49 protein-coding genes are annotated in these 54,858 nt (G+C 62.5%); 25 read left to right on the forward strand and 24 right to left on the reverse strand.

Annotated features, from left to right (window positions below):
- Positions 1-398: 398 nt before the first annotated feature.
- The 4 genes from JQ597_RS33400 to JQ597_RS33415 all read left to right on the forward strand — a co-directional run bounded on the left by JQ597_RS33400 (position 399) and on the right by JQ597_RS33415 (position 2,830).
- Positions 399-776, forward strand: a complete 378-nt coding sequence (locus JQ597_RS33400) for a transposase (RefSeq protein ID WP_212269671.1) — start codon at positions 399-401, stop codon at positions 774-776.
- A gap of 85 nt (positions 777-861) precedes the next feature.
- On the forward strand, positions 862-1,395 hold the full coding sequence (locus JQ597_RS33405; RefSeq protein WP_212269672.1) for a methyltransferase family protein: 534 nt from the start codon (positions 862-864) through the stop codon (positions 1,393-1,395).
- 16 nt (positions 1,396-1,411) lie between these two features.
- Positions 1,412-1,588 carry an ABC transporter substrate binding protein gene (locus JQ597_RS33410; protein ID WP_312012126.1) on the forward strand — a complete coding sequence of 59 codons (177 nt, stop codon included), beginning with the start codon at positions 1,412-1,414 and terminating at the stop codon, positions 1,586-1,588.
- Between the two features lie 243 nt (positions 1,589-1,831).
- Positions 1,832-2,830: an ABC transporter substrate-binding protein gene (locus JQ597_RS33415; RefSeq protein WP_212269674.1), complete on the forward strand. Its 999-nt coding sequence runs from the start codon at positions 1,832-1,834 to the stop codon at positions 2,828-2,830.
- A gap of 96 nt (positions 2,831-2,926) precedes the next feature.
- Here the strand turns inward: JQ597_RS33415 and aroC are convergent, their stop codons facing one another.
- Complete coding sequence (gene aroC / locus JQ597_RS33420; RefSeq protein ID WP_212269675.1) at positions 2,927-4,015, reverse strand: chorismate synthase; 1,089 nt, start codon at positions 4,013-4,015, stop codon at positions 2,927-2,929.
- A 170-nt stretch (positions 4,016-4,185) separates the two neighbouring features.
- Positions 4,186-4,785 (reverse strand): histidine phosphatase family protein, encoded by a 600-nt coding sequence (locus JQ597_RS33425; RefSeq protein WP_212269676.1) that lies wholly within the window; start codon positions 4,783-4,785, stop codon positions 4,186-4,188.
- Positions 4,786-5,040: 255 nt separating this feature from the next.
- Between JQ597_RS33425 and JQ597_RS33430 the strand changes: the two genes are divergently transcribed.
- Together JQ597_RS33430 and JQ597_RS33435 are read left to right on the forward strand one after the other, a co-directional pair.
- Positions 5,041-5,529 (forward strand): RNA polymerase sigma factor, encoded by a 489-nt coding sequence (locus JQ597_RS33430; protein ID WP_209846728.1) that lies wholly within the window; start codon positions 5,041-5,043, stop codon positions 5,527-5,529.
- 94 nt (positions 5,530-5,623) lie between these two features.
- Positions 5,624-6,397, forward strand: coding sequence for an anti-sigma factor family protein (locus JQ597_RS33435; protein ID WP_212269677.1), 774 nt, complete (start codon positions 5,624-5,626; stop codon positions 6,395-6,397).
- A 359-nt stretch (positions 6,398-6,756) separates the two neighbouring features.
- Here JQ597_RS33435 and JQ597_RS33440 read toward each other — a convergent pair whose 3' ends face one another.
- Both JQ597_RS33440 and JQ597_RS33445 read right to left on the reverse strand, forming a co-directional pair.
- The gene (locus JQ597_RS33440; protein ID WP_212269678.1) at positions 6,757-7,710 is read right to left on the reverse strand and encodes a DnaJ C-terminal domain-containing protein; all 954 of its coding nucleotides are present in this window, start codon (positions 7,708-7,710) and stop codon (positions 6,757-6,759) included.
- 148 nt (positions 7,711-7,858) lie between these two features.
- Positions 7,859-8,263, reverse strand: a complete 405-nt coding sequence (locus tag JQ597_RS33445) for an RT0821/Lpp0805 family surface protein (protein WP_212269679.1) — start codon at positions 8,261-8,263, stop codon at positions 7,859-7,861.
- A gap of 122 nt (positions 8,264-8,385) precedes the next feature.
- Here JQ597_RS33445 and pdxH point away from each other — a divergent pair, with 122 nt between their 5' ends.
- Positions 8,386-9,027, forward strand: coding sequence for a pyridoxamine 5'-phosphate oxidase (gene pdxH / locus JQ597_RS33450; protein ID WP_212269680.1), 642 nt, complete (start codon positions 8,386-8,388; stop codon positions 9,025-9,027).
- Between the two features lie 19 nt (positions 9,028-9,046).
- The gene (locus JQ597_RS33455; RefSeq protein WP_212035354.1) at positions 9,047-9,799 is read left to right on the forward strand and encodes an SDR family NAD(P)-dependent oxidoreductase; all 753 of its coding nucleotides are present in this window, start codon (positions 9,047-9,049) and stop codon (positions 9,797-9,799) included.
- 127 nt (positions 9,800-9,926) lie between these two features.
- On the opposite strand, the gene JQ597_RS33460 is transcribed toward JQ597_RS33455, so the two are convergent.
- Both JQ597_RS33460 and JQ597_RS33465 read right to left on the reverse strand, forming a co-directional pair.
- Positions 9,927-10,157 (reverse strand): hypothetical protein, encoded by a 231-nt coding sequence (locus JQ597_RS33460; protein WP_212269681.1) that lies wholly within the window; start codon positions 10,155-10,157, stop codon positions 9,927-9,929.
- A gap of 196 nt (positions 10,158-10,353) precedes the next feature.
- Complete coding sequence (locus JQ597_RS33465) at positions 10,354-11,331, reverse strand: magnesium transporter CorA family protein (RefSeq protein WP_212269682.1); 978 nt, start codon at positions 11,329-11,331, stop codon at positions 10,354-10,356.
- Positions 11,332-11,719: 388 nt separating this feature from the next.
- Between JQ597_RS33465 and JQ597_RS33470 the strand changes: the two genes are divergently transcribed.
- Positions 11,720-12,403, forward strand: coding sequence for a L,D-transpeptidase (locus tag JQ597_RS33470; protein ID WP_192735138.1), 684 nt, complete (start codon positions 11,720-11,722; stop codon positions 12,401-12,403).
- 436 nt (positions 12,404-12,839) lie between these two features.
- Here the strand turns inward: JQ597_RS33470 and JQ597_RS33475 are convergent, their stop codons facing one another.
- Positions 12,840-14,015: an extensin family protein gene (locus tag JQ597_RS33475; protein WP_212269683.1), complete on the reverse strand. Its 1,176-nt coding sequence runs from the start codon at positions 14,013-14,015 to the stop codon at positions 12,840-12,842.
- Between the two features lie 82 nt (positions 14,016-14,097).
- Between JQ597_RS33475 and JQ597_RS33480 the strand changes: the two genes are divergently transcribed.
- From JQ597_RS33480 to JQ597_RS33490, 3 genes are all read left to right on the forward strand, one after another.
- Positions 14,098-15,726, forward strand: a complete 1,629-nt coding sequence (locus JQ597_RS33480) for a fatty-acid--CoA ligase (RefSeq protein WP_212269684.1) — start codon at positions 14,098-14,100, stop codon at positions 15,724-15,726.
- Positions 15,727-16,166: 440 nt separating this feature from the next.
- Positions 16,167-17,066 (forward strand): LysR family transcriptional regulator, encoded by a 900-nt coding sequence (locus JQ597_RS33485; protein WP_249133411.1) that lies wholly within the window; start codon positions 16,167-16,169, stop codon positions 17,064-17,066.
- A gap of 148 nt (positions 17,067-17,214) precedes the next feature.
- Positions 17,215-18,060, forward strand: coding sequence for a DUF1499 domain-containing protein (locus JQ597_RS33490; protein ID WP_212269685.1), 846 nt, complete (start codon positions 17,215-17,217; stop codon positions 18,058-18,060).
- A gap of 165 nt (positions 18,061-18,225) precedes the next feature.
- On the opposite strand, the gene JQ597_RS33495 is transcribed toward JQ597_RS33490, so the two are convergent.
- The 7 genes from JQ597_RS33495 to JQ597_RS33525 all read right to left on the reverse strand — a co-directional run bounded on the left by JQ597_RS33495 (position 18,226) and on the right by JQ597_RS33525 (position 28,169).
- Complete coding sequence (locus tag JQ597_RS33495) at positions 18,226-20,028, reverse strand: sulfatase family protein (RefSeq protein WP_212269686.1); 1,803 nt, start codon at positions 20,026-20,028, stop codon at positions 18,226-18,228.
- Between the two features lie 952 nt (positions 20,029-20,980).
- Complete coding sequence (locus JQ597_RS33500; protein WP_212269687.1) at positions 20,981-21,910, reverse strand: MBL fold metallo-hydrolase; 930 nt, start codon at positions 21,908-21,910, stop codon at positions 20,981-20,983.
- A gap of 196 nt (positions 21,911-22,106) precedes the next feature.
- Positions 22,107-23,321, reverse strand: coding sequence for an acyl-CoA dehydrogenase (locus tag JQ597_RS33505; RefSeq protein WP_212269688.1), 1,215 nt, complete (start codon positions 23,319-23,321; stop codon positions 22,107-22,109).
- 199 nt (positions 23,322-23,520) lie between these two features.
- On the reverse strand, positions 23,521-24,597 hold the full coding sequence (ribB, locus tag JQ597_RS33510; RefSeq protein WP_212035364.1) for a 3,4-dihydroxy-2-butanone-4-phosphate synthase: 1,077 nt from the start codon (positions 24,595-24,597) through the stop codon (positions 23,521-23,523).
- Positions 24,598-24,929: 332 nt separating this feature from the next.
- Positions 24,930-25,769, reverse strand: coding sequence for a hypothetical protein (locus tag JQ597_RS33515; protein ID WP_212269689.1), 840 nt, complete (start codon positions 25,767-25,769; stop codon positions 24,930-24,932).
- A 9-nt stretch (positions 25,770-25,778) separates the two neighbouring features.
- On the reverse strand, positions 25,779-26,267 hold the full coding sequence (locus tag JQ597_RS33520) for a hypothetical protein (protein WP_212269690.1): 489 nt from the start codon (positions 26,265-26,267) through the stop codon (positions 25,779-25,781).
- A 180-nt stretch (positions 26,268-26,447) separates the two neighbouring features.
- Positions 26,448-28,169, reverse strand: coding sequence for a cation:proton antiporter (locus JQ597_RS33525; protein ID WP_212269691.1), 1,722 nt, complete (start codon positions 28,167-28,169; stop codon positions 26,448-26,450).
- A gap of 351 nt (positions 28,170-28,520) precedes the next feature.
- On the opposite strand from JQ597_RS33525, the gene JQ597_RS33530 reads away from it, so the two are divergent.
- Positions 28,521-29,765, forward strand: coding sequence for an aminotransferase-like domain-containing protein (locus JQ597_RS33530; RefSeq protein ID WP_212269692.1), 1,245 nt, complete (start codon positions 28,521-28,523; stop codon positions 29,763-29,765).
- 1 nt (position 29,766) lies between these two features.
- The gene (locus JQ597_RS33535; protein WP_349628931.1) at positions 29,767-30,666 is read left to right on the forward strand and encodes a DMT family transporter; all 900 of its coding nucleotides are present in this window, start codon (positions 29,767-29,769) and stop codon (positions 30,664-30,666) included.
- Between the two features lie 23 nt (positions 30,667-30,689).
- On the opposite strand, the gene JQ597_RS33540 is transcribed toward JQ597_RS33535, so the two are convergent.
- Both JQ597_RS33540 and JQ597_RS33545 read right to left on the reverse strand, forming a co-directional pair.
- A complete protein-coding gene (locus JQ597_RS33540) occupies positions 30,690-31,733 on the reverse strand; it encodes a lactonase family protein (protein ID WP_212269694.1) in 1,044 nt (347 codons plus the stop codon).
- Between the two features lie 124 nt (positions 31,734-31,857).
- Complete coding sequence (locus JQ597_RS33545; protein WP_212269695.1) at positions 31,858-33,138, reverse strand: amidohydrolase family protein; 1,281 nt, start codon at positions 33,136-33,138, stop codon at positions 31,858-31,860.
- 336 nt (positions 33,139-33,474) lie between these two features.
- On the opposite strand from JQ597_RS33545, the gene JQ597_RS33550 reads away from it, so the two are divergent.
- On the forward strand, positions 33,475-33,711 hold the full coding sequence (locus tag JQ597_RS33550) for a hypothetical protein (RefSeq protein WP_212269696.1): 237 nt from the start codon (positions 33,475-33,477) through the stop codon (positions 33,709-33,711).
- 88 nt (positions 33,712-33,799) lie between these two features.
- On the opposite strand, the gene JQ597_RS33555 is transcribed toward JQ597_RS33550, so the two are convergent.
- Together JQ597_RS33555 and JQ597_RS33560 are read right to left on the reverse strand one after the other, a co-directional pair.
- The gene (locus JQ597_RS33555) at positions 33,800-34,972 is read right to left on the reverse strand and encodes an acetyl-CoA C-acyltransferase (protein ID WP_212269697.1); all 1,173 of its coding nucleotides are present in this window, start codon (positions 34,970-34,972) and stop codon (positions 33,800-33,802) included.
- Between the two features lie 101 nt (positions 34,973-35,073).
- Positions 35,074-35,892, reverse strand: coding sequence for an aldo/keto reductase (locus tag JQ597_RS33560; protein ID WP_212269698.1), 819 nt, complete (start codon positions 35,890-35,892; stop codon positions 35,074-35,076).
- A 136-nt stretch (positions 35,893-36,028) separates the two neighbouring features.
- Here JQ597_RS33560 and JQ597_RS38175 point away from each other — a divergent pair, with 136 nt between their 5' ends.
- Positions 36,029-36,157: a hypothetical protein gene (locus JQ597_RS38175; RefSeq protein WP_283813476.1), complete on the forward strand. Its 129-nt coding sequence runs from the start codon at positions 36,029-36,031 to the stop codon at positions 36,155-36,157.
- Positions 36,158-36,167: 10 nt separating this feature from the next.
- Here JQ597_RS38175 and JQ597_RS33565 read toward each other — a convergent pair whose 3' ends face one another.
- Together JQ597_RS33565 and JQ597_RS33570 are read right to left on the reverse strand one after the other, a co-directional pair.
- A complete protein-coding gene (locus JQ597_RS33565; RefSeq protein WP_212269699.1) occupies positions 36,168-36,581 on the reverse strand; it encodes a hypothetical protein in 414 nt (137 codons plus the stop codon).
- Positions 36,582-36,726: 145 nt separating this feature from the next.
- Complete coding sequence (locus tag JQ597_RS33570) at positions 36,727-40,200, reverse strand: indolepyruvate ferredoxin oxidoreductase family protein (protein WP_212269700.1); 3,474 nt, start codon at positions 40,198-40,200, stop codon at positions 36,727-36,729.
- 211 nt (positions 40,201-40,411) lie between these two features.
- Between JQ597_RS33570 and JQ597_RS33575 the strand changes: the two genes are divergently transcribed.
- From JQ597_RS33575 to JQ597_RS33590, 4 genes are all read left to right on the forward strand, one after another.
- Positions 40,412-41,356 (forward strand): hotdog family protein, encoded by a 945-nt coding sequence (locus tag JQ597_RS33575; RefSeq protein WP_212269701.1) that lies wholly within the window; start codon positions 40,412-40,414, stop codon positions 41,354-41,356.
- Between the two features lie 44 nt (positions 41,357-41,400).
- The gene (locus JQ597_RS33580) at positions 41,401-41,955 is read left to right on the forward strand and encodes a carboxymuconolactone decarboxylase family protein (RefSeq protein ID WP_212269702.1); all 555 of its coding nucleotides are present in this window, start codon (positions 41,401-41,403) and stop codon (positions 41,953-41,955) included.
- A gap of 1 nt (position 41,956) precedes the next feature.
- Positions 41,957-42,757 carry an SDR family NAD(P)-dependent oxidoreductase gene (locus JQ597_RS33585; RefSeq protein WP_212269703.1) on the forward strand — a complete coding sequence of 267 codons (801 nt, stop codon included), beginning with the start codon at positions 41,957-41,959 and terminating at the stop codon, positions 42,755-42,757.
- Positions 42,758-42,937: 180 nt separating this feature from the next.
- Entirely contained in the window at positions 42,938-43,162 is a 225-nt protein-coding gene (locus JQ597_RS33590; protein ID WP_212269704.1) for a hypothetical protein, read from the forward strand.
- Between the two features lie 13 nt (positions 43,163-43,175).
- On the opposite strand, the gene JQ597_RS33595 is transcribed toward JQ597_RS33590, so the two are convergent.
- Genes JQ597_RS33595 through JQ597_RS33605 form a run of 3 tightly spaced genes read right to left on the reverse strand, consistent with a single transcriptional unit; the run spans position 43,176 to position 46,110 of the window.
- The gene (locus JQ597_RS33595; RefSeq protein WP_212269705.1) at positions 43,176-43,559 is read right to left on the reverse strand and encodes a cupin domain-containing protein; all 384 of its coding nucleotides are present in this window, start codon (positions 43,557-43,559) and stop codon (positions 43,176-43,178) included.
- A gap of 27 nt (positions 43,560-43,586) precedes the next feature.
- Complete coding sequence (locus JQ597_RS33600) at positions 43,587-44,291, reverse strand: SDR family oxidoreductase (RefSeq protein ID WP_212269706.1); 705 nt, start codon at positions 44,289-44,291, stop codon at positions 43,587-43,589.
- 19 nt (positions 44,292-44,310) lie between these two features.
- Positions 44,311-46,110 (reverse strand): thiamine pyrophosphate-binding protein, encoded by a 1,800-nt coding sequence (locus tag JQ597_RS33605; protein ID WP_212269707.1) that lies wholly within the window; start codon positions 46,108-46,110, stop codon positions 44,311-44,313.
- A gap of 201 nt (positions 46,111-46,311) precedes the next feature.
- Here JQ597_RS33605 and JQ597_RS33610 point away from each other — a divergent pair, with 201 nt between their 5' ends.
- The 5 genes from JQ597_RS33610 to JQ597_RS33630 all read left to right on the forward strand — a co-directional run bounded on the left by JQ597_RS33610 (position 46,312) and on the right by JQ597_RS33630 (position 53,195).
- The gene (locus tag JQ597_RS33610; protein WP_212214214.1) at positions 46,312-47,205 is read left to right on the forward strand and encodes an IclR family transcriptional regulator; all 894 of its coding nucleotides are present in this window, start codon (positions 46,312-46,314) and stop codon (positions 47,203-47,205) included.
- Positions 47,206-47,370: 165 nt separating this feature from the next.
- Positions 47,371-48,615, forward strand: a complete 1,245-nt coding sequence (locus JQ597_RS33615) for an ABC transporter substrate-binding protein (RefSeq protein WP_212269708.1) — start codon at positions 47,371-47,373, stop codon at positions 48,613-48,615.
- Between the two features lie 84 nt (positions 48,616-48,699).
- Positions 48,700-49,575 (forward strand): branched-chain amino acid ABC transporter permease, encoded by an 876-nt coding sequence (locus tag JQ597_RS33620; protein ID WP_192735166.1) that lies wholly within the window; start codon positions 48,700-48,702, stop codon positions 49,573-49,575.
- Positions 49,572-52,109: a branched-chain amino acid ABC transporter ATP-binding protein/permease gene (locus JQ597_RS33625; RefSeq protein ID WP_212269709.1), complete on the forward strand. Its 2,538-nt coding sequence runs from the start codon at positions 49,572-49,574 to the stop codon at positions 52,107-52,109. The genes JQ597_RS33620 and JQ597_RS33625 overlap by 4 nt, the downstream gene beginning before the upstream one ends.
- 129 nt (positions 52,110-52,238) lie before the next feature.
- Positions 52,239-53,195 (forward strand): sugar ABC transporter substrate-binding protein, encoded by a 957-nt coding sequence (locus JQ597_RS33630; protein WP_212269710.1) that lies wholly within the window; start codon positions 52,239-52,241, stop codon positions 53,193-53,195.
- Here the strand turns inward: JQ597_RS33630 and hemC are convergent.
- Positions 53,192-54,181, reverse strand: a complete 990-nt coding sequence (gene hemC / locus JQ597_RS33635; RefSeq protein ID WP_349628932.1) for a hydroxymethylbilane synthase — start codon at positions 54,179-54,181, stop codon at positions 53,192-53,194. The two genes, JQ597_RS33630 and hemC, sit on opposite strands and share 4 nt — an antisense overlap.
- Between the last annotated feature and the right edge of the window lie 677 nt (positions 54,182-54,858).

The raw sequence follows: 54,858 nt of genomic DNA on the forward strand, positions 1-54,858 counted from the left end.
CCCCTCGTCATGACGACGGCCGACGCCCCTCTGAGTGGGACGGGATGGCTATTGATGTGCAGGTGATTTGGGGTGGAAGGGAAGAGAAATGTTTTTGATTTTCGGAAATTTAGGACTTGACATGATTTCTGCAAATCGGAATTGATTTGCCCGACGGGTTGATCTGTCGCACGCAGTCCTCAAGATTACGCTTGCATGCGAGGCGACACAGCGACGTCGGTAGGGCGGATTGGAGCCGACTTGTCCGCCGTAGCTCGGAGAGCGAAGGCGGAAGGCGTAATCCGCCGCCCCGGCTACATCGCAAACTGGTCTGTGCATCAAACGCTCTATGTCGAATGATCGTCACGCGATCGACCAGCGGAGATTCTAGCGAAGATGAGCGCCTGACGATAACCTGGATGGCGGATTACGCCTTCCGCTCAATCCGCCCTACGATCTTGATCCTCACGCCTGGCAACACCGCCGACTGCACAGTCGGGCCGGCATGTGTCAGTCTGCTCGACGGCATCGCCGAGTTGCTCGGTGACAAGGCTTATGACAGCAACTCGTTCCGCAAGTCACTGCGCAAGGACGGCATCAAACCGGTGATCCCAGGCCGGTCAAATCGGAAGAAACGCATACGTCACGACAAGCTAGCCTTAAAGGATCGCAACGTCATCGAGCGCTGCTACTGCAGGCTCAAGGACTTCAGGCGCATCGCAACGCGCTACGACAAACTCGCTCGGAACTACTTCTCAGCCCTGTGCCTCGTTGCCGCCGTGGCATTCTGGCTTTAGTCGTGCGCGGTTTCCGCTTTTGGGATAACATGGCGGGCGTGTCGGCACCCGGATGACGACGGGAAACCGTGAAGGGGAGCTTGGAATGAGCTCGCAGCGAGTGTCGGGAACCGCCGTGCAACGAACCATTGCCGTCCTGGGCTCGGCAGTTTTCTTCGTGGTCGCCCCATGTACGCTGGCGGGGCTCGTTCCATGGTCGATCACGGGTTGGCAACTCCGGCCGCCGTTCCTTGGTCTGGAGCTGACGCGCGGCATCGGCGCGATAATGATTCTCGCAGGCGTGCCTGGGCTCGTTGACGCATTTGCGCGTTTCGCGCTGCAGGGTCTCGGCACCCCCGCGCCCATCGCGCCGACCCGGAATCTCGTGGTGACCGGTCTCTACCGTTATGTGCGTAATCCAATATACGTCGCGGTCGTTGCCATCATCCTGGGTCAAGCGGTGCTGATAGGCGATTGGCGCCTCATCGTCTACGGCGCGCTGCTCTGGCTCTTCTTCCACGTCTTCGTCGTGGCGTACGAAGAACCCACGCTCGAGCGGACGTTTGGGAGTGAGTACGAGGCGTTCTGCGCCGCCGTCCCGCGCTGGATACCGCGGATGACCCCATGGCGGGCGAAATGATCGGTGGCCCGCGGTTGTGCGAGCCGCTGCTCGCGACCGATCTCGGCGGATTCTCAAAGGGACAAACGTAAACGAGTTGCCGGTTCAGATGCCGGCAAAGTTCGAACTGGTGATCAATCTTCGAACCGCTAAAATGCTTGGTTTAAGCGTACCAACGACACTATTCGGCCGGGCGGACGAGGTGATCGAGTAGCGCTGCTGTTTACGGCGGCGCGCATATCCGCTTGTGGCACAAAGCGTCAGTTTGCGCGGTGCAAGGCGATGTCCGGAGTTGGGGGTAAAACCGACCTGCCGATTGAACGCCCGGACTTCTCAGAATGCCCCAAGGCGGACATTGGACCCAACCCAAATATACTTCCTTCGACCGCCGACAACACCTTCCAAGCATCGGGCTTGGACAGATACACTTCCCGCATCCTGATCCTGGGAGGCGGGCATGAGACGGCGCGCGTTCATTGGGCTAATCGGCGGCCTGGCCGTGTCTCCAATCGCTGGGCGGGCGCAGCAGCCAACAAAGATGAAGCGGCTCGCACTAGCTGACCCTGCGCTAAAGGTTGCCGACATGCGGATTGGAGGCGACTCGGGTTACACGTTGGGTCTTCAGGAACTCCAGCGCCTTGGTTATATCGAAGGTCAGAATTTGATCATCGACCGGTTTTCGGCTGGCGGGACAGGGGAATATGGCGACCTCGCAGCCAAAATCGTCAGCGCGCATCCAGACGTGATCTTTGCTCCGGGTACGTCTATCACACTCGCATTGAAAGCGGCGACTAGCACAATTCCCATCGTTGCCATCACTGGCGATCCGATTCGATTTGGAGTGGTATCCAGCCTGTCGCATCCGGGCGGAAACGTTACGGGGGTTAGCATTGATGCTGGCGTTGAACTTTGGGGTAAGCGTCTTGAACTGCTTGCTGAAGCCATCCCAAAGGCTCGCAACGTGCTTTTCGTTTCAACGCAAGCGGGTTGGGAGGCTGCGGGCGGCAAGGCGACGCGGGAGGCAGCTCAAAGGCTCGGTATTGCGTTAGCGATTGCGCCCGTGTCCACTCCGGTCAATGAACAGGCATACAGCGACGCTTTTCAAGCCATCCAGCGGGACCAAGCCGATGGACTTGTGATTGCAAATATTATCAACGCCTACGCTCATCGCTTTCTTCTCGTTAAACTCGCCCAGCAAATCGGTCTCCCGACGATGTTTGTTTTTCGCGAGCAGGCGGAAGCCGGAGGATTGATGTCTTATTCCATGGACCTAAAGTACGCCATTCGGGTCGCTAATGCGCAGGTGGCTGAGATATTGCGCGGTAGCAAACCAAGCGAGATGCCGTATGTCCAAGGGACGCGATACGAGTTTGTGATCAACCTGAAGGCCGCAAAGGCAATAGGTCTCACGATTCCTCCGGCAGTACTCGCCCGCGCCGACGAGGTGATCGAATAAAGTCGCCTACTGGCACAAAGCAGACGTGCTGAGGGCCGGCCTGGATGTCCGCTTCTGGACGTAACGCGGACATCACAAGCCCTTCGCGCTCATCGCCTATCCGCCGACCTGCCCGCGATGGCGCAGCAGATGATCCGCCAGCACGCAGGCCATCATGGCTTCGCCGACCGGCACCGCGCGGATGCCGACGCAGGGATCGTGCCGGCCCTTGGTCATGATGTCGGTGTCGGCGCCGGAGCGATCCACGGTCTGGCGCGGCGACAGGATCGACGAGGTCGGCTTCACCGCAAAGCGCACCACCACCGGCTGGCCGGTGGAAATGCCGCCCAGCACGCCGCCGGCATGGTTCGACAGGAAGCGCGTGCCGTTGTTGCCGGTGCGCATCTCGTCGGCGTTTTGCTCGCCCGACAATTCGGCGGCGCCGAAGCCGGCGCCGATCTCGACGCCCTTCACCGCGTTGATGCTCATCATCGCCGCCGCCAGTTCGCCGTCGAGCTTGGCGTAGATCGGCGCGCCGAGGCCGGCCGGCACGCCTTCGGCGACGACTTCGATCACGGCGCCGATCGAGGAGCCGCTCTTGCGGATGCCGTCGAGATACTGCTCGAAGAACGCGGCCTTGTCCTTGTCCGGGCAGAAGAACGGATTGCGCGCGATCTCGTCCCAGTCCCACTTGTCGCGATCGATCTTGTGCGGACCCATCTGCACCAGCGCGCCGCGCACCTTGACGTCGGGCAGGATCTTTCGCGCGATGGCGCCGGCCGCGACCCTTGTGGCGGTCTCGCGCGCCGACGAGCGCCCGCCGCCGCGATAGTCGCGCAGGCCGTATTTGGCCTCATAGGTGAAGTCGGCGTGGCCGGGACGAAACTTGTCCTTGATCTCGGAATAGTCCTTTGAGCGCTGGTCGGTGTTCTCGATCAGAAGCGCGATCGGCGTTCCCGTCGTCACCTGCACCCCGGTCTCGGGATGGGCCATCACGCCGGACAGGATTTTGACCGCGTCCGGTTCCTGGCGCTGGGTGGTGAAGCGCGACTGGCCGGGACGGCGGCGATCGAGATCGATCTGGATGTCCTCATTGGTCAGCGGGATCAGCGGCGGGCAGCCGTCGACCACGCAGCCGATCGCGATGCCGTGGCTCTCGCCAAAGGTCGTGACCCGGAACATGTGGCCGAAGGTGTTGAAGGACATTTTGAGCCTTGGAAAGACAGTCAATTCTGACTTGTCGTAACGCGCGAGTCCCCTGCGGTCAAACCGCCAGGCCGTCATTCCGGGATGGTCCGAAGGACCAGACCCAGAATCTCGAGATTCCGGGTTCGATGCTTCGCATCGCCCCGGAATGACGGTGTTAAACGTCGCCCTTAACTATACTTCTGCAGCGCCCCGTCCCGAAAGACGTAAACGGCGCCCTGCTCGATGGTCAGGTCGGCGGCGCTGAGCGGCGTCTCGATGCCGAGCGCCACCATCAGGGCCCGCGCCGTGCCGCCATGCGCCACTGCGACGGTGTCGGCCGCCACCGACGCATACCAATCCTGCATCCTCGCCTGCACGTCGACATAGCTCTCGCCGCCCGGCGGCGACACCGTCCATTTCTCGATCTGGCGCTTGGCATAGAGATCGGGGTCGCGCAGCTGCAACTCTGATAGCGTCGCGCCTTCCCACTGGCCGTAGCCGATCTCGCGCAAACGGTCGTCGAGCGCGTAGCCGTCGCGCGGCAGCTTCAGTGATCCGCGCACCAGCTCCATCGTCGCGCGGGCGCGGATCAGCGGGCTCGCGACAAACGAAAGCTCCGATTTGTCGCGGCCATGGCGGGCGAAGAGATCGCCGAGGACATTGCCGGCATGGGCCGCCTGCCTGCGGCCGAGATCGTTCAGCGGAATGTCCTGTACACCCTGTAGCCGCCCTTCGGCATTCCACGATGTCTCGCCATGGCGAATGTAATAGATGACAGGCGCAGGCATCGGACTGGCGGCTATTCCTCAGGCCACGAATGGGAGAGCGCGCGGCATGCGGCTTCCAGTCGCGCTTGGTATTACGGTTGGAGGTACACCAGCACTCCAGCGGGGTACAGCCCCAATCCGCTTGAGCCTAATCCTGGGATTAACCTTGGGTTTAACGCTGTCTTGCGTAAGCCTCAACAGGCGGAATAGACGCATCGATTGGGTGTTATGCTGGATAAGGCGTTCGCGCCGGACCGACCTGAAGATCTGGTGACAATGACCGCGTTTCGCCAAAGTGTCGAAGCCATGATCCCGGCGCTGCGCCGCTACGCGCGTGCGCTCGCGCGCGACGCCGATATCGCCGACGATCTGGTGCAGGACACGCTGGTGCGCGCGTTGCGTTCGGAACGGTTGTTTCTCGGCGGCGACGTCAGGAGCTGGCTCTATACGATCCTGACCAACCTCAACAAGAACCGGCGGCGATCGCTGGCGCGGCGGCCGCAATTCATGCCGCTGCTCGACAACAACCCGGACGCCAGCGGCACCGAAGCGGAAGGCCGCGACATCGCCCGTGCGTTGTCGACGCTGGTGGAAGAGCAGCGCTCGGTGCTGCTGCTGGTGATGCTGGAAGGGTTGAGTTACCGCGAGGTCGCCGACATCCAGGGCGTACCGATCGGGACTGTGATGTCCCGGCTTGCCCGGGCGCGCGCGCACGTGAAAGCCTCGCTCGAGGGCGAGCGCACCGCGCTCAGACGGGTGAAGTGATGCAGGCGATGCAAACAGGACGCGTGATGGCAGGCGATATGCTTAGGCAGGGTTCGACGCAGATTCCGATCCGGAATAGACAGAGACGACGACGATGACCGACCCCCATATTCCCGTCACCGAAGACGAGCTGCATGCTTACGTCGACAACGAGCTGCCGGCGGAGCGCCGCGGCGATGTCGAAGCGTGGCTCGCGACGCACCCCGACGATGCTGCGCGCGTGCAGTCGTGGCGCACGATGGCGGAAGCGCTGCATGTCCGCTACGACGGCATCGTCGACGAGGCGGTGCCGAGGCGGCTCGAGATCGAGCGGCTGGTGCGCCAGCCGCGCAAATGGTTCTACGGCGCGATTGCCGCAACGCTGGCGGCATTCATTGTCGGCGGCGGCGTCGGCTGGATGGCGCGCGGGGCTGCAGCAGCACCCTCGGCGCTGCAGAGTTTCACGACGGATGCGCTCGATGCGCACCGGCTCTATGTGGTCGAAGTGCGCCATCCCGTCGAAGTACCCGGCAGCGAACGCGCGCATCTGCAGGCATGGCTGACCAAGCGCTGCGGCTGGCTGGTGCGCGCGCCGGAATTGACCGCGGCGGGATTGAAGCTGGTCGGCGGGCGACTGTTGCCCGGCGCCACCGGGCCTGCCTCGTTCATGATGTATGAGAGCGCATCGGGCGAGCGCTTCACGATCTATACGGCAAAGTCGGAAGCCGAGGCGACGCAGATGCGATTTTCGTCGGAGGGCAAGGAGAGCGCCTTGTTCTGGGCCGATCGCGGCGTGGCATATGTGGTGGTGAGCAGCGTCGGCGACCGTGGCCGACTGACGCAGATCGCCCAATCGGTGTATGACCAGATGGAAAAGACCGGGGGTTGAGCGCCCTCACCATCCCGGTTGAACAAGCTTGTTGTTTGATGCGCTTTCCGTGCGCGAGCCGGTGTCCGTCCCGCATCAAGTGCGGGGCAGGTCTCGCTCGAAAACGCTATACGTCAAGCCGTTTGTCCCAATTCTGACATCGAAAATCTGGAATCAAGACATCGGCGCGTCTCATTATCGCACTGGGTGATCACGCGAAAATGAGCGGCGCTCGATCCGCCGATCGGCGCAAGCGGCCTCGATCGGGGTTTGGTACCGCGCTGGTCCCCCTTTCGAGGCCGCCCTTTTTAAGGGAAGCACCTGAATTGGTTCGGGAAATGGCCTGCCGCACTGCGCTGTTTTATTAGACGTGTTTTTGGTCAGCCGAAATCGCTGCGCGGATTGTAAGGGTGGCCGTCGCGCCACTTTTGCATCAATGCTTCAAGCTCGGCATCGTTCCCGTCGGGAAGAATAATCCTTGTCGTGACGAACAGGTCGCCGGTCGCGCCTGCCTTCGGCAGCCCCTTGCCCTTGAGACGGAAGGTGCGACCGCTGGAGGTGTTCTTCGGGATCGGAAATTCGACCGCGCCGCCGAGGGTCGGCACCCGAATCTTGGCCCCGAGCACCGCCTCATAGAGCGTGATCGGCAGGTCGAGCCGCAAGTCGCTGCCGTCGATCTTGAAGAAGGGATGCGGCGCAATGCTGACGGTGATCAGGAGGTCCCCCGGGGGATGGCCTTGCGCGGTCTCGCCCTGGCCCTTCAGCCGGATTTGCTGACCGGCGGCGACGCCTGCCGGAATTTTGACGTTGAGCTCCTTGCCGTTCGGCAAGCGGACGCGCTTCTCGGCCCCCTTGACCGACTCCTCCAGCGACACCGTCATGGCGACGCTGAGATCGAGATCGAGGCCGATCCCGCCGGTATCGAATTCAAATCCTTTGCCACCGCCGGGACGTTGCCCGCGGGCCGCGCCGCCGAACATGCTGTTGAGGATGTCCTCGAAGCCGCCGCCGCCGGGGCCGCCGCCGGCGCGGAAAGTGTGGCTTTCAAAGCCGCCGCCCGGACCGCCGGCACGGCCGCGCGGGCCGCCGCCAGGAAAGCCCTGGAAGCGCGGCTTGCCCTCGGCGTCGATCTCACCGCGATCGAACTGCTTGCGCTTGTCCTCGTCGCCGATGATCTCGTTGGCCGAGTTGATCTCGGAAAAACGCGCCGCGGATTTCGGATCGTTGGTGTTGTTGTCGGGGTGATGCTTCTTGGCGAGCTTGCGGTAAGCACTCTTGATCGCCGCAGCGCTGGCGCCCCGCGGCACCCCCAAGACCTCATAGGGGTCGCGCATCCGTCACGTCTCCTTCACGGGAAATCGGTTCTAACTAAAGGGCGATCTGCCCGCTTTGCCTTCATCTGGGGAGCCAGTGGCATTTTTGCAACTGCCGATGCCCCTGAAAACGGACCCTCAAACGGGCCCTCAAGATTCTTGGGGTAGCTTAGCTCCGTTTCCAGGGCTTGAGGGTACGAATTTCCCATCGACCTTGTTCACCCCTGCAGGCGGCGCCCTGCAGCCAGCTTTCCGCACGATCCTTGACGTAGCTGGCCAGGAAATCCCGGCAGGTACGGCCATCGTCCGAGGCATAGGCCTGGGACAGCGGCGTTACCGAACCCCGCGCGCCGGTTTCAGGGTTTTCCCAGGGCTGGCTGGAATTCTTGCCGCCCTTGGTCAATACATCGGAGGCGGCCGTGCGGGCAAAGGCGAGATCGCTCTCGGTCGGTACCGGAGGGGCGGCCTGGGGCGTCACCGACCCAGTCACGTCTTTTTCTTCCAGCTTGGCGAGAGCGTCGGAGCGGGACAGGCTGCAACCGCCCGCGCCGAGGCCGATCAAAATCATGGTCATCACCGCGCCCGCCGGCCGGATCGCGGATAGGCCAACGCGTCCCCATGTCCTATATAGGGCGAACCTATACTGGGGCTGTAGCGCGCTCTCTAACGCGAACGGACGCAACTGGAACTCCTGGCATGACCGACACAACCTCCATCAAACACCCGACACCGTTAACATCGGGTGATTTTACCGCCGCCGAGGAACCATTTGCGTTGTTCGGTGCGTGGTTCGCCGAAGCCGTGAAGGCAGAGCCGAACGATCCCAACGCGATGTCGCTCGCAACCGTCGATGCCGACGGACTTCCCGATGTCCGCATGGTGCTGATGAAAGGCTATGATGCGGATGGTTTCGTGTTCTACAGCCACATCGCCAGCCAGAAGGGCCGCGAACTCGCCGCAAATCCTAAAGCGGCTTTACTATTTCACTGGAAATCGCTGCGCCGTCAGGTGCGCATCCGCGGCAACGTGTCGCCCGTGACGCCGGAAGAAGCCGACGCCTATTTCGCCACCCGCCCGAAGCAGGCGCAGATCGGCGCCTGGGCCAGCAAGCAGTCGCAGCCGCTGGAAAGCCGCTTTGCCTTCGAACAGGCGATCGCGCTGGTTGCCGCCAGGCACGTCATCGGCGAGGTGCCGCGTCCGCCAGGCTGGAGCGGCTGGCGCATTGAACCGGTCCGTTTCGAATTCTGGCACGACCGTCCGTTCCGCCTCCACGACCGCATTGAATTCCGCCGCGACGCGCCGGTCCAGCCATGGACTAAAATGCGGCTCTACCCCTGACGCCGAAAGCCTGAAAGACATGTCGACTTCCACCAATGCGCCGCGACGCACGCTGCTCCTGACCGGAGCGAGCCGCGGCATCGGCCATGCCACGGTGATCCGCTTTTCATCGGCGGGCTGGCGCGTCATCACCTGCTCGCGGCATCCCTTCCCCGACAACTGCCCGTGGGACGCCGGGCCTGAGGATCACATCCAGGTCGATCTTGCCGACCATGCCGATACCACGCGGGCGATTTCGGAAATCCGCGAACGCCTCGAAGGCGGCGCGCTGCACGCGCTGGTCAACAATGCCGCGATTTCGCCGAAGACCGCTGAAGGCACGCGGATGGGCACCATGGATACCGACATCGAGACCTGGAGCCATGTTTTCCGGGTGAATTTCTTCGCGCCCATCATGATGGCGCGCGGGCTGATCGAGGAATTGAAGGCCACCAAGGGCTCGGTGGTGAACGTCACCTCGATTGCGGGCTCGCGCGTGCATCCGTTCGCGGGCGTGGCCTATGCGACGTCGAAGGCGGCACTTGCGTCACTCACACGTGAAATGGCCTCCGATTTCGGCCGCGTCGGCGTCCGCGTCAATTCGATCGCGCCGGGCGAGATCGACACCTCGATCCTGTCGCCGGGCACCGAGAAGATCGTCGACCAGCAGATCCCGATGCATCGGCTTGGAACGCCGGACGAGGTGGCCAAGATCATCTACGTGCTGTGCACCGAAACCAGCTCGTACGTGAACGGCGCCGAGATCCACATCAACGGCGGCCAGCACGTCTAGAGCATGATCGGTTCTGATTGAATCAGAACCGAAGCTCTGGATTCTCCTTGGCGCGTTTTCTTTGCGCGATCCGGTATGCCCCCGGATCAAGTCCGAGGGCATGCTTCGCGCGAAACGCTGGCGCGCTTCACTCCGCGTAAAACTTGCTCCGCGTTTTTCTTGGCGCGGTTCGCACATCATGCGTCTCGACGTTGAAGGCGCTGGAGCATTCGTCTTCGTTCTCGCCATCGGCAAGCGAAGCGCCGCAATGCCGGCAGAGCCGCGCCGCGATCGCCTGCGCCTTGCCAACGATGCGGCCCTGCTGGTAGCGCGCAAAATCGATGACGTTGCGGGGTGACGTTATGAATTTTTCAACCATTGCTGTCCTCGCGGCTTGTGACTGCGTTATCGCAGAAAGCCGTCGCGCAAAGGTTCATCGCGACGCTCAAATTTTACTCGTACAATTGGGGCAGCTTCCTGTTTTTTTTGAAGGTGCATGAATGCCCCCGAGATCATGCGCGCGCCTTAACATCTCGGTTACTACGGCCACCTCGGTGACAACAGTCAGGTTGTGACTACAGCCACTTCTTCCATCTGAAAAGAAAGTAAGGCAGCACGGCTGCCATGAGCATCATCACCAGCGCCATCGGATAGCCGTGCGCCCATTCGAGCTCCGGCATCGCCTTGAAATTCATGCCGTAGATCGAGGCGATCAGCGTCGGCGGCATCAAGACCACGGCCATCACCGAGAACAGCTTGATGATGTTGTTCTGCTCGAGATTGACGACGCCCAGCATGGCGTCGAGCACGAAGGTGATCTTGTTGGAGAGGTAGGACGCGTGGTCGGTCAGCGAGGCGACGTCGCGCTGCATGGTCTTGAGCTGCTCGCGCATGTCCTTGGACCATTTGACGCCTTCCATGACAGCCGAGAGGAAAGTGACGACGCGGCCGACCGAGACCAGGCTCTCGCGGACCTTCGAGGTCAAATCCCCCTTGCGCCCGATCGCGATCAGGATCTGCGAATATCGCTTGGCCTGGCCGTGACGCTCGCTTTCGGGTTCGAAGATGTCATGGGAAACCTGATCGACGTCGGCGCCGACCTTCTCCAGAATGTCGGCGCAACGGTCGATCACCGCGTCGACAAGTTCCATCAGCACCATTTCGCCTGTTATGCCCGGCATGCAGGACCGCCCCAGCTTGTTCTCCACCAGGGCAAACGGCTTCGGCATGTCGTAGCGCACGGTTACCAAGCGGTGACCGGCCATGATGAAGGTGACGGCCGTCGTCCGCGGCATATCGGTGTCGGAATGGCACATCAGCGTCGCGGTCATGTAGCGCGCGCCGTTCTCGATATAGAGCCGGCTGGAAATCTCGATCTCCTGCATGTCCTCCCGGGTCGGCACCGCGATCCCGGTCAGCCGCTCCACGGCGCGGTCTTCCTCGGTCGTCGGCTTCACCATGTCGATCCAGACCGCGGCTTCCGGCAAAGTCGCCGGTTCTGGCACCTCGACTTTCTTCAGAGTGGATTCAGAGGGGACATACACTGACAACATGGGAAACTCCGGAACAGGGCAGTCTTTTGGTCCTGACGTGTCGTCACGCGAACCCGGGACCCGCTCCCGCGCGACACCGCCACCCAGCGGACTAAACGCGATTCTGGCAAGCGCTTGATGACTGGCGTATTAACCCCCCATCCACATTTATGGCGGTGGGGTGGCGGTACCGTGGCCACGATTCGGCAAGGACGACAGCGTTGCCTATAAATCAACCGGAAATCGAAAAACTTGCGGCAAAAAAGCCACAGCCAGGCTCCCGCAGCGCCGAACAAGCGTCTAAGCACTGGAATAATTACCGGTTTTTGCCAATAATGGGATTATTGGAATCGTGGCGTTTGCGGCGCAAGTTGGCGCTAACCGCGATATGTTCGATTGGAAGTGCGCAATGACGTCGCTGAAGGCAAAGTTGGGAATTCTGGCTGCAGGGCTGATGCTGTCAGGCTGCATGCAGACCACGAGCTATCAGGCTGCGCCGGAGGCGACGCTCAAGCCGAATGACAAGGCCCAGCTTGCAAAGGCGCGTTACGCCAAGGTTGCCGTGGCCGAACCGTTCCGCCGCGCCATCGTCGACTATCACCGCCGCGAACTGCCCGGCACGATCGTGGTCGATTCCGACAACCACTATCTTTACCTGGTGCAGGACGGCGGCAAGGCGATCCGTTACGGCATCACCGTCGGCGAAGAAGCCTTGGCCTTCTCCGGCATTGCCAAGGTCGGCAACATGGCGGAATGGCCGAAATGGACGCCGACCGCTGATATCCACAAGCGCATTGAAGGCCTGCCCGCGTCGGTGCCCGGCGGCGTCGACAATCCGCTCGGCGCCCGCGCGCTCTATCTTTACCAGGGCGGCCGCGACACGCTGTTCCGGATTCACGGCACCAACCAGCCGGAATATATCGGCGCATCGATTTCCTCGGGCTGCATTCGCATGACCAATGAGGACGTCATCGACCTTTACAGCAAGGTCAAGCAAGGCACGATCGTGGTGGTGCTCGACCCCAAGCAGGGTGACTCGCCGTACAATTCGAAGATGGCGCTCCAGGGCGGCGGCAGCTCGATAACGCAATAGCGGACTGCATCCGATCGCAACGAGATCAAAACGCCGGCCTTGCCGGCGTTTTTTATTTGTCGGTCGGTGTCGCGGAGAACACGCGGCTGGCGGGGCTGAAACCTTGGGCGTGGCCAAAATGTCGGCCAAAATCCACGGGATCCGCGGCCATGCGGCCAGAAAGACACAGCCGTCTCCCGCAGTAAGCCCAGCTGGCACGTAAACGCTGGAATTACGGCCGATTGCAACAGTAATGCGGCCAATGAATCGTCACGTGTAGGGCACGACTGGCGCGCTAGAGTCTTATCGGTTCTGATGGAATCAGAACCGAAGCTCTAGACTCTTGTTTTGACGCGTTTTCTTCACGCGAACCGGTATCCACCCCCGGATCAAGTCCGAGGGCATGCTTCGCTCGAAAACGCTCTAACCGACGACAAATGACGCCGCACAAGGACAATCAAGAGCGCCGGTTTTGCCGGCGTTTTTTTGTTGCGGGCTTTGGCTTGGACTCCACTTCCACCGCATCGGATTTCTCATCCGCCGGGGCCGCGCTGGATTTCCCCGCAGCGGGTTTGGCAGCGTCCGATTTGGCCGCTTCGGGTTTGGCGGCAAACTCGCGCGGCGGCGCCTCTTCCGGCCGCTCGGCCGGCATCAGCGGCGCTGTCTGCGGCAGCGGGTCCCACACGTTCCACTGGCAGATCCGGTAGTTATTCCGCCGTTCCATGAGATCGAGATGGATGTGGTCCTCGTGGTACCAGTCCGACCCCGGTCCCAGCACCGTCGAGAACCGCGCGCACGCCGAATGCAGCACGGCTTCGCGCAGCTCGCGCGGCACATTGCGATCGGTGAGCGAGATTGAGCGGCCATTGGCGAGCTTGAGGGCGCGGACGTCGAGCGCATTGGCGCGGCCGTGTTCGGAGAGTCTTGCGCCGACGATACGGTTGCGGCCGCGGCATTCGAACGAGTCGAAATTGTCGAGATCACTGATCGTGCTGCCGAGGCGCCCCGCCAGCGGCGCGATGTCGGTGCGGATCCAGTCCACCAAAGCAGAGGCCATCGCGCAGCGCAGGATCGCCGCCGGCTTCACCGAGACCTGACGCTTGTCCGGCAGCACAATCGCCTCGAGCCGCACCAGATCCTCGCCCCCGCAGCCGCCGGCGCCACGGATGTCGGGAATGCTGGGAGCGATGGCGATGGCCTCCGTCAGTGCCAGCCGGCAGGCCGAGGGCGGAGGTGGCTGGGGCGCGGCCTGTTCGGTGGGCTTGCCTTCCTTTGTGGTCTCCTTGGCCGTTTCCTTGGCCGTTTCCTTGGCAGCTTCCTTGGGAGCTTCCTTGGAGGACTCGTCAGCCGTGGGCTTGGCGGGCTCAGCGGTTGGTGCATCGGTCGGGCGCGGTCGCGGCAGCGGTACCGCCGCACGGTGGACCTTTCCACGCTGCCTCGGCGGATGGATCCCGAACAGATCGCCCCAAGGCGACTGCCACGCCGGCTGCCGGGACGTTTTCGCGGCCAGGGCCTGGTCGGAGAGCAGACCGAGCAAAAGCAGGCCCGCCGCAACGGTAACCATTGCCGCCGCCGTGCGACCAAAGGCGCCATAAGCCCATTTTCGGCTTGCTTTCTCCGCGCTACAGTTCATGTCAATTCCATGATCGCACGCCAAAACACCAGCACTTTGGCGGATCATGCGCGAGACAATAACCTTTGGGAGGGACGTGCGTATGCTCGGATTGATGCAAGACTGGCCTTTGCTTTGCCACCGGATTATCGAACACGCGGCGCAGTATCACGGTACGCAAGAGGTCGTCACGCGGTCGGTCGAAGGGCCCATTCATCGCACCAATTACGCCGAAATTCGCGATCGTGCGCTGAAAGTCTCGCAGCGCCTCGACCGCGACGGCATCAAGCTCGGTGACCGCGTCGCCACCATCGCCTGGAACACCTGGCGCCACCTTGAAGCCTGGTACGGCATCATGGGCATCGGCGCGATCTGCCATACCGTCAACCCGCGGCTGTTCCCCGACCAGATCGCCTGGATCATCAACCACGCGCAAGACCGCGTGGTGATGACCGATCTCACCTTCATTCCGATCCTGGAAAAGATCGCGGGCAGCCTGCCCAGCGTCGAACGCTACATCGTGTTCACCGACAAGGCCCACATGCCGCAGACCACGCTGAAGAACGCGGTCGCCTATGAGGACTGGATCGCGGAAGCCGACGGCAAGTTCGAGTGGAAGACCTTCGACGAGAATACCGCAGCCGCGATGTGCTACACCTCGGGTACCACGGGCGATCCAAAAGGCGTGTTGTATTCGCACCGCTCCAACGTGTTGCACGGGTTGATGGCCAACAATGTCGACGCTCTCGGCACCAGCGCCGCCGAGACAATGCTGCCGGTGGTGCCGTTGTTCCACGCCAACAGCTGGGGCATCGCGTTCTCCGCACCCTCGATGGGCACCAAGCTCGTGATGCCGGGCGCCAAGCTCGACGGTGCTTCGGTCTATGAGCTTCTCGACACCGAGAAGGTCACGCACACCGCCGGCGTGCCGACGGTGTGGCTGATGCTGCTCAATCACATGGCCGCCGGAAACCTGAAGCTGCCCCACCTGAAGAGCGTGGTGTGCGGCGGCTCGGCGATGCCGCGCTCGATGATCAAGTCGTTCGTCGACATGGGCGTTCGCGTGCGCCACGCCTGGGGCATGACCGAGATGAGCCCGATCGGCACCGTGGCGGCGCTGAAGCCGCCGTTTGCCGAACTCGCCGGCGAGGAACGGCTCGATATCCTGCAGACGCAAGGTTATCCGCCGTTCGGTGTGCAGATGAAGATCACCGACGATGCCGGCAAGGAATTGCCGTGGGACGGCAAGACCTTTGGCCGCCTCCAGGTCGCAGGACCTGCGGTCGCGAAGGCCTACTTCAAAGTCGATAGCGAGATTCTCGACGAGCACGGCTATTTCGACACCGGCGACGTCGCGACCATCGACCAGCACGGCTACATGCGCATCACCGATCGCTCCAAGGACGTTATCAAGTCTGGCGGCGAGTGGATTTCATCGATCGATCTGGAGAACCTCGCGGTCGGCCATCCCGCGGTGGCGGAGGCCGCCGTGATCGGCATCTATCATCCCAAATGGGACGAGCGCCCGCTCTTGATCGTGCAACTGAAGGCCGGCCAGCAGGCAAGCCGCGAGGACATCCTGAAATTCATGGATGGCAAGATCGCGAAATGGTGGATGCCGGACGACGTGGCTTTCGTCGAGGGCATTCCGCACACTGCGACCGGCAAGATCCTGAAGACCGCGCTGCGCGACCAGTTCAAGAGCTACCGTTTCCCGAACGCTGCGGCCTAGACCTTTCCCGTTCCGATAAAATCGGAACGGGGCTCTAGATTCTTTGGTTTGACGCGTTTTCTTGACGCGAACCGGTGTCCACTTCGCTGGAAAACGCTCTAGCCTCGGAAGGGCGCATTCGACCGGATGCGCCCCGACCTGCCCAGGGACCCACCCAAGACACGCCAGATCGATGACCACATCGCGCGCAGGCTGCGGGCTGTGTCCTGCACGGCGGCAACGACGGCCGCGTCCCGCTCGTGGTGAGCGATCCTGCCGTAAGCGGCGATATCGGGGCTGCCGTCCGGATGGCGCAGCGCGCCTTCAACAGCCCTTACGTGACCGTGCAGCTTCTTCTCCCAAGACATAGCGACCGCTCCTTCATTGACTGCGACCACTATTATTACGTTTCCAACGTGATATAATCGGCTAGTATTTATATTCACTCGTGAAACAAATTCATGAATATCAATGCAGCCTCGGCCGAGATGAATGGGTTCGTGCGGGTGGTCGAGCGGGGCAGCTTTGCGGCCGCGGCAGACGATCTCGGCCTGACCCCCTCTGCCTTGTCCAAGCTGGTCACGCGCATCGAAGACCGGCTGGGTGTGCGCCTGTTGACCAGGACCACGCGCAGGCTCGCCCTGACTGCCGAGGGCGATCTGTTTCTGGCCCGGAGCCGGGACATCCTCGCATCGATCGAAGCCGCCGAAGCCGAGGTAACGGCGGCAAGCCGGCTGCCACGTGGTCATTTGCGGATCAGCGTCGGGACAGCCCTCGCCAAACAGATACTCGGGCCCGCCCTTCCTGTTTTCCTTAGCCATTATCCAGACATCAGCGTCGAGCTTCATGTTTCGGACCACCAGGTCGATCTGGTTGCCGAGCAAGTCGATGTCGCCATCCGCTCCGGCGCACTCGGCGATTCAACCCTCATGGCGCGCAAGCTCGGTGACGCGACAAGGGTCGTTTGCGCCAGTCCGCTCTATTTGAAGCAACACGGATCGCCGCGCGTGCCGGCCGATCTGCTGCAGCATAATTGCCTGACGCTACCCGGGCCGGCGTGGTCGCAATGGCCCTTCCACACCCATGAAGGCATCAATCGCCTCGCCGTGTCAGGCACATTTACCAGCGACAGTGCCGACCTGCTGCTCGATATGGCGGTAGCCGGGCTCGGCATCGCCAGGTTGGCGGATTTCATGGTCGCGCGGGCGATACAGCAAGGCACCCTCGTTCCGCTGCTCGGAGACAGCCACATCCCCGAGACGTTTCCGATCCACGCGCTGACGGTCCCGGGCCGCCACCGCGCTCCGCGCATCAAGGCCTTTATCGACTTTGTGGCCACGCAGTTCGGGCGCCCGGCATGATGCGCCATGACGCTCCTTGCACCACCATTTGGACTGATTTTCCGGCGCAAGCTGCTTTCCACAGGTGCGGAAAATGCGCTAGTTCAGGGCGCCGGGTCTCCAGTATTGCGACCGGAACGGCAGCTGAATTCATGATGGAAGTTTGAGGATGGCCCGCAGGTTTTCCGCTCCCTACCAGACGGAGCCCGTGTCCAGCCTCGCCACATGGGCGCGCAACCTCGCACTGTTCTCACTGATTGCGGTGGTGGTCTCGATCATGATCGTCCGCTTCGGCTTCCTCGAGATGAAGCCGGCGCTGGCGACGTTCTTCGGCGCGCTGGCCTTGGCCGGCCTTTCCATCCTGGTCGGCCTGGCCGCGTTTGCCGCGATCTGGCAGAACGGTTCGCGCGGCATGGGCCGCATCCTGCTGGCGCTATTGCTCGACGCCGCCATCCTCGCCTACCCCGCCTATCTGGCCCTGCAATACCGCAAGTTGCCGCGGATCTACGACATCACCACCGATTCGATCGACCCACCGCGGTTCGAGGCGTTGGCGCGGCTGCGCGCCGGCGAAGGCACCAATCCGGCCGTCTATGCCGGGCTCTATTCAGCCGAGCAGCAGGCGATCGCCTACCCTGATATCGAGACCGTGGAGCTGGAGGTCCCGCCGCAGCGCGCCTACGAGATCACGCTCGCGCTGATCAACAAGCGCAAATGGCGCGTGGTCGACGAACGCCCGCCGCAGGCGCGCCGCGAAGGACGCATCGAGGCGATCGCGCAAACGATGATCATGGGATTTCGCGAAGACGTCTCGATCCGGATCAAGGCCGACGGCGAGGATTCCCGCGTCGATATCCGCTCCGCATCGCGCTATTTCGACAGCGACCTCGGCAGCAACGCCTCACGCATCACCAAGCTGATCGCGGACATCAACACCGTGGCCGACACCAAGCCGGCCGCGAAGAAACCGGCGGCGCCGGCGAAGGTGCAGGCCAAGACGGTGAAGAAACAGTAGCTCGCTGGCCGCGCTCCCTCGCCCCCGTGCGTGCGATGGGCGCAGAACGGGTCTCCGAGATTATCCCCTAACCGGACATGACGCAGTCAGATTCTCGTGCGGGAATGCACCTTGCCAAGGTGATCGCCATCGGCTTGCAGCCCGGCGTAAATTCATCTCCCAGGTTCAGGCGCCTGACATTGTTTCCGCCGTGACCTCCCAACCGGCATCTATGCCACCGGGAAGCATCTGCCCGCGATCCTCACCAACCTCTGCGTCGATCAACCGATTGAGCTTCTCGTTCATGGCGACAACGAGTTCCCGGTGTTGCTTGCTATTCATCGCGAGATTGTTCATTTCGTAAGGATCGGCTCTCACATCGAACAGCTCTACGTCGTTCATCAGGTAAAGGTCTTCGAAAGTCGTGGGGCGGTTGTGTTGCTTCGGCGAAAAATAGCGCGTGAATTGGTACCGCCCATCGAACACCGACCGTACCGCGCCACGCTTCATCATGTCGGGGCGGATGCCCGCACTTTTGAGATCGCTCGATTTGCCTCCCTGTTGCATGTAGGTAACGGCTTTGTTGAGAAAATCCCCGTCGAGGTAAGCGAACATGTTGTAGTTGAAGAGCGCGCCGTCGCGAACGGCCGTGAACTCGGCGCGCTGAGGAGCCGCGAGGAGTCCGGACAAGTCCTTTCCGGGAAGGTCTTTGACAATCCTGGCCCGTTTGTCCGGTGCGACCGCACTAAGCCCTATCAGCGTCGGCGCGATATCCACGTGCGACGTGACGGCCCGACACTGCTGCCCGCCGGCGTGCGCGGGGTGAGCGATGATCAACGGTACGTTGTTTTGCTCGCGGTACGAGACTGCACCCTTGGCGTGAAGTTGATGCGCGCCGTCCATGTCGCCATGATCGGCGGTCAGGATCACGATCGTCTTGTCGGCAAGACCCGAGGCGTCCAACGCGGCGAGAACGGTCTCGATGTTGCGATCCACATCGCGCATGCAATTCAGATAATAGTTGTGGCGCCGGCGCCAGCGAGCATCCTCGTTCGGGATGTGGCCGACCAGCGCGTCGTGGGCCCTCAGGAAATCACGATGCGCCGGAGGGCGGCCCGGCGCGTCAAGTGCCTGAAAGTGGCTCGCCGGGAGCTTGAAGTCCCACTGCTTGGCATAGAGCGGATCGACCGGGTCGCGCGCGACGCGCTTGATGCCGCTTTTTGTCTGGACAACCGTGCCGGGGGCATCGGTGTTGTAGTACATTACATCATGCGGGTTGACGAGGTTGACGGCGAGAAACCAAGGCTTGTTTTCCTGTGAGAGATCGCGTGCCTTGCCGCGCAGCCAGTTGACGCCCATTGCAGCGATGATCGCGTCGTGCAGGTATCCGCCCCGCGTGTGTGCGATGATGTCGCCCACGCCGAAATAATCGGCGAAACCGTACGCCTCCATCTCCTCCGTGAAAATCTTGGTCAGATGGCCATGTTCGTTGACCGTCTCAAATTCCCTGGTCAGATGCCACTTGCCCTTGTAGGCCGTGTAGTAGCCGGCGTCGCGCATCATATCGCCAAGGGTCGGAATCTCGGTCGACATGCTCTCGATCCAGGGGAAATTCGTGTTGTCGAACATTTTCGTGTGCTGGATGTGCCGCCCGGTATAGAGCACCGAGCGGGAAGGCGTGCACACGCATGAACCGATGCGGTGATTGACGAACGTTGTGCCTCGTTTCATCAATCGTTCGTGTGCAGGCAACCGATAACCCGCCGGGAGTTCTCCTGGCCGGAACAATCGCTCCTGGTCGACCAGGAGGAACAGGATGTTGTAGGGCTGCGCGCTCTCGCGGGCTGCCTTGGTCGAGCCAACGGCCGCGTGGACTTGCCCGCTCGTATCGGCCGCGGCGCCGAGTCCCAGAGCCACCGCACCCATTCCAGCCGTGCGCAGGAAGCCTCGACGCGAGTCAGCCGGGCCCTGCGGATGATCGTTACTCATGTCCTCTCCTTTTCTTGGTCAGGAGGCTTGCGGTAGAGTTGATCTTCAGTCGGTCGATCTTGCCCATTGAACTTGAAGGGAGCGCGGTCTTGGGCCGCCTAGCAAAGTCCAGGCACACGCAAGTTGTTCGCCAAGATCGTTCAATTTACCGCGCGGCAGCAATCGGAATGAGGTGCCTGGCCCCACCTGGACGGAGCACTCACCAGTCTGGCGCAAGGATCGAGCGGTAGCTATGCAAAAAGCAGCCAAGCCTGCGGCATCATGTCCGTAGTTGGGCACTTTCCGGACATGGCGAGATGTCCGACTTGAGTCTGTTATGCACAGCAAAGCGGACGTCGCCGGCCCACCAAGAAACCGGCCAGCCGGCCAAGGCGCAAGCCAACCCTAGTGTCCTAAATGCAAGATGATAGAGTGTCGTAATTCGCAGTATGACCGGTGAGGACACCATGGGATGGTTTGACCGGCTGTTTGGAAGAACCCCGGGGCCTACTAGCCAACTCTTTGCCAGATTCAGAAAGAAATCACGGGCACCAACTGATCCTGATCTTCTGAAGATTGCCAAAGACCGAAAAGGGCATGTTTCACGGAGAGCTGTGAGAGATGAGTATAATCGGCTGCTCTTGGAGAAGTACTCGCACGATAAGGATTGATTTCTAGTTCCATCTAGTGGCGCAAGCTTTTGTAAGCCCGCCTCAGCGGGCAGCCCCTATCTTGACGTCGCTTGCTAGCCCGTAGCAGGAAATGACGAGATGTCCGACTTGAGTCTGTTATGCGCAGCAAAGCGGACGTCGCCAGCCAAGGCGCGGGCCAAGACAGTGAAGAAGTGAGGCACTACCGTCATTCCGGGGCGACACGAAGTGTCGAACCACAAATGCGCAATTGCGCATCGGGGAATCTCGAGATTCCGGGTTCGTGCTTCGCACGCCCCGGAATGACAGACGGATGGATGGCCCTAAGAAGAAGCCATCCGATAGGTCCCACCGATCACGGGATCGCCGTCGGTCGCCACGATGCCGCGCGACACCAGATCTTCCAGATGCGCCAGCACCGAATAGCCGGCTGCACCGCTCAGCCGCGGATCGAGGCCGATATAGATCGCGCGCACCATGGTCGGGATGTCGGTCTCGCCCTTGACAAGGCGATGCAGGATCGAGGCTTCGCGCGCGCGGCGGTGCCGGGTCAGGAAACGCACAAAGCGCGGGCCTTCCGGAATTTCCGGCCCATGGCCTGAGAAATACAGATCCTCAGGGCGGCTCTCCAACCGCGCCAGCGAATCCATGTAGTCGATCATCGAGCCATCAGGCGGGGCCACGATCGAGGTCGACCAGCCCATCACGTGGTCGCCGACGAAACTGATCTTCCGCTCGGGCCAGGCGAACGCCAGATGATTGGCGGTGTGGCCGGGGGTTGCCACCGCTTCCAGCGCCCAGCCGAAGCCCTCGATGGTGTCACCGTTCTTGACCTCGATGTCCGGCCGGAAGTTGCGGTCGGCGCCCGATTCCGGATTGTGCTTCTCGCTCTCGAAGCGCGGCCGCGAGGCGCGGTGCGGTCCCTCGGCGTAGACAGGCGCGCCGGTCGCGGCCTTGATCCGCACGGTGTTCGGCGAATGGTCGTTGTGGGTATGGGTGACCAGGATATGTGTCACGGTTTCGCCGCGCACGGCGTCCAGCAGCGCGTTCGCGTGCGCCTCGTTGTTTGGCCCGGGATCGATGATCGCGACCTTGCCCTTGCCCACGATGTAACTGACCGTGCCGGTGAAGGTGAAGGGGCTCGGATTGTTGCAGAGCACCCGACGTACGCCGGGCCGGGCTTCGTCGACGACGCCCGGCAGGAGCGGAAAGTCGCGGTTGAACGGGATGGTTTCGTTGTCGGTTTCGGCCATGGGAGTTCCTGCACGCTGTCACCAAGCTACAGTCGTCATACCCCGCGAAGGCGGGGTATCCAGTAAACGCCGGCGTTTCGAGACTAAACGGGAGGTCTCTGGGATACTGGATCGTCCGCCCCCCGTGCGCAATTGCGCACTCGGGCGGACGATGACAGCTAAGTTTGACGCCACCTCGGGTGCCCTGTCCAAGGCCTTACGAAAACGCCTGGATGCCCGTGATCGCGCGGCCCAAAATCAGGGCGTGGACGTCGTGGGCGCCTTCATAGGTGTTGACGGTTTCCAGGTTCGAAGAGTGGCGCATCACGTGATATTCGATCTGGATGCCGTTGCCGCCGTGCATGTCGCGGGCGACGCGCGCGATGTCGAGCGCCTTGCCGCAATTGTTGCGCTTGACGATCGAGATCATCTCCGGCGCCACCTTGCCTTCGTCCATCAGACGGCCGACGCGCAACGAGGCCTGCAGGCCCAGCGAGATCTCGGTCTGCATGTCGGCGAGCTTCTTCTGCACCAGCTGGGTTGCCGCCAGCGGCCGGCCAAACTGCTTGCGCTCGAGCGTGTATTGCCGCGCGCGCGCCATGCAGTCTTCGGCGGCGCCCATCACGCCCCAGGAGATGCCGTAGCGGGCGCGGTTGAGACAGCCGAACGGCCCCTTCAGACCGGACACGTTGGGCAACAGCGCGCTCTCGGGCACCACCACGCCGTCCATCACGATCTCGCCGGTGATCGAGGCGCGCAGCGAAAGCTTGCCGCCGATTTTCGGCGCCGACAGGCCCTTCATGCCTTTTTCCAGGATAAAGCCGCGGATCTGGTTGTCATGCGCGGCCGATTTCGCCCAGACGACAAAGACGTCGGCGATCGGCGCGTTGGAAATCCACATCTTGCTGCCGGTCAGCCGGTAGCCGTCGGAGACCTTCTCGGCGCGGGTCTTCATGCCGCCGGGATCGGAGCCGGCATCCGGCTCGGTCAGGCCGAAGCAGCCGACCCATTCGCCGGTCGCGAGCTTGGGCAGATATTTCTTGCGCTGGCTGTCGTCGCCATAGGCGTAGATCGGGTGCATCACCAGCGAGGACTGCACGGAGTTCATCGAGCGATAGCCGGAATCGACGCGCTCGATTTCGCGCGCCACCAGGCCATAGGCGACATAGCTTGCACTGGCGCAGCCATATTCTTCCGGCAGCGTGATGCCGATCAGGCCGAGTTCGCCCATCTCGTTGAAGATCTCGCGATCGGTCTTTTCCTCGAGATAGGCCTTGGTGACGCGCGGCAGCAGCTTGTCCTGCGCATAGGCTCGCGCGGTGTCGCGGATCATGCGTTCGTCTTCGGTAAGCTGCTCGTCGAGCAGGAACGGATCGTCCCACTGGAAACCCGCGGATGTCGGTTTGTCCTTGGACTGAGGGCGCACGCTCATAAAAATCCCTTTCGCATCACTGTCCTCATTGGAGTTGGCGGCCAAATTAGTGCGCTATCGTCCGAAGCGCAATTGAATTGGGCCTTTTACGTCATTCCCCGATGCGCAATTGCGCATCTGTGGGCGCGCGCAGCGCGAGCCCGGAATCTCGAGATTCCGGGTCTGGTTCTAACGCACCATCCCGGAATGGCGAATGCGGCTACCCTTCGAGCCGTTCGTTGGAGACGATCTCGATCCCGAAACCGGACAGTCCCTTGTAGTCATGGACCGACGACGTCAGATGCCGGATCGAAGTGATGCCGAGATCGCGCAATATTTGCGCACCGACGCCGACTTCACGCCATTGCCGGTTGCGATCGGCCTCGGCGGATTTCTGTTCGCCGACCGGCTCGACCGGAACGCCGGCGGCGCCGTCGCGCAAATACACCAGCACGCCGCGGCCGGCCTGCTTGAAATGGTTCAGCACGATCTGCATGCGCGCCTGGCCGGTGAACAGATCCTTGACGATGTTGGGCTTGTGCAGCCGCGTCAGCACGTTCTTGCCGTCGCCGATGCCGTTGTAGACGAAGGCGGCATGCGCGATCTCATCGAACGGCGAACGGTAGGCGTAGCCCTGCAGCGGCCCGATCGGGCTATCCGTTGTAAAGGTTGCGACCCGCTCGATCAGCTTCTCGCGCGCCTGGCGGTAGGCGATCATGTCAGCGATCGTGACGTGCTTGAGCTTGTGGGTGGCGGCGAATTTTGCGACCTGCACGCCCTTCATCACGGTGCCGTCGTCGTTCATCAACTCGGAGATGACGCCGACCGGCGGCAGGCCGGAGAGCTTGCAGAGATCGACCGCGGCCTCGGTATGACCGGAACGCAGCAGCACGCCGCCGTCACGGGCGATCAGCGGAAAGATATGACCGGGCCGGGCAAAATCACTGGCGCCGGCATTCGGGTTGGCCAGCGCCCGGCAGCAGGAGGCGCGCTCGTCCGCCGAAATCCCGGTGCCGCCATCGGGCTTGTAGTCGATCGAGACCGTGAAGGCGGTGGTGTGGTTGGAATCATTATGCGCGACCATCGGATCGAGCCGGAACCGGCGCGCGTCTTCCTGCGTGATCGGCGCGCAGACGATGCCCGAGGTATGGCGGATGATGAACGCCATTTTCTCGGCGGTGCAGAGCGAGGCCGCGACGATCAAATCGCCCTCACCCTCCCGGTCGTCATCATCGGTGACGACGACGAGTTCGCCGTTGGCAAAGGCTTGCAGAACTTCCTGGATCGTATCGGCCATTTTCTCAAATTCTCGCTTTGGACAGGGAGTGCATTAGCCGGACTCATGGGCCCGCGCCAGCATCAATACGCAGGGCAGGACGTCGCCTGCGACGTTTCGCAGTACGAAATCGGCATGCAGGAAACCATTGACCGGGTCCGGCTTCAATCGCCATGGTCGCACCCATAAAAACAAGAAGCACCATTCGGGGAGGAGACATATGCGTTTTCGGTTGAATTTCCACCTGATGGCATGGGCGGGGTTCGCCCTGATGGCAGGGGTCGCGGGCCTATCGCACCCCGCTCCCGCCGCTGGCGTACCAGCCGCTGAGAGCAGCCTGTAGCCCTACCAGTTCACCGCCGCCGCTGCTCGCGCCATTTGGAGAAGCCTGCAGCAAGGAGGATGCAGAAGGCCCACCCCAGCAAGGGCACAGCTGCGGTGCGCGCAATGGCCCGGTATTGCTCTGCGAGGGCGCCTGCAACCGAGGGAGCGCGCGTCACGATGAGCGGCTCATCCAGTGTCTTGAGGCCGAGTTTCCTGGCCGCATCGCGCGCGATGATCTGCGCGCCGGATACGGCAACGCCCACGAGCCGGACATATTCACCGCCGGATTCGCTCCAGAATTGCGGATGCGAGGCGAGAACGCGTCCGGAATCCCTGACTTCGCCCGCGACCCAGACTTCAACGGGAAGCTCGGGTCTCCACCCCTCGCCGACCAGCGGCGCAAGACGGCGGGTGCCGTAACCCTTGCTGCCGCGGCCGCCGCTCATGCGGGCCTCCCCTGCGAACTCGGTGGCAATGCGCCAGCGCGGCGCGGCGTAGCCGGCGACGCCGACACCTTCAGGAATATCGTCGACCAGACGCAGATTGACGGTGCGGCCCCACAACGGTGCATCCACGACAAAGGCCGGCGACACGCCCGTCAATGTCATGATCGCGACCGCAGGCATGCACAGGCCGGGCCGGGATCGCGTGACGCCTATAGCCAGCGGCAAACCGAGCAGGAACACCCCCATGATCCACGGCACAACCGGCGTGTATGCAACGACAAGCGTGCCGAGCGTCAGCTGAAACAGGATCGCAGCCGTACCCGCCATCAGGCAGCCGAACAGCGTGGACGACGCGGCCAGCGACGGGCCCGAACCGCGCGTCCTGTTTGATGACGAGAACGATATCCGCATGCTGATGGGCATTTCCGTGCTTCAATCCGGCTGGCGCATCGCCAAACCCAGGACGGCCCCGCACAGGGCGCCCGCCGCTCCGCCGACGCCCATGGTGCCAAGCGCGCGGGCCGCGTAAACGGTCTCGTGCGGCTTCAATGTCAGCAGCACCAGGAGCATCATGCTCAGCGCTCCCGCGGTGAAGCCGACGGCAGTCAGTCCCGGTACGCGCCTGCCTTGCCATCCCGCGGACGAATAGGCCGCGACCGGCAGGGCGATCAGTGTGGTCGGCGCCGCGAGTAGCGCGCCGAACGAAATACCGGCGAGAGCGAGGAACCTCAGAAAGTCGGGAAACGGAAAATCGATTCCGTCGATCAGATACATCGGCACGACCAGCATCAGCGCTCCCGCCAGGCCGCCGAGCGGGGCGAGCAGCAATCCGATGGCGAGCGCCTTGGCTGCATCGCTCCCGCCCGTCCGCGCGAAAGGCCGAGCCTTCCGGGCCGGCGCTTCACGATCGGACCGGATCATTTCGACGCTTTCCTTCGGTTGAGACGAGTGTTCGCAGCCGCCAAAAGAATGGCTGCTCGCCGTGCAATATTCAGTGTCGGTTGTATTAAGTTCGGTTCAAATGCAGAGTTGGGAGACTCTGATCCCCCGCGGCGCCTGTCCGTCATCTCTCCGCTTACGGAGATAGAGCGACAGCCAGCCTTACGGCAGCACTTCCTTGCGCTCGGCGAGCAGTGCATCCATTTCGGCGCGCTTGTCTCCCAGCAGGTCGGCGGCGGCGGCCTCGATCACGGTATAGAGTTCGTGAGCATCGCTGAGCCGGGTCACGGTGACGTAATCGGCGCCGGCTGCGTAAAGGTCGTTGACGTCGGACAAGAGATCCGCGGTCGCGACGATTTTTGCGGTCGGGTTGAGGGTGCGCACGTGCCGGACCAGTTTCTCGTTGTTGGCGCCCTTCAGGAGCGAATCCGGCACGCTCAGGATGATCAGTTCCGACTTGCCGATACCGGCATGGAGCAGCGTATCGACATTGCTGATATCGCCATAGATCACGTGCAGACCCCGATCGGCCAGCGTCCGGAACACATTGGGATTGAAATCGATCACGGTGATCTGTTCGAGCACGAGCGGATTTTGCCGCTCGATTTCGGCGAGCAGCGCGCTCGCCGCGCGGAAGAAGCCGAGAATGACGATACGGCGTGCCTCATGGCCGCCCTCATGTCCGGCCTCGCCCTGGCCGTGATCGAGATCGCGCAGCCCGATCTTCTTCATTGGACCGATCAGAGCCCGCGTGATCTCATCGCTCTTGCCCATCACGAAGGTGCTGATCACGGCCAAAATGACGAAGGCGAACGACGCCGCGCTCGACGTCTCGGTCCCGATATGGTTCGCGACGACACCGGTCTGGATCACGACCAGCGAAAACTCCGAGATCTGCGCCAGATTGATCGCCGGCAACAGGCTGGCGCGCAGACCCTGCTTCATCAGATAGAGCGGCACAAATGTCGTCACCACGCGGCTCACCACGGTGAAGGCCGCAATCAACAGCGCCAGCCCTATCACCGACGGGCCGGGAATGGGAATGGTCATGCCCAAGGCCACGAAGAACAGCGTGATGAAGAAATCGCGCAGCGTCGTCACCTTGGCGGTGACGTCGAGCGCATAGGGGAATGTCGAGAGCGAGACACCGGCGACCAGCGAACCCATCTCGCGCGACAGATGCAGCTTCTCGGCAATCTCGCCGATCAGGAAGCACCAGGCCAGCGCGCCGAGCAGGATCAGCTCAGGGCGGCGCGCGATCTGGTGAAACAGCCGCGGCAGCACGTAGCGGCTCAGCACCAAAGCGGTCGCCACCAGCACGCCGACCCGGCCGATCGAGATCAGGATCACGCTCACCTGAAGATTGTCGAGGCTCGGCTGCACGGCGAGGAACAGGATCGCGAAGATGTCCTGCAGCACCAATACACCGAGCGTGATGCGGCCGGGCAGCGTATCGAGCTCACGCTTCTCGTACAGCACCTTGACGATGATAACGGTTGAGGAGAGCGCGCAGGCGACGCAGAGATACAGCGCGTCGAAACGCCCCGCCCCCATCGACAGTCCGATCCCCCAAAAGAACAGGATCCCGAGCAGGCAGCCGCCGACCAATTGCCCGCCCGCGGCGAACAGGATGACCTTGCCGGCGCGCACGATCTTTTTCAGGTCGATTTCCAGCCCGATCATGAACAGCATGAAGATCAGGCCGAGTTCGGAGATGACGTGAATCGAATCCTTTGAATGGACCCATTTCATGCCGAATGGACCAATCAAAAACCCGGCGATAAGGTAAGCGAGGATCAGCGGTTGCCGGGTAAAATGCGCCAGCAAACCAAGCACCCAGGCAAACAGGATGCATAAAGTGATATCGCCGATAAGCTCGTGCATATTTCCTGACTTTTCCTCATTGCAACCTAGAGGCCGGGGCGCAATGGTCAAACGAGCAATGTGTCACATCCGCCTAACAGGTCTCTTTCTAGCGATTCTTGCCTGCCTGTCGATCCTTTACTGCCCGGGAGCGCAGGCGCAGGCGGCCGGCAGTATCCGGCAAAATTTGGAAGGGTTCCTGACGGCGAACCCCGCACGCACCCCCGCTATATCGGGCAGCATCGATAGCAGACATTCCGCTTTCATCCCCCGGCGGCGACCGATTAAGATCATCGGCAAGAACTAACCAAACTACCGGAGGGCCGCGCCAGCGGCCTTCTCAACGAAAAACAAAACGGGAGTGAATGTCCAATGTCTACCGCATCAATCTTTGATTTCGCACCATTGCTGCCGGCCGGATTGCCGGCGCCGGCGGCGCGGTGGACGGGTCTGGCCAAATACAGTTTCGTCGGCGGCAACAATGATCCCGACCAGGTGCCGGTCGATGGCCTGATCGCGGCGATGACTGCCGTGCTCCAGCGCGAGGGCAAGACGCTTGCGACCTACGGCCTCGCCAGCGGCCCGCAGGGTTACCGCCCCCTGCGCGAATTCCTCACCAGGAAACTCAAGCGCGATGCCGGCATCGGCTGCACCACCGACGACGTCATGATCGTCTCCGGTTCGCTGCAGGCGCTCGACCTCGTCAACGCGACGCTGCTGGCGCGCGGCGATACCGTGCTGATCGAACAGGAGACCTATCAGGGCTCGCTGAGCCGGCTGACCCGGCTCGGCGTCAAGACGGTCGGCATTCCCCTCGACGACGAGGGCATGCGGATGGATGCGCTGGCGGCTGTTCTGGCCGACCACAAGCGCCGCGGCATCATGCCGAAATACATCTACACCATCCCGACCGTGCAGAACCCGACCGGCTCGATCCTGCCGGAGGCGCGGCGCGCCGAAATGATAAAACTGTCGCAGGAATACGGCGTGCCGATCTTCGAGGATGATTGCTACGCCGACCTGATCTGGAACGGCCAGCGCCCGCCCGCGATCTATGCGATGAGCAAGCAAGGCGGCGTCATCCATATCGGCTCGTTCTCCAAATCGATTGCGCCGGCGCTGCGGGTCGGATTCATCGTCGCGCCCTGGGAGATGATGTCGCGGATGCTGGCGCTGAAGACCGATGCCGGCTCCGGCGCGCTGGAGCAGATGGTGCTGGCGGAATATTGCACGCCGCATTTCGAAACCCACGTGCCGAAGCTGACACGCGGCCTGCGCGCCAAGCTCGATACGCTGATGGAGGCGCTCAACGAGCAGTTCGGCACATCAGCCGAGTTCGAGGATCCCAAGGGCGGCATCTTCCTGTGGGTCAAACTTCCCGACAATGTCGATACGTTGAAGCTGTATCAGGCAGCGCTGGCCGCCGGCGTCGCCATCAACCCGGGGCCGGAATGGTCGACCGACAAGTCCTATGCCGGCAGCCGCCTGCGGCTGTGCTTTGCCAGCCCCTCCCACGAGCAGATCCGCGAAGGCGTCGCCGTGCTCGCGGACGTCTGCCGCAAGGAGTTCGGTGTGCCCGAGCGAAGCGCCAATGTGGAGAAGCGGGCGCGCAGTTAAGGTGCGCGAGCGCACACCTGAGGTGACCGGCGCCGCCTCCCAGCATCGCCTCGGCATTGCCCTCGTCGTCGCTGCCGCCATCGCCTGGAGCACGGCGCCGTTCTTCACACGGCTGCTCGCCTATGATTCCTGGACCATCCTGTTCTGGCGGGGGTTGTTCGGCGGCGGCCTGATCGCGGCCATGATGGTGTTGCTGCAGGGTCGCGCCGGCCTGCAGGAGCTGACCAGGATGGGAAAAAGCGGCTGGCTGGTCGCATCGTATTCGACAGCAGCCATGATCGCCTTCATCCCTGCCCTGCAGCTGACCAGCGTATCCAATGTCGCGATCATCATCGCCACGGGGCCCTTCCTCGCCGCAGCGCTGGCGTGGGCATGGCTGCGAGAAATCCCGAGATTGCGAACCATGCTGGCGAGTGTCGTGGCGCTCTGCGGCGTTGCGATCATCCTCGGCAATGCGCGCGCCGGTTCCGACATTCTCGGCATCGCGCTCGCCATCTTCATGGCGCTGGCGATCGCCGCGATGACGGTCATGGTGCGACGGCACAAGGAGACGTCGATGGTAGCCGCCGCCGCGATCTCGAACATCCTGGGCAGCGTCGTCAGCATTCCGTTCGCTCACAACATAACTGGCGTCACCGGGTACGACCTGTTCATTCTTGCGATGTTCGGCTTCTTTCAGGTCGCCATCGGCCTCACGCTGTTCTTCCTCGGCTCACGCCTGTTGCCATCCAGCCAGGCGGCGCTGATCTCGACGCTGGAGACACCGCTGATGCCGTTTTGGGTGTGGCTGGCGTTCGCCGAGGTTCCCGGAATCCGGGTCCTCATCGGCGGCGCCCTTGTCATGGGCGCGGTCATTGCCGACATTATCGGCGACAGCCGCGCGCAACAGCAATCAGGCTGATCTGGCCGACCTGCCCCTCCGCTCTACCGCGACATGGCGACGATCTCGACCCAGTTCGGGTTCTTGCCCACGGCATACTCCTTGAGTTTGGTGAGTTTGCCGGTCGCCTTGTCGATCGCGCAACTCGTCATGCTGTTGGACAATTGGCCGACCGACAACAAATAGCGGCCGGTTGGATCGATGTTGAAACCGCGCGGCTGCTTTTCGGTCGGGTAGGAATCGATCGGTGTCAGCATTCCCGTCTTGGGATCGACCTTGAATGCCGCAAGCGTGCTTGTGGTGCGTTCGGAGGCGTAGAGAAATTTGCCGTCCGGCGTGAGATGGATATCCGCAGCCCACGGCTTGCCCTCGAACCCCCTGGGCAATGACGTCGCGACCTGAATTTCCTTACCCAGGGTACCGGCCTTGGCATTCCATGGGAAAACGTAGATCGACGCGTCGAGTTCATTGAGCAGATAGACGAACCGGTTGCCCGGCGCGAACACCAGGTGACGCGGACCGGCCTTGGCCTTGACGCTAACGGTCGGTGGATCGTTGGGTACAAGTTTGCCGGTCTTGGCGTCGAATTTTTCCTGGTACACGACGTCGCCGCCGAGGCTGGTGTGCAGCACGTAGCGGTTCGACGGATCGACCACGATGCAATGCGCATTCGGCTGCGTCGCCATGATCTGCTGCGCCGGCTGCACGACGCCGTCGAGGCCGATCGGATTGACCGTGACCTTGTTGCCGCCATAGGAGGCGCTGAGCAGGAACTTTCCGCTCTGGTCGGTGGCGACATAGGCCATCGAATCGGCCAGCGGACCGGGGCCCAACGGCTTCAATTTGCCGGTCTTGGCATCGATCGAAAAGCTCACCACCGAATATGGCTCGTTGCGCAAGCCCGCAAAGAGACGTTTCTTGTCGGGACTGACCGCCAACGGCAGCGAGCCTCCGGGTTTGGCAGGGCCCGGCACCGCGGTCGTTTCGACCGGTGTCAGTTCGCCGTTCGGCTTGAGTTCCAACACGTGGACGTCCTGGCTGTCGGCATTTCCGACATACACAAACGTCGCAGCACCCGCAGATGACATGAAAACCCCAGCTCCCAGCAAAGCAGCCACGCTGAATATCGCATTAAGACTCGCTCGTGCTCGCACGTTGCCTCCTCATTTCCGGTTGATCGAACAGCGGTTGCCGACGTGATGGATGCGCACCCTATCGCACCGCGAACGGCGCCTGATACGGCCTCCCGAACGGCACGCCGTTGATCACGGTCTGCACCGGTTTCAGCAGCAGCTTGCCCTCGCGCTTGTTGTTGCGGGTGTCGACGAACGAGACCTGCGCCTCCATCAGTTCCATGATCGCGACGTCGCCGGGCGCGCCGACCTGCAGCGTGCCGATTTTCGGTGCGCGGTTGATGATCTTGGCCGGCGCCGAGGTTGCCATCGCCACCACCTGCTCCACCGTAAATCCGAGCGGGATGAACTTGCTCATCACGTTCGGCAGATACGGCATGCCGGGCGAATTGCCGGAGAAGACGTGGATGTCGGACGAGATCGTGTCGGGCGGGCAGCCGCCCGCGATCGCAGGCTCCGCCACCGTGAAATCGAAACTGCCGCCGCCGTGCCCGACGTCGAACATCACGCCGCGCTGCTTGGCGGCAAGCGCTGCCGGCAGCAGCTTGCCATCCTGCACGATGTTGGTGAACACGCCGCCGACGTTCGGTGCGCCGGAATAGGCATGGGTCAGCACATCGCCCGGCCGCAGCAGATCGAGAATCTGCGACATCAACTCCTTGGTCTCGACGCCGCCGATATGCACCATCATCTTGGCCGGCCAGCCGCACATCTCGCAGGCCTTTATGGCCCGCTTCAGTGGTTCGAGGCCGTGCTTGGCGATGACATTCTCCGACATCCGGACTTTGACGCCGAGCAGGAAATCCGGATTCTCGGCCAGCGCCATGGCGCAGGCGTCGAGCTGCGCGTGGTCGATATTGTATAGTTCGGCGACCGGGAAACCCGACAGTCCATGATTGGCAATATGCACGAAGGCGTAAATCCGTGCGCGGGATTGCGCCACGATGTAGCGGCGCAGCGCGGCGATATTGTTGACGCCGGCGTCCCCCGCCGACACGACTGTCGTCGTTGCCTGGGCCTGCACCAATTCGTCGGCGGGAATGCCGATCGCCGAGCCATAGGGGTAGACATGGGAGTGCAGGTCGATCAATCCCGGCGTCACCAGTTTGCCGGCAGCGTCGATGGTCTTCGAGGCGCGTGCGGCCGGAATATCGGCCTCAACTGCCTCGATCATGCCCCAGCGAATGCCGATATCACGTTTTCCCCGCAACGACTGGCTGGGATCGAGCACATCGCCGCCCTTGATCACGAGGTCGAACTTGTCGTTCGGGCCCATCGCGGCATTGGCCGGTGCGGACATCGCAGCGACCGCGGCCGATCCTGACAGGCTCAGAAAATCACGGCGTGAAAACCCGCTCATGGCATCGCTCCCCCATATGATTTTTATGGCGCGATGATGCGCCGGGACCGGGCTCAACGCAAGTGCGCGCATGCCCACGATCAACCCACACGGGTATCAATGACCGTGCGGCCGGACGGTCCGTGGGATTGCGGTTGTCCAGAACGGCCGCGTGTAAACGCAACGTTTCGAGCGTGGGTTAATGGACTAAAGAAACTTGCTCGTGCACGGAACCAACGCACGCATTGCATCCGCAGATCCTTGCTGAACAGACATTCAGAATTCTCTTCAAGTTTCGTCGGAACGTTCCCGTCGATGCGCTGTTCTATCCTCGCTCAATTGAGAAGAGGACAAGTAATGAAGAAGTTTGGATTAGTTTTGGCCGCGCTTGGCGCGATCATCATCGGGCTGCCGTCGATTGCAAGCGCACAGACTGTTGTGATCAAGCGTGGCAGCGGTTATCATCAAGGCCATCACCACTCTCACGGTGCACGCGCCGAATACCGCGGGCATCGTGACCGCGGCTACCATCGCGGACATCGTGGTCATGGTCACCACAACAAGGTCGTGATCATCAAGAAGCATCGTTACTGAGGTTTATGCCTCAGACTTAGGCCTCAACGGAAAATGGCTCCTCGCGGAGCCATTTTCTTTGTTGGTATCGCCGGCTGATTGCTTCGGCTCACCTGTAGATTTCAAACAGGCCTGCGCCACCCTGGCCGCCACCGATGCACATGGTGACGACGCCCCACTTCGCCTTGCGACGACGGCCTTCCTGCAGGATGTGGCCGGTGAGCCGCGCGCCGGTCATGCCGAAGGGATGGCCGATCGCGATCGAGCCGCCGTTGACATTGTACTTCTCGGGGTCGATGCCGAGCTTGTCGCGAGAATACAGACACTGGCTGGCGAAGGCTTCGTTCAGTTCCCAGATGTCGATGTCGTCGATCTTGAGGCCATGGCGCTTCAACAGCTTCGGCACGGCGAAGATCGGGCCGATGCCCATCTCATCCGGCTCGCAGCCCGCCGCCGCCCAGGCAACGAAACGGCCGAGCGGCTGCAGGCCGCGCTTTTCGGCATCCTTGGCTTCCATCAGCACGACAGCCGCCGCGCCATCCGAAAGCTGGCTGGCATTGCCGGCGGTAACGTATTTGCCGGCACCCTTGACCGGCTCGAGCTTGGCAAGGCCTTCCATGGTGGTCTCGGGACGGTTGCACTCGTCGCGATCGACCGTGTAGTCGACGATGCTTTCCGCTTTCGTCGCCTTGTCGACCACCTTCATCCTGGTCTTCATCGGGACGATTTCGTCCTTGAACTTGTTGGCCTGCTGGGCGGCGGCCATGCGACGCTGCGATTCCAGCGAATACTCGTCCTGGTATTCGCGGCTGAGCTTGTAGCGCTCGGCGACGATGTCGGCGGTATCGATCATCGCCATGAAGATGTCGGGCGCGGTCTTGAGCAAATCCGGATCGATCGATTCCTTGGGCGAGCCGCCGCCGGGAATCGAGATGCTTTCAACGCCGCCAGCCACGATGCAATCGGCGCCGTCCGAGCGGATCGAGTTGGCGGCCATCGCGATGGTCTGCAGCCCCGAGGAGCAGAAGCGGTTGACCGAAACGCCGGCCGTCGACTTTGGCATGCCAGCGAGCAGCGCAGCCTGGCGGCCGATATTGGGCGCGCCATGCGCGCAATTGCCGAGATAGCAGTCCTCGACGTAGTCCTTCTCGACGCCGGCGCGCTCGACCGCGTGCTTGATGGCGTGGGCCGCCATCGACATCGGAGGGGTGATATTGAACCCGCCGCGGCCGGACTTCGCCAGCCCCGTACGTGCATAGGAAACGATAACAGCTTCACGCATTTTCTAGACCTCCCTTTGATGCCACCCAGTATGGACTGGACCTCAGCCCGTGTGTAGCGAAAAACCTTGAATTCCGGCGGACGGAAAAGGAGGAATCGCCTTCAATCCCACGCCGGCCCGAAGGCGGGATTTACACAACGTTTGTCCTTCGGCAAGGCCGCGATTGCTTTTCGATCGTCGTCATCAAGCCGCAGCTTCAACGCATCGAGATTGGCCTTTTGGCTTTCGGCGCGCGAGGCCTTCGGGATCGCGGCGACGCCGTCCTGGTCGAGCAACCATTTCAGCGCCACCTGTGCGGCGCTGGCATTATGCTTGCGCCCGATCGCGGTCAGCGTCTCGTCGGAGGCCACGCGGCCCTGCGCCAGCGGGCAATAAGCAACCAGCGGAATCGATTTGGCGGTGAGATATTGGCGCAGCTTTGTCTGATCCAGCATCGCGTGGTATTCGACCTGGTTGCAGGCAATCGGAGCCTTGATCTCCTCGACCACGGTTTTCAAGAGCGCGATGTTGAAATTGGCGACCCCGATGGCGCGGGTGCGGCCTTCCTGCTTCAGCTTCATCAGCGTTTCGAAGATCGCCGGCAGGTTCATATCTCGTGACGGCCAGTGCACCAGATAGAGATCGACCTGATCGAGCCGCAGCTTCTTCAGGGAAGCATCGAAAGCCCGGCGGATCGCGTCCGGCGCCAGGTTTTCGTTCCAGACCTTGGTGGTGACATGCAGGTCCTTGCGGGCGATGCGCGAGGCCGCGATTGCAGCGCCAATCGGCTCCTCATTGCCATACATTTCCGCGGTGTCGAGATGCCGGTAGCCCAGCGCAATCGCGCTTTCGACCGCGGCGCGGCAGCCATCGCCCTGCAGGCGAAAGGTGCCAAGTCCAAGCCTCGGCAGGGCAATGCCCTGCGTTTGCAGATTTTCCATTGAATGCTCCCGAAGGCGTAAAGTGTCGCGGGGAAGACGAAAGCCGCATGGACGGCATTGGATTGCGTGGGATAGATCGCTATAAATAGACTGCCCGCAAGGCGCTGGGCAAATCAAGATCAGGTCAGGGAGAGCGATGGGCAACGCGTTGCAACGATGGCTGGATTCGCATCAATTGCCGGCGATCGCCGCCGCCGTACTCGGCGTGATCACGACGCTCTCCGTGCTGATCGTGGCTGTCTTCTTTCTGATCGGAAAACCCTGAGCGACCGCCGCTATCGCTGCCAGTTGCAGATGCCGCCGGACCTGCACGGCCAGGTTTGAATCCGGGTATCGCGCGCCTGCGCATCGAGCGGATTGTGGCGCGGCTTCGCCAGCTTCGCACGCGCTGCGGCACGCGGCGCCTCAGTGCTGGTCTTCTCGGCCTGAGATTTGGCGACATCCGCCTTGCGTGGCGGCAGCTTGGGCCAGATCGTCGAATCCAGATCCGCCTCCGTGTCCTCCGACCTTGCCTCGATCCGAACGGGCCCGAACCGTGCCTCCGGCCCGATCCGCTTGGGCGACAATACGGCCCTGGGAAGATCAAGGCTGAGCAACTCACCCGGACGATACTCGGCCGCCGTCGCGGCGCCGGCCAATGCCAAAAACCCCGTGCAAACCGCTGCAGCTAAAGCGCTTTTCAGGACCATTATGGGCCTCCTGAAATGAATAAAAATAAAGGTAACTGAGACCATCATGTAGGAAGCCGGCAGGGCCTTTTCCAGCCGAAATTTTCGGCAAGGTTACCCGCTAACTACGCCGGCCGCGAAAAATCCGCGGCCGGTCGCCCGGAACCTATTCCGCGGCTTGCGCAACCGGCTGACCGATCGTGCCCTCCAGCCGCGCGCATTCCTGGCGGTAGCGCGCGACATTGGCCTCCTTGATGTGGCCGTAGCCGCGCACGAGGTCAGCCATTTTCGCCAGCGCCACCAGCCGCGGCCAGTCCTGCGGTTTGGCCGTGTCGAGGTGGCGGAGGATCATGTCAGAATATTCGCCCGGCAGTGCCCGCTCCATCCGGCGCTCGGAGGTATAGCCGAACGGATCGAACGCGGTGCCGCGCAGGAATTTGAAGCGCGTCAGGACATCGAACGCCTTGAGGATCCAGCCACCGAATTCACGCTTGCGCAAATGCCCGGTGACCTTGTCGCGGCGCGCCAGCAAGGGCGGCGCCAGGCTGACTTTGACGCTCGCGTCGCTGTCGAACTGCTCCTTCAGCGCTCTGGCAAATTCGCCGTCGGAATAAAGCCGGGCAACTTCGTATTCATCCTTGTAGGCCATCAGCTTGAACAGGCCCTTTGCAAAGGCTTCGGTGAGGTCCTGCGCCGCAGGCGAAACCTTGGCTTCGGCGGCACGCACCCGCGCGACCTCGGCAAGGTAGCGCTTCGAATAGGCCTCGTTCTGGTAGTCGGTCAGGAAGCCAGCGCGGTGCGCGATGGTCTCGTCCAGCGTCCGCTTGACCGGCGCGGCGCCCTGCGCCTTGAAGCGCGCGGCGCTGACCACACGTTGCAGGTCGTGCGCGGCAAGCCGGCCCCAGGAGAACGCGAGTTTGTTCATCTCGATCGCCGCGCCGTTGAGGTCGATCGCCTTCATGATCGCTTCCAGCGACAGCGGAATCGCGCCGCGCTGGAATGCAAAACCGAGCATGAAGGAGTTGGTCGCGATGCTGTCGCCCATCAGGGACGAGGCGAGACCGGTCGCGTCCAGAATATCGAGATCGCTGGCGCTGACGGCCTCGTTGAGCGAGTCCCGCATCGCGCCGGCCTGGAAGTCGATATCGGGATCAATGACAAAACTTGCGGTCGGCAGCAGATCGGCGTTGACGATCGCGCGCGTCAGGCCGCGCTCGGCCCGGCTCAGCGCCGGGATGCTGGTGGCGACGACGATGTCGCAGCCGAGAATGAGGTTGGCGGTGCCGGGCCCGATCCGGACATTGGCGAGATCGTTCGCAGACGGCGCGATGCGGACGTGGCTCATGACCGCGCCGTTCTTCTGCGACAATCCCGTGAAGTCGAGCGTCGAGCAGGCCCTGCCGTCGACATGCGCGGCCATGCCGAGCAATGCACCGATAGTGATGACGCCGGTGCCGCCGATGCCGGTGACGAGAATGTTGAACGCGCCGTCCAGCGCCGGCAGTTTCGGTAGCGGCAGGTCGGCGAACAGCGCTGAGGGATCAGCCGCGGTGCGATCGGCCTTCCGCAGCTTGCCGCCATGCACGGTGACGAAGCTCGGGCAAAAGCCTTCGATGCAGGAGAAATCCTTGTTGCAGTTCGATTGATCGATCCGGCGCTTGCGGCCGAGTTCCGTTTCCAGCGGCTGCACCGAGACGCAGTTGGAAACAGCCGAGCAGTCGCCGCAGCCTTCGCAGACGCGCTCGTTGATGAAGACACGCTTCGGCGGATCCGGATAAAGCCCGCGCTTGCGGCGACGGCGCTTTTCGGCGGCGCAGGTCTGGTCGTAGATCAGGACCGAGAGGCCCTTGACGTCGCGCAGCTCCTTCTGCACGGCGTCGAGCTCACGGCGGTGATGAACGGTGGCTCCCGCGGGGAAATAATTGCTGGGATATTTCTCGGGCTCGTCCGAGACGATCGCAAGCCGCTTGGCGCCTTCGGCGGAAACCTGATGCGCGATCTGCGACACGGTCAGGCCGCCCTCGGCCGGCTGCCCGCCGGTCATCGCCACCGCATCATTATAGAGGATCTTGTAGGTGATGTTGACGCCGGCGGCGGAAGCCGCGCGCAGCGCCAGTAGCCCCGAATGGGTGTAAGTGCCGTCGCCGAGATTCTGGAACACGTGCTGTTCGCTGGTGAACGGCGCCTGCCCGATCCAGGTGACGCCTTCGGCGCCCATATGCGAGATCGTCGCGGTGCGGCGGTTCGGCACCGAGAGCGCCATGCCGTGACAGCCAATGCCGGCCATCGCGCGGCTGCCCTCAGGCACTTTGGTGGAGGTGTTGTGCGGGCAGCCCGAGCAGAAATACGGCGTCCGCTGCAGCTTTGCAGCACCAATGCCCTCCGCGGGCCGGTCGAACGCTTCGAGCTTGGCGAGGCGCTGTTCCAGCGCCGGGCTGCGATGGCCGAGCCGGCGCAACCGCGCCACCACGGCCGCGGCGACCATGGTGGGCGTGAGTTCGCCTTCGCTTGGCAGCAGCATCGCGCCGGTCTCGTCGCGCTTGCCTACCACCGAGGGACGCTTCGAGGCATCGACATTGTAGAGGATGCGCAGCAGCTGATCCTCGATGAAGCCGCGCTTCTCCTCGACCACAAGTACGTCCTGCAGGCCTTCGGCGAACGCGCGTGCGCCGTGCTCCTCCAGCGGCCAGGTCAGCGCGACCTTGTAGATGCGCAGTCCCAGCGCCTGCGCTTCGGCGTCGGTAATACCAAGATCGGCCAGCGCCTGGCGCAGGTCGAGATAGGCCTTGCCGGTCGCCATGATGCCGAGCCGCGCCGGCTTGGAATCCAGCACGATACGGTCGAAGCGATTGACGCGGGTGAAGGCGGCGACCGCCTGCATCTTCGGGCCGTGAAGCCTGCGCTCCTGCTCCAGCGGCGCGTCCGGCCAGCGGATGCCAAGCCCGCCCGGCGGCATTTCGAAATCGGTAGGGATGATGATCTTGATGCGATCGGGATCGCTGACGATCGAGGCCGAGCTTTCGACCGTCTCGGAAATCGCCTTGAACCCGACCCAGCAACTCGAGTAACGCGAAAGCGCAAACCCAAGAATCCCGAGGTCGAGATAATCCTGCAGCGTCGCAGGGTTGACGACCGGCATCAATGCCGCCGCAAATACCTGTTCGCTCTGATGGGCTAGCGTCGAGGACTGGCAACCATGATCGTCGCCGGCCAGCGCTATCACGCCGCCATTGGGCGAAGTGCCGGCCGAGTTGGCATGCTTGAGCGCGTCCATCGAGCGATCGACGCCGGGACCCTTGCCATACCAGATGCCGAACACGCCATCGACCTTGGCACCCGGAAACATTCCGACCTGCTGGCTGCCCCACACCGCCGTCGCCGCCAGATCCTCGTTGAGGCCGGGCGCGAACTCGATGTTGTGTTCCTTGAGGAAGGATTTCGCACGCCACAGAGCGTGATCGTACATGCCGAGCGGTGAACCGCGATAACCCGAGATGAAGCCTGCGGTGTTGAGTCCCTGCGCGCGGTCGCGTTCGCGCTGCAACATGGGCAACCGGACCAGTGCCTGCGTACCGGAAAGAAAGATGCGTTTCGCATCCAGCCGGTACTTGTCGTCCAGCCCAACTTCCATCAACGCCATTTTTCGCTCCCCGTCGCGCTTTTCTGTGCCGGCTGTTTTGAACCGGTCTAATTGGAGCCAGAATGCACTGGTTTTGCTATGCGTGCCCAGCCTGAATGCATGGCGGCAGGACATATCTCGGCTGCGATGTGGATTACGGTCGCACCCTTGCCGAAACCTGTCTTCTTTGAAACGCTGGACGGCAAACGGAAGAGTCAAGGAAACCTCAGAGATGACAGAAGCGGCATTCACGACCGAGATACTGGAGAGCGGCGATGTGCTCGTCGGGCCGTGGCGGGGCCCAAAGCAGATGCTGCAGGCGCAGGTCTACGATTCCCACGCCTCGATCCATGACGACGCGACGGCGCAAAAGCTCGGCTTCAAGGGCGGCACCATCGAAGGCCCGACCCATTTCAGCCAGTTCGCGCCGCTGTGCGAACGGATCTGGGGCCAGGCCTGGTTCGAGACCGGCTGCCTTTCGGCGCATTATCGCAATCCCGCTTTCGAAGGCGAGGAGGTCCAGGCCAACATCGAAAAGCCGAAACCGGGCCAGACCGTTTGCGCCATCGGCATGACCAAACGCGACGGCACCGAGATTTTGCGCGGCACTGCGTCCGTCGGCGGCGATGGGACGGAAACCGCACTTCACCGGCGGCTCGGCGAATTGAAGCCGCTCACTGAGCCCGTAATTCTCGCCGACCTCAAGGTCGGCATGAAGACCGGCCGGCAAACCGTGAAAATGGATTTCGACCAGAACATGGGCGATCTCTATCCGTTTTCGCTGGCCGAGAAGCTGAAGGTCATCACCGAACCTTCGGCGTGTTATTCGCAGGAATTGAATCCCTGGGGCCGGGCCATCATCCCCATGGAGATGCTGAGCGTGCTGTTTCAATACCGCGCGCGCGAGGACCGGCTGCCGATCCGCGGCCCCGCCGTTGGACTGTTCGCGGACCAGGAAATCCGTCTGCTGCGCGGGCCGCTTTTCGCCGGCGAGAATTACACGACCGAACGCGAGGTCGTCGCCTTGAGCGGCAGCCGCCGCACCGAGAGCGTGTGGGTGCGCACCACCGTATTCGGCGCCGACGACAAGCCGGTCGCCACCATGCTGCTCAATCATGCGAGCATGAAGGATTCATACGCCAATTACGCGAGCGAGCATAAAGCGCTCTATGGCTGAGGTGGCGGTGCCGGACGATCTTGCCAGATAAGGAAAAGAAGAAAATGGCCCGCCTGCCCTATCTCGAAGCCGACCAGGTCGCGCCTGAGTATCGCGACATGCTCAAGCGCAACACCAATTTGCACAAGCTCCTGGTCAATTCGCCCGACATGGCGCGCGCCTTCAACGGCATCGGCGGCTACATCCGCTTCCAGAGCAAGCTCGATCCGCGCCTGCGCGAGCTTGCGATCCTGCAGGTCGGCTGGATGGAGAAATCGGAATATGAATTCACCCATCATGTGAAGATCGGCAAGGAGTTCGGCGTCACCGACGACGACATCAAGGCGATGATGGCGGAGACCGAGGGCAAGCCCTCGAACCTCGAACCGCTGGCGAAAGCCATCCTGCGCGGTGCCCGCGAGATGGTGCGCGAGCTCGCGATGTCGGACGCGACCTTCGCCGAGATCAAGAACGAACTCTCCAACGAGCACATGACCGATCTGGTGCTCACCATCGCGTTCTACTGCGCCGTGGTCCGCGTGCTGGCGACGATGAAGATGGACAACGAGCCCTATTACAAAGAGGTACTGCAACAGTACCCGATCCCGGGAGTGGAGTGAAATGCGCCTGAAAGATCGTGTCGCCATCGTGGTCGGCGCCGGCCAGAGCCCCGGCGAAGGCATCGGCAACGGCCGCGCCACCGCGCTCACCTTCGCGCGCGAGGGCGCCAGGGTGCTGTGCGTCGATCACCATCTCGAATCGGCGCAGGAGACCGTCGACTTGATCGCGGCCAAACAGGGTACGGCGATCGCCTTCAAGGCCGACGTCACCAAGAATGCCGACATCAAGGCGATGGTGGCGGATGCGCATGGCCGCTGGGGCCGCATCGATATCCTGCACAACAATGTCGGCGTCAGCCTGTCCGGCGGCGACGCCGAACTGCTTGATATCACCGAGGAGGCGTTCGATCGTTGCGTCGCGATCAATCTGAAGAGCTGCATCCTCGCCGCCAAGCATGTGATCCCGATCATGCGCCAGCAAAACAGCGGCAGCATCATCAACATCTCCTCGATGGCTGCGATCACCACTTATCCATACGTCGCCTACAAGGCGACCAAGTCCGCGATGATCGCCTTTACCGAACAGCTCGCCTACCAGAACGCGCAATATGGCATTCGCGCCAACGTCATCCTGCCCGGCCTGATGAACACGCCGATGGCGGTGGATACCCGCGCGCGCGAATTCAAGAAGACCCGCGCCGAGGTCGAAGCCGAACGCGACAGTAAGGTTCCGCTGCGCCAGAAGATGGGCACCGGCTGGGACGTCGCCAATGCCGCGCTGTTTCTCGCATCCGACGAAGCGAGTTTCATCACCGGCGTGACGTTACCGGTCGATGGCGGCGCGAGCGTGCGCCGCGGTTAAGGATTGTGGCGCTTTGACGCAATGCAGCACGTCACGATTCGAGACAGTTGAAATATTCCAATGACACGATGATGTGACGGCGCATCATCGCACGTCCAAATCCTGACTCGTTGTGGTCGCATGAATTTCATGAGCGGCGGCTATCACGCGCCTTGAGAACGTGAGGAGTCTTTGGACGCCATGAACGATGAAATCGACTACGATCTGACGCCCGACCAGTGGGAAGTGTTGAAGAATCTGCGCAACTCCGCATCACGGCCACAGCGGATGAATCGATTCACAATTCAAGGCCTGATTGCGCTTGGACTCGTTACGATCAACGGCGATGTGCCGGTCCTCACGTCAAGCGGACGCAAGGTGCTGGTTAGAGGCTCATCGTGCCTGCTGCTCGATCTTGCGGCGTAATGTCGCCGTCGTGTCACAGCGGCTTCTCGTCATCCGTCACCGGTGAAGTGATGACGAGGAACACCAGATCGGCCAGGCCGGAATTCGAGATGGCGTGTTCCACGCCCGGCGGCAGGAAAATAAAATCGTGCTTGCGCACGACGTGGTTCTTGCCGGCGATTTCCATCAGCCCCTCGCCCTCGAGCACGTGATAGATCTGCTCCTGGATCTTGTGCTTGTGGCGCGCGACCTGGGCCATCGGCTGGTACATCGAAATCCGGTAGTCGATGTGACGCGAGCCCGCCGTCTCCGGCATGACCAGCGGTTTCGACAGTGCGCCGCCAAAATGATTGGGGAATTCGCGCCAGGGCACTTCGGCGATGTTGCGGATGAAAGCGCCGTGATCCTCTGAAGCCATTTGGTGCTCCTTCAGTTACCGCGACGATCAGATCACCAGCGCGCCGCCGTCGATATAGACGATCGATCCCGTCGCAAAGCCGTTCGCCATGAACGACAATATCTGTCGCGCGATGTCGTCGCCGATCCCGACCCGGCCGACCGGTAACGCCGCGGCGGTTTTGGCGAGCATATCACGGCGCGCCTCCTCCGGCATTGCGGCGCGGATCGGCGTATCGATCACGCCGGGTGAGACGGCATTGACGCGCACCGGCGCCAGTTCGAGCGCCAGCGCTTTTGCCAACGATTCGAGTGCGCCATTGGCCGCACTGACGATGGCCGAATTCGGCCGCGGGCGAACGCTGAGGAAGCCGGAGACCAACGTCAGCGATCCGCCGGGGCGAATCTCGGCCGATCGCGCTACCCGCCAGGCGCCCCAGAACTTGCTTTCCATCGTGGACCGCACGTCCTCCATCGCGACCGTCTTGAACGGACCGGTGCGAAGCTGGGCTGCCGTGACCACGACATGATCGACCGGGCCGCAGGCGCGAAACAGCTTTGCGATGCTTTCGTCGCTGGTGACATCGGCCGGGATCGCGATCGCGTTCAGCGTTTCCGCAACCTTGTCGAGGCGCTCGACATTCCGCGACGAAACAATCACATCGGCGCCTTCGCGCTTGGCCATTTCCGCGGTCGAAAGACCGATGCCGGAGGAACCACCGACGACGACGATTTTCTTGCCTGCAAGCAACATGCGCTCTCCTCAGTTCAAATCAGACGGGCTGATAGCGGGTGCCGATGCCCGCCTTGCTTTGGCCCAGGCCGGGCAATTCCCAGACGCCGGCGCCGGTGGGATTGATATCGGCGGCGATATCGACGTCGATCAGATAGGGCTTGTTGGCGGCGATGCCCCTGCGGATGGCCTCGCCGATATCGCCGGCGCGATCGACCCGCACGCCCTCGACGCCGCAGGAGCGCGCCATCGCGGCAAAATCCGGATTGTAGCGCTGGCCGGTCACGGGATCGTGGAAGTCGGTCGCCAGTTCGCGGCCGCCGAGATAACCGCGCTGCAGCCCGCGGATCGAGGCATAGGCGTAATTGTTCCAGACCACCCAGACGACGGGCAGATTATATTCGACCGCGGTTCCAAGCACGTTGGCGTGCATGAAAAAGGCGCCGTCGCCGCACACGGATACGCAGGGCCGGTCGGGCGCTGCGAATTTCGCCCCCATCACGCCGGCGACACCAAAACCCATCGGGCCGAACCCCATCGAACCGATCAGCGAGTCCGGCCGCTTCGGCTTGCAGAAGGAGAGCAGCCAATTGTGGTGCACGCCGATGTCGCTGACCAGGATCGCATTCTCGGGCAGCGCCTTGTCGATCTCAAGCGCAGCACGCTGCGGGTTGATGGGCATGGTGTCGTCGGAAAATCCGGGTGCGACGAACTTGTCCCACTCCTTGCGATAGGTATCGATCTGCGCCAGCCATTTTTTGCGGCTGTCGCCCTTCTTGGTCAGATCGGCGCGGCGGTCGAGTTCGGCATGAACCTGCCGCAGGAACGTCCGAACGTCGGCCATCAGCCCGAGCGCGACCGGATAGTTGCGGCCGATCTCTTCGGGGTCGATGTCGACATGGATCAGCCGCGTCGGCGGAATGGTGAAGGAATAGCCGGGAATCCACGAACTCGAGGTACGATCGTCGAACCGCATCCCCATCGCCAGCAGCACGTCGGCCTGACGCGTCGCGTGGTTGGCCTGGTAATGACCGGCACGCGCGACGAGGCCCAGCGCCAGCGGATGGTTGCAGTCGATCGCGCCAAGCCCGCTGGCCGATGCCGCCACCGGAATCTGCAGCCGCTCGGCGAGCTTCAGCAATTCCTCGGCCGCGCCACCATAACGCACGCCCTGCCCGACGATCATCACCGGCCGCTCGGCGCCGAGCAGCATATCGACCGCCTTCACCACGCCCTCGGGATCGGCGCCGCAGCGGCTGGAGATGTTGGCGTTCCAGGCCTGCGCGTTCGGCGCCTCCTCGGCGGCCGACTCCATGAACACGTCAAAGGGAACATCCAGCACGACAGGTCCCGGACGTCCCGACATCATCGTCTTCCAGGCTTGCCGAACCGCGAGCGGCACCATCTCGCCCCGCGTCGGCTGGAACACCTTCTTGCAATAGGAACGCACAGTGGAGGGAAAGTCGGCCTGATAGTGCCGATACAATTCCTGAAACGCCCCGCGATTGAACTGGCTGGTCGGCACATTGCCGGTCACCGCCATGAACGGCACCGAATCGAGGAACGCATTGCCGAGCGAGATCGGCAGATTGGCCGAGCCCGGCCCGCAGGAGGTGAAGGTCGCGGTCGGCCGCCCCGATACACGGTAATATACGTCCGCCATGAACCCGGCGACGCTCTCATGGTGGACCGAGATGGTCTTGATGTCGTCGGAACGCTCGTACAGCGCATCGATGAACTGGATATTGCCGTGGCCGCACAGGCCGAACACCTGCGGCACCTTCTCCTGGATCAAATAGTCGACGATGACCTGGGCCCCGTTGAGCATATTGCGCGCCATCGGATCACTCTCTCCCTGCTCAACAAGCTTGGACGCCGCGTCTTAATTCGCGCGGCCGGCAAGGGCGGACCCTATTTCTCATAATACTGTACGTCAATTGCTATTGTGGTATAGATGAACAGGCCCGCAGCGGAGCATCATGCTATTCATTGACGAGGACAGCCTGATAGAATTCGGCCCTGCCCTCCTGGAGACCCATCCGTGAAATCGCGAACCAAGCCGAAGACGAGCGAGAAGCCCGCCACGCCACGCAAGACGGCGGTCGCCCGGCTGGTGCAATCGAACGCGCCCAACATCGACGACGACGCCGAGGAGCGTCAGCGCGGCGGCGTGCAGTCGCTCGGGCGCGCGTTTTCGATCCTCGAGGAAGTCGCGCGCCACCGCGAGGGCATCAGCCTCGCTGAACTCAGCAAGCTTGTCGGCCTGCATAATTCCACCACGTTCCATCTTGCCAAGACCCTCGTCACGCTGGGCTACATGCGCCAAGAGCGGGATTCCAAGCGCTACCGCGTTGGTCGGCCGTTGTTCGCGCTCGCCGCCAGCGCGCTCGATGAAATCGAGATGGTCAATCTCGCAACACCGGTGCTGGAAGATCTCTCGCGGGAAACCGGCGAGAGCGGGCATTTTGCGGTCCGAATGGGCGATTCCGTCGTGGTTATTGCCCGCACCAGCGGCTCCGGCGCGTTCCAGCTCACCGACCGGGTCGGCGTGGTGCGACCGGCGCACTGCACTGCGCTCGGCAAGATCATCCTGGCCTCGCTGCGCCCCGACCAATTGAAGCGGTTCCTCGAACGTGTCGAACTGAAGCCTTCGACCGGCAAGTCGATCACCGATCCTGCCGTGCTGCTGCGCGAAATTGCCGAAATCCGGCGCAGCGCAATCGCGATCGACGACGGCGAGTACAACGCGGAAGTGCGCTGCATCGCGGTGCCGGTCTATAATTTTACCGGCGACGTGATCGGGGCGCTGGGCATTTCCGGCCCGATCTGGCGGATGTCCGACCAGGTGCTGAAAAGCCGCGCCAAACTGGTGCAGACCGCCGCCGCCCGGCTGTCCGCCGAGTTCGGCGCCCGCGACACCGCGAAGTCCTCCTAACGCCTCTCCCCAATCGCCTGAAGCGAATCTGCGACGCATTTGGCGTTGACAGGCGCGGCTGTGTCCGGAATTATCCTCCAATAATAAAAAAACGTCTCTCACATCCTCGCATAGCGAGAATCGGAGGCAGGACGTCGTGACGCGCCCCCAGGGAGGAGACCCGCCATGTTCAGCTACAGCCGACGTACTTTGTTGAAGACGGGCGCCGCGTTTGCCGGCGCTTCCGCTTTGGGATTTCCAGCGATCGTTCGCGCCCAGGCAACCCGGATCAAGATCGGACATCTCGTGCCGCTGACCGGCTTTCTCGGCGCGATCGGCAGCTACGCCCAGCTCGGCGTCAAGCTCGCCGCGGAAGAGATCAATCAATCCGGCGGCATCATGGGCAAGCAAATCGATCTGATTTCGGAAGACTCGGTCAATCCCGCAACCGCCTCGACCAAGGCCCAGCGCATGATCGAGCAGGACGGCGCCGTGGTGCTGCTCGGCGAAATCTCCTCGGCCTCCTCGCTGACCATCATGCAGGTCGCCGAGCGCAACAAGAAGGTGTTCTTCTCGACCGGCGCGCGCTCCGACGCGCTGCGCGGCAAGAACTGCAACCGCTACTCGTTCCACTGCGACATTCCGAACACGGTGATGGTCAATGCCGTCGGCACCGCGCTCAATCAAAAGGGCATGGTGAAGGGCAAGAAATTCTTCACGCTGACCGCGGACTACATTTTCGGCCACGATCTGCTGAAAGCCGCAAAAACCTTCTTCGACGCCAACGGCGCCACGCTGGCCGGCGACGAACTGATCGCGACCGACGTCACCGATTTCAGCCCCTATCTGCTGAAGGTGCGGCAGGCCAAGCCGGACGTGGTGTGCTGCAACCTCGCGGGCAACCAGGTCACCAATCTGGTGAAGCAATATGCGGAGTTCGGCTTCCCCTACCCGCTGGTCGGCTTCAACCTCAACACCGGCGACGCCTGGGCCGCCGGCGAAGGCAATCTCAGCGGCACCTGGCCGACCGTCTGGTATCACACGCTCGACAACCCGGCCTCCAAGGCATTTGTCGCCGCCTTTACCCAAAAATACGGCAAGCCGCCGGAGAACCACGCCTGGGTCGAATACGTCACGCTCAAGCTGCTGGCGCAGGCGATCAACGAGATCAAATCGACCGAGAGCGACGCGCTGATCGCGCATTTCGAAAAGCAGACCGAGTTCGACATCATGAAGGCGCGCAAGGGCTATTTCCGCTCCTGGGACCATCAGCTGGTGCAGGAAGCCTATCCGTTCACCGTCAAGCCGAAAGCCGAGATGAAGGACAAGTGGGACATGCTGGTGCTTGGTGACGCCGTGCCGGTGGCGGCAGAGCCGCTGGAGAAAATCTATCCGACCAAGACGCAGAATCCCTGCGAGATGAAGGCCTAACGCGCCACTTGGCGCGCTAGCCCCGTTTGGCGTGAGCGGCGCCGGCATCGACCAGCCGGCGCCGCTTTTGTTCAAGGTAGACACATGCAATTCGCGTTCTTGCTGGAACAGGTGGTGAATGGCCTCGTGCTCGGGGGCTATTATCTCCTGATCGCGCTCGGGCTGTCGCTGATCTTCAGCGTCGGCGGCGTCGTCAATCTGGCGCATGGCGCGTTCTTCGCGCTGGGGGCCTACGTCTCCGTCGAGATCACGAAGTATCTCGGCTTCGGCTCCGCCGTCGTGCTGTCGCCGATTGCGGTGGCGATGCTGGGCATCCTGTTCGAGCGATACATCCTGCGCCGTTTTTACACCGCTGATCCGATCCTGAGCCTGCTGGTGACGTTCGGGCTCGCGATGGTTGCCGAACAGGCGATCCGCATCATCTGGGGCGCGCCGCCTATTTCGGCGGCGATCCCGCCCGCGCTGCGCGGCTCGGTGTTCCTCGGCGACTTCCTGTTTTCGCGATACCGCCTCCTCATTCTCGCCGTCGTGATCGGGGTGCTGGTCGCCGTATGGCTGCTGCTGCACAAAACCTCCTTCGGCCGCGTGGTGCGCGCCGGCATCCAGCGGCCCGACATGGTCGCCGCCCTCGGCATCCGGCTGCAGCCATACATGACCGCGATCGTGATGCTCGGCGTCGGCATGGCCGCACTCGCCGGCGCGTTCTTCGCGCCGATTACCATCGTGCAGCCGGCGATGGGCGCCGACATCATCACGGTCGCCTTCGTCGTCGTCGTGATCGGCGGCCTCGGCAGCTTCTGGGGCGTGGTGATCGCAGCCCTTCTGGTCGGCGTGGTGCGCGGCATCACCATCCATTTCGAGCCCGCCGCCGGCGAGGCGTCGATGTATGTCCTGATGTTCGTGGTGCTGCTGGTGCGGCCGCGCGGGCTGTTGGGCGAGCGTATCGAGAAATTCGAATGAAGCTGTCGTCCGCCTCGAAATACCGACCGCTGCTGCTGGCGGGCCTTGCACTGATTGCGCTGCCATTCGGCATGCAGGCGCTTGGCCTGTCGCACAACACCGGGACCATGGTGGTGGCGCTGGCGATCGCGACCATGGGACTCAATCTGTGCGTCGGCTACACCGGCCTCGTCTCGTTCGGCCACGGCACCTGGTTCGGCATCGGCGCCTATGCGGCGGGCCTGATCCAGCTCAACTGGTTCCCCGGCGCGATCTGGCTGCCGCTGCTGCTGTCGCTGGTCGTGGTGGCGGTCGCCTCCGCAGCCGTCGGTATAGTTATCCTGCGGCGCCGCGGCGTCTACTTCTCGCTGCTGACGCTGGCGCTGGCGGCGCTCGCCTACACCACCGCCTTCCGCTGGACCAGGGTAACCGGCGGCGAAGACGGCCTCGGCGGTCTGAAGCGTGGCAGCATCGGCGCCTTCGATCTCGACAACGCGCTCAATTATTACATCGTCGTCGCGGTGCTCAGCCTCGGCGTGCTGTATCTGTTGCTGCGGCTGGTGCGTTCGCCGTTCGGCCATGTGCTGGTGGCGATCCGCGAGAACCAGCTGCGCGCCACGTTCCAGGGCTATCCGGTCGAGCGCTACAAGCTCGGCGTCTTCGTGATCTCGGCAGTGGTCACAGGCTTTGCCGGCGGGCTGATCGGATTCCAGAATTACCTTGTCTCCGCAGAAGCGGTGTCGGTGCCGTTTTCCGGCGAACTGCTCGCGATCGTCGTGATCGGCGGGATGCGCAGCATGCTGGGGCCGGCGCTCGGCGCATTGTTCTTCATTCTGTTCCGCGAACTGTTTTCGATCTGGACCTCGGACTGGTTGCTGTGGTTCGGACTGATCTTCGTCGCCTTCGTGCTGTTCTCGCCGGACGGGCTGGTCGGCATCTGGGCGCGCCTCAGCAAACGCTGGTGGCCGGCGCCGGAGGAATCCGCGGCGATGAGCCGGCGCAAGATCTACGATGGCCTGCCGCTGCCGGCCTTCCTGATGCCGAAGGGGCTCACCGGCACCGTGCTGGAAGTGAACGGCGTCTCCAGGAGCTTTGGCGGCATCCGAGCCGTCAACAATGCGAGCCTCACGGTCGGCGCCGGTGAAATCCATGCGCTGATCGGCCCGAACGGCGCCGGAAAAACCACGCTGTTCAATCTGGTCTCGGGGCTGTTTCCGACCGACAAGGGCACCATCAAGCTCAACGGCCGCGAGATCCAGGGCGTGCCGTCCGACCTGATCTGCCATCAGGGGCTGGCGCGCTCGTTCCAGATCACCAACCTGTTCAAGGGCCTTTCGATCTACGAGAATTTGCGGCTGTCGCTGCAGGCGCAGAGCGACATGCGCTTCAATTTCTGGCGCGACATCGACAGCTATGAGAGCATCCACGCCGAGACCGCGGAGCTGATCAAGTTCCTCGGCCTCGAAGGCATCGAGACCATCGAAGGCGGCGAACTGTCCTACGGCGGGCAACGGCTGGTCGATCTCGGCATCGCGCTCGGCTCCAAGCCGCAGGTGCTGCTGCTCGACGAGCCGCTGGCCGGCCTTGCCGCTGCCGAACGCGAGCGCGTTTCGAACCTTGTCAAGAACGTCGCCGCCAATATCCCCGTGCTGATCGTCGAGCACGATATCGACCGGGTGCTCGGCTTCTCGCACTCCGTCACCGTGATGAACCAGGGCGAGGTGCTGATGACGGGCCCACCCAGTGCGGTGCGTGCCGACCGCCGGGTGCAGGAAATCTATACCGGCACCGGCGTTCCCGAGGTGGAGCACAGCCGCACCGACGAAGCCAGGGAGAGCGCGGCGCAAGTCCTGCGCTTCGAAGGCGTCAACACCTTCTATGGCAAGAGCCATATCCTGCACGACGCCTCGCTCGACGTGCGCGAAGGCGAGATCGTCGCTTTGCTCGGCCGCAACGGCGCCGGCAAATCGACGCTGCTCAAGACGCTCGCCGGACTGACGCCGCTGTCGTCGGGTCGAATCGAATATGCCGGCGCCGATATCGCCCGCCTGCCCGCGCCCGATATCGCGCGCATGGGCATCGGCTATGTGCCGCAGGGGCGCGGCCTGTTCGCCGGCATGACGGTACGGGAAAATCTCTCGCTCGGACGTCTGGCGCGCAAGACCGACGGCAGCAACGGCGTGGTGTGGGACGAAGCGCAGATCCTGCAGTATTTCCCGCGGCTGGCCGAACGCATGGACGTCGCGGCCGACTATCTCTCCGGCGGCGAGCAGCAGATGGTGGCGGTGGCGCGCGCGATGTCGGGCAATGTCAAGCTGCTGCTGCTGGACGAGCCCTTTGAGGGGCTGGCACCGACCGTGATCCTCGAACTTTTCAAGGTGTTCGACCAATTGCGACGGCATACGTCCATTGTGATCGTCGAGCACAATCTCGATCTCGTGCTGGCGTTGGCCGACCGCGTCTTCGCGCTGGAGCGCGGCGCAGTGTTCCATCAGGGACCGGCCGCGCCGCTGCTGACTGATCTTGAGTACCGGAAGAAGATTTTGTGGCTTTGAGTAGTTCGTCATTGCGAGCGAAGCGAAGCAATCCATAGCCAACTCAACGGTAGAGATGGATTGCTTCGTCGCTCCGCTCCTCGCAATGACGGGGTTGGGTACTTGAGAATAACGCACAGGGAGGCAACGATGCGAAACCTGATGACGATGCTGGTAGCCGCGACGGCGTTGCTGGCACATAGCGCCACCGCGGCCGACAACCAGATGACCATCGCCGTGTTCACCAAGAATTCGACCAACCCGGCGTATGAAGCCTTCCGCATTGCCGCCGACCAGATCGCGCGGACCAGCGGCACAAAGGTCGTGCACTTCGTGCCGAAGCGGCCTGACAATGTCGACGAACAGAAGGCGATGGTGGAGCAGGTCATCAAGGATCGGCCGGATGCGATCATCTTCATTCCCGTCGATGATGTCGCGATGATCCCTTCGGTGAAGCTGCTCAACGAAGCCAAGATTCCGGTGATACTGGTCTCCAATCCGCTGCCAGGCAGTTTTGTCACCTATGTCGGCGCCGACGATTTCGAGATCGGCTATCGCGAGGCGCGCTATCTGTTCGAGCATCTCGGCGGCAAGGGCAAGATCGTCGTCATCGAGGGTACCCCGGCGGCCCCCACCAACCGCGAGCGGCTGCGCGGTTACCAGCGCGCTTTCGGCGAATTCCCCGGCATCGAGGTGCTCGGCTCCGCTGTCGGCAACTACCAGACACCCGATGCCAGGCGCGGGATGGAGAAGCTGCTCGCCGAGCACAAGCAGATCGATGCGGTGCTGTCGGCCAATGACAGCATGGCGCTCGGTGTGCTCGACGCGCTCAAGACCGCCAACCGGAGCGCGATCGTGATCGGCATCAACGGCATCCTGCCGGCGGTGAAACAGATCGAAGCCGGCGGCATGCTCGCGAGCGTCGACTTCAACATGTTCAAGATCGGCTGCATCGCGACGCGGGCGGCGGTGCGCCATCTCAAGCGCGAACCGCTGCCGGAGAAGGTGATGCTGCCGGCCGAGGTGATCGACAAGACCAACTACAAAGCATGGCTGGTGCCAGTCGATCAGCGCACCTGCCCGGACTGGAGCGAGGTCGTTCGCTAATGCTCTTCGGGGCGGTTGCGCGCGATGATCTCGGCGGCGCCCTTATCGAGCAATTCGAGACCGACCGCGCGGCCGAGTTCGCGGGGCCGCTCCGCTGCCGCCGTTCGCGACGCTTCGATGAAGCGCGCACCGGTTTCATCCAGCACCGCCGCCGTGAGCGTCATGTCGCTGCCGGAAATGGTCGCGTGACCCGCGATTGGCGAGTTGCAATGGCCGTTCAGCACCCACAGCACCTCGCGCTCGGCCTCGGCGCAGAGCCGCGAGGACGTGTCCTCGATGCCAGAAAGATAGCCACGCGTGAGCCAGTCCTTCTCGACGCATTCGACCGCGACGATGCCCTGACCGACCGACGGCAGCATTTCGGTGACGGAGAAATCATAGGCAATGCGGGAGGTCATGCCGATGCGCTCGAGGCCGGAGCGTGCCATCACCAGCGCATCTGCCGGCCCGACCTCGCCACCATCGGGAAGCCGCTGCATGTCGCCGCGATCGAGTTTTGCGATCCGCGTGTCGGCGGCGCCGCGGTAATGGATCACGGTGACTTCCGGAAACAGCCGGCGCAGATAGGCCGCACGGCGCACCGCGTTGGTGCCGATCTTGAAGCCTTTGCCGCGCGAGGCCCGAAAAGTTTCCAGCGAAAGTCCCGGACGCAGCACCAGTGAATCATTGGCGGCATCGCGCGGCAGCGTCGCTGCGATGACGAGGCCGGGCGTCTCCTCATTGCCGGGCACGTCCTTCAGCGAATGCATCGCGGCCTGCAATTCGCCGGCGCGCATGGCCTGACGGATTTCGGCGACGAACGCGCCGCCCTTGCCGCCATGGCGCAGCAGCTTGCTGGTCTGGTCCTGATCGCCACGGGTTTCGAATTTTACGATCTCGACGTTCAGCCCCGGATTGGCGGCGCGCAGCAGCCGCGCGACCTCATCCGTCTGCGCCAGTGCCATCACGCTCTTGCGCGTGCCGATGCGTAGGGGTTGGTCTGGCACGGGGTCTCCGTTTCGAGGCGATCAATGGGTGGGGGATTAAAGCAAAGGGGCGGGTAAGACAATCCGCCTTCGCCCGTTGGGCTACGGCGCGACAAGTCCGCTCTCGTCGTCCCGGCCTTGAGCCGGGACCCATACGCCGCGGCGTTTGTTTTGAGAGGCGCTGTTCGTCGACCTTCTTTCCATGGCTGGTTTCGGTGGCTATGGGTCCCCCGATGCGCAATTGCGCATCTGAGATCGCGCTTCGCTTGTCCGGGACGACGAGGATATAGTTTCGCGTTCCCGCGGCGCAATGCGCCCGAGGTTTGCATGTAATCTTCACCCTTCAAAGAGAGGGCGCAGGGAATGCCGGATGCGCGCTGCACCCGCGGTCTCGCGTGCGGTTTGCACAAAACAAAGTGCACACGAGCATACAGGGCAGCGGAGAACATCCGACATTCCCTGCGCAGTGGCTTTACGGCTTATGCCGTGCTCTCCCCGGAGACGAGTTCTTGGTTGACTCCGTCGCTGCCGTTCCCGCTTGCGCTTCTCCGACAGCTTGACGCCTGCAACGGGCGCCAGGACCACACGGTTTTGCCGTACGCTCGTCCACGCCGTCGTCTCAGCGCAAACAAGCGTCCACCGCAACCCGCCCAACGTCCGTGACGACGGCCGACGCCCTTCTGAGTAGGACGGGATGG

Origin of the sequence: Bradyrhizobium sp. AUGA SZCCT0177 (assembly GCF_018130125.1) — a bacterium.
Taxonomy (GTDB): domain Bacteria; phylum Pseudomonadota; class Alphaproteobacteria; order Rhizobiales; family Xanthobacteraceae; genus Bradyrhizobium.

Bases quoted from the DNA above. Each gene is read 5' to 3' on its own strand.
- JQ597_RS33400 (WP_212269671.1), top strand. From the start codon at position 399: ATGGCGGATTACGCCTTCCGCTCAATCCGCCCTACGATCTTGATCCTC.
- JQ597_RS33405 (WP_212269672.1), top strand. From the start codon at position 862: ATGAGCTCGCAGCGAGTGTCGGGAACCGCCGTGCAACGAACCATTGCC.
- JQ597_RS33415 (WP_212269674.1), top strand. From the start codon at position 1,832: ATGAGACGGCGCGCGTTCATTGGGCTAATCGGCGGCCTGGCCGTGTCT.
- aroC (WP_212269675.1), bottom strand. From the start codon at position 4,015: ATGTCCTTCAACACCTTCGGCCACATGTTCCGGGTCACGACCTTTGGC.
- JQ597_RS33425 (WP_212269676.1), bottom strand. From the start codon at position 4,785: ATGCCTGCGCCTGTCATCTATTACATTCGCCATGGCGAGACATCGTGG.
- JQ597_RS33430 (WP_209846728.1), top strand. From the start codon at position 5,041: ATGACCGCGTTTCGCCAAAGTGTCGAAGCCATGATCCCGGCGCTGCGC.
- JQ597_RS33435 (WP_212269677.1), top strand. From the start codon at position 5,624: ATGACCGACCCCCATATTCCCGTCACCGAAGACGAGCTGCATGCTTAC.
- JQ597_RS33440 (WP_212269678.1), bottom strand. From the start codon at position 7,710: ATGCGCGACCCCTATGAGGTCTTGGGGGTGCCGCGGGGCGCCAGCGCT.
- JQ597_RS33445 (WP_212269679.1), bottom strand. From the start codon at position 8,263: ATGACCATGATTTTGATCGGCCTCGGCGCGGGCGGTTGCAGCCTGTCC.
- pdxH (WP_212269680.1), top strand. From the start codon at position 8,386: ATGACCGACACAACCTCCATCAAACACCCGACACCGTTAACATCGGGT.
- JQ597_RS33455 (WP_212035354.1), top strand. From the start codon at position 9,047: ATGTCGACTTCCACCAATGCGCCGCGACGCACGCTGCTCCTGACCGGA.
- JQ597_RS33460 (WP_212269681.1), bottom strand. From the start codon at position 10,157: ATGGTTGAAAAATTCATAACGTCACCCCGCAACGTCATCGATTTTGCG.
- JQ597_RS33465 (WP_212269682.1), bottom strand. From the start codon at position 11,331: ATGTTGTCAGTGTATGTCCCCTCTGAATCCACTCTGAAGAAAGTCGAG.
- JQ597_RS33470 (WP_192735138.1), top strand. From the start codon at position 11,720: ATGACGTCGCTGAAGGCAAAGTTGGGAATTCTGGCTGCAGGGCTGATG.
- JQ597_RS33475 (WP_212269683.1), bottom strand. From the start codon at position 14,015: ATGAACTGTAGCGCGGAGAAAGCAAGCCGAAAATGGGCTTATGGCGCC.
- JQ597_RS33480 (WP_212269684.1), top strand. From the start codon at position 14,098: ATGCTCGGATTGATGCAAGACTGGCCTTTGCTTTGCCACCGGATTATC.
- JQ597_RS33485 (WP_249133411.1), top strand. From the start codon at position 16,167: ATGAATATCAATGCAGCCTCGGCCGAGATGAATGGGTTCGTGCGGGTG.
- JQ597_RS33490 (WP_212269685.1), top strand. From the start codon at position 17,215: ATGGCCCGCAGGTTTTCCGCTCCCTACCAGACGGAGCCCGTGTCCAGC.
- JQ597_RS33495 (WP_212269686.1), bottom strand. From the start codon at position 20,028: ATGAGTAACGATCATCCGCAGGGCCCGGCTGACTCGCGTCGAGGCTTC.
- JQ597_RS33500 (WP_212269687.1), bottom strand. From the start codon at position 21,910: ATGGCCGAAACCGACAACGAAACCATCCCGTTCAACCGCGACTTTCCG.
- JQ597_RS33505 (WP_212269688.1), bottom strand. From the start codon at position 23,321: ATGAGCGTGCGCCCTCAGTCCAAGGACAAACCGACATCCGCGGGTTTC.
- ribB (WP_212035364.1), bottom strand. From the start codon at position 24,597: ATGGCCGATACGATCCAGGAAGTTCTGCAAGCCTTTGCCAACGGCGAA.
- JQ597_RS33515 (WP_212269689.1), bottom strand. From the start codon at position 25,769: ATGCCCATCAGCATGCGGATATCGTTCTCGTCATCAAACAGGACGCGC.
- JQ597_RS33520 (WP_212269690.1), bottom strand. From the start codon at position 26,267: ATGATCCGGTCCGATCGTGAAGCGCCGGCCCGGAAGGCTCGGCCTTTC.
- JQ597_RS33525 (WP_212269691.1), bottom strand. From the start codon at position 28,169: ATGCACGAGCTTATCGGCGATATCACTTTATGCATCCTGTTTGCCTGG.
- JQ597_RS33530 (WP_212269692.1), top strand. From the start codon at position 28,521: ATGTCTACCGCATCAATCTTTGATTTCGCACCATTGCTGCCGGCCGGA.
- JQ597_RS33540 (WP_212269694.1), bottom strand. From the start codon at position 31,733: ATGTCATCTGCGGGTGCTGCGACGTTTGTGTATGTCGGAAATGCCGAC.
- JQ597_RS33545 (WP_212269695.1), bottom strand. From the start codon at position 33,138: ATGAGCGGGTTTTCACGCCGTGATTTTCTGAGCCTGTCAGGATCGGCC.
- JQ597_RS33550 (WP_212269696.1), top strand. From the start codon at position 33,475: ATGAAGAAGTTTGGATTAGTTTTGGCCGCGCTTGGCGCGATCATCATC.
- JQ597_RS33555 (WP_212269697.1), bottom strand. From the start codon at position 34,972: ATGCGTGAAGCTGTTATCGTTTCCTATGCACGTACGGGGCTGGCGAAG.
- JQ597_RS33560 (WP_212269698.1), bottom strand. From the start codon at position 35,892: ATGGAAAATCTGCAAACGCAGGGCATTGCCCTGCCGAGGCTTGGACTT.
- JQ597_RS38175 (WP_283813476.1), top strand. From the start codon at position 36,029: ATGGGCAACGCGTTGCAACGATGGCTGGATTCGCATCAATTGCCGGCG.
- JQ597_RS33565 (WP_212269699.1), bottom strand. From the start codon at position 36,581: ATGGTCCTGAAAAGCGCTTTAGCTGCAGCGGTTTGCACGGGGTTTTTG.
- JQ597_RS33570 (WP_212269700.1), bottom strand. From the start codon at position 40,200: ATGGCGTTGATGGAAGTTGGGCTGGACGACAAGTACCGGCTGGATGCG.
- JQ597_RS33575 (WP_212269701.1), top strand. From the start codon at position 40,412: ATGACAGAAGCGGCATTCACGACCGAGATACTGGAGAGCGGCGATGTG.
- JQ597_RS33580 (WP_212269702.1), top strand. From the start codon at position 41,401: ATGGCCCGCCTGCCCTATCTCGAAGCCGACCAGGTCGCGCCTGAGTAT.
- JQ597_RS33585 (WP_212269703.1), top strand. From the start codon at position 41,957: ATGCGCCTGAAAGATCGTGTCGCCATCGTGGTCGGCGCCGGCCAGAGC.
- JQ597_RS33590 (WP_212269704.1), top strand. From the start codon at position 42,938: ATGAACGATGAAATCGACTACGATCTGACGCCCGACCAGTGGGAAGTG.
- JQ597_RS33595 (WP_212269705.1), bottom strand. From the start codon at position 43,559: ATGGCTTCAGAGGATCACGGCGCTTTCATCCGCAACATCGCCGAAGTG.
- JQ597_RS33600 (WP_212269706.1), bottom strand. From the start codon at position 44,291: ATGTTGCTTGCAGGCAAGAAAATCGTCGTCGTCGGTGGTTCCTCCGGC.
- JQ597_RS33605 (WP_212269707.1), bottom strand. From the start codon at position 46,110: ATGGCGCGCAATATGCTCAACGGGGCCCAGGTCATCGTCGACTATTTG.
- JQ597_RS33615 (WP_212269708.1), top strand. From the start codon at position 47,371: ATGTTCAGCTACAGCCGACGTACTTTGTTGAAGACGGGCGCCGCGTTT.
- JQ597_RS33620 (WP_192735166.1), top strand. From the start codon at position 48,700: ATGCAATTCGCGTTCTTGCTGGAACAGGTGGTGAATGGCCTCGTGCTC.
- JQ597_RS33625 (WP_212269709.1), top strand. From the start codon at position 49,572: ATGAAGCTGTCGTCCGCCTCGAAATACCGACCGCTGCTGCTGGCGGGC.
- JQ597_RS33630 (WP_212269710.1), top strand. From the start codon at position 52,239: ATGCGAAACCTGATGACGATGCTGGTAGCCGCGACGGCGTTGCTGGCA.